We start from the raw sequence: 57,530 nt of genomic DNA, 5'->3' as shown, positions 1-57,530 counted from the left end.
AAGCCCGCGAGCGGTCCGGTGGCGCGGATCTCGGTCTGTGGTGCGGTCTTGTCGAGCACGTTTGTCTTGTCCCTGCGGTGCTTCGGCGCGTGATGAGGTCGATCGGACAAAGATGGTCGCCGTGACCTTCACCCTCCGCCTCCAGGGGAGGGTGGGTGTGCTTGGCTGCTGTCCGCATCAATCAAACATCATCACGCGCGATGCGTTTCCTGATCCTTTGATTGTCCCGCGTGCATCAGGCCAACGCAAGCGCGCCGTATGCCGCAAAGCAAAACGGCGCGCATCGCTGCGCGCCGTGTGGAATTTGATCTGCCGTTGCGCGGAATGATCCGCGCCGCGGACTTAGCCCGCGGCTTGCACCGCGCGCTGCGCCATCACCTTCACCAGATTGGCGCGGTAATCGGCGGAGCCGTGGATGTCGCTCAAGAGGCCTGACGCCGACACCGTGACCCCGTCGATCGCCGAGGCCGACCAGTTCGACTTCAGCGCCGCCTCGATCGCCGGCACCCGCATCACGCCGCTCTGCGAAGCGCCGGTGGCCGCAACGCGGACGTCGCCGCCCTTCGTCTTTGTGACGAACACGCCAGTGAGCGCGAAACGCGACGCCGGGTGGCGCATCTTGGCGTAGCCGGCCTTTTCCGGCACCGGGAACGACACCTCGGTGATGATCTCGCCGTCCTCCAGCGCCGTCGTGAACAGGCCCTTGAAGAAATCATCCGCCGAGATCGACCGCTTGTTCGTCTTCACGGTGGCGCCGAGCGAGATCAGCGCCGCCGGGAAATCCGCCGCCGGATCGTTGTTCGCGATCGAGCCGCCAATCGTGCCGCGGGCGCGCACCGCGGGATCGCCGAGTACCGAGGTGAGATGGGCGATCGCGGGGATCGCCCTCTTCACATCGGCATTGGTCATGATGTCGTAGTAGGTCGTCGCGGCCTTGATGACGAGCGTGTCGCCCGACAACTGCACCCCGATCAGGTCCTTGATCTTGCCGATGTCGATGACATCGGACGGAGCAGCAAGGCGCTGCTTCATCACCGGGATCAAGGTGTGACCGCCGGCAAGGAACTTGGCTTCGCTGCCCTTGGCGAACAGCGCCGCCGCCTCGTCGACCGAGGAGGCACGATGATAAGTCGTCTGATACATGGTTGCTCCTCCGTTCGATCAGGCGTTGCCGTGGATCGCGTGCCAGACGCGGTCCGGCGTCGCCGGCATTTCCAGCTTGTTGTTGCCGATCGCATCCGTGATCGCGTTGATCACGGCGGCGGATGCGCCGATCGCGCCGGCCTCGCCGCAGCCCTTCACGCCGAGCGGATTACCCGGGCACAGGGTCGTGGTGTGGCTCAGCTTGAAGGACGGCACGTCGTCGGCGCGCGGCATCGCGTAGTCCATGAACGATGCCGTCACCGGCTGGCCGTTGCTGTCATAGATTGCGTGCTCGAGCAGCGCCTGGCCAATGCCCTGGACCAGACCGCCATGGACCTGGCCCTCGACGATCATCGGGTTGATCAGCCGGCCGAAATCGTCCGCCGCGACGAAGTTGACGAACGACGTCTTGCCGGTGGCCTCGTCGACCTCGAGCTCGCAGATATAGGTGCCGGCCGGGAAGGTGAAGTTGGTCGGATCGTAGAACGCAGTCTCCTTCAATCCGGGCTCCATGCCGTCCGGCAGGTTGTGCGCGGTGTAGGCAGCGAGCGCGACCATCGGCAGCGCGATCGACTTGTCGGTGCCGGTCACCTTGAACTCGCCGTTCTCGATGACGATGTCGCCTTCCGAGGCCTCCAGCGCATGCGCTGCGATCTTCTTGGCCTTGGCCTCGACCTTCTCCATCGCCTTGAGGATCGCGGTGAGGCCGACTGCGGCCGAGCGCGAGCCGTAGGTGCCCATGCCGAACTGCACCTTGTCGGTGTCGCCATGAACGATCGAGACTTGGCTGATCGGCACGCCCAGGCGCTCGGCGATCAGCTGGCAGAAGGTGGTCTCGTGGCCCTGGCCGTGGCTGTGTGATCCGGTGAGCACCTCGATGGTGCCGACCGGGTTGACGCGGATCTCGGCCGATTCCCACAGACCGACGCCGGCGCCAAGGCTGCCGACTGCCTTTGACGGCGCGATGCCGCAGGCCTCGATGTAGCAGGAGAAGCCGAGGCCGCGCAGCTTGCCCTGCGCCTTGGCGGCCGCCTTGCGCGCCGGGAAGCCGGCGTAGTCGATCGCCTTCATCGCCGCGTCGAGCGAGGCGTTGAAGTCGCCGGTGTCGTAGGCCATGATCACGGGGGTCTGGTGCGGGAACTGGGTGATGAAGTTCTTGCGCCGCAGCTCGGCCGGATCGACCTTAAGCTGACGCGCTGCGGTCTCCATCAGCCGCTCCAGCAGGTAGCTCGCCTCAGGGCGTCCGGCGCCACGATAGGCGTCGACCGGCGTGGTGTTGGTATAGACGCCCATCACCTCGGCATAGATCGCCGGGATGTTGTACTGGCCCGACAGCAGGGTCGCGTACAGATAGGTCGGCACCGAGGACGAGAACAGCGACATGTAGGCGCCGAAATTGGCGTGGGTCTTGACCCGCAGCCCCAGGATCTTGTTGTCGGCATCGAGCGCCATCTCGGCCTTGGAGATGTGGTCGCGGCCGTGCGCGTCGGTCAGGAACGCCTCGGTGCGATCGCCGGTCCACTTCACCGGACGGCCGACCTTCTTGGAGGCCCACAGCGCCACCATCTCCTCGGGATAGATGAAGATCTTGGAGCCGAAGCCGCCGCCGACGTCGGGCGCGATGACGCGCAGCTTGTGTTCTGGTGCGATGTTGTAGAACGCCGACAGCACCAGGCGAGCGACGTGCGGGTTCTGCGACGTCGTATAGAGCGTGAAATGCTCCTCGGCCGCATCGTACTCGGCGATCGCCGCGCGCGGCTCCATCGCGTTCGGCGCCAGCCGGTTGTTGGTCAATTCCAGGGTGACGACGTTGGCGGCCTTGGCGAAGGCGGCGTTGACCGCCCCCTCGTCGCCAATATGCCAGTCATAGACGACGTTGCCGGGGGCCTCCGGGTGAAGCTGCGGCGCGCCGGGCTTCAGCGCGGAGGGCATGTCGGCGACCGCCGGCAGCTCCTCATATTCGACCACGACGGCCTCGGCGGCGTCGCGGGCGAGGTTCTTGCTCTCGGCGATCACGACCGCCACGGCCTGGCCGACGAATCGCACGGTCTCCGGCGCCATCGCCGGCCATGCGCCCATCCTCATCGGCGAGCCGTCCTTCGAGGTGATGGCCCAGCCGCAGATCAGGTTGCCGACCTTGTCGTCGACGATCTGCCTGCCCGTGAGCACCGCGACCACGCCGGGCATTGCCTCGGCGGCCGAGGAGTCGATGCTCTTGACCTTGGCGTGCGCGTGCGGGCTGCGGATGAAATGGGCAAAGGTCATGCCCAACAGCTTGACGTCGTCGACGTAACGGCCCTTGCCGGTGATGAAACGCTTGTCCTCCTTGCGGACGACGCTGGCGCCAATGCCTTCCATACCCATGCGAATCTCTCCCCTACTGGAGTTCTATTGTCCCGCCGCGGCCATCGCGCGCAGCGGTCGTGGTCTCGGTATTGCGGTAAACGGCGGCTCTCGCCGGCCTCATTCGGCAGCTTGCGCGACCTTCATCCGTCCGGCAGCGTCGAGCACGGCCTTGACGATGTTGTGATAGCCGGTGCAGCGGCAGATGTTGCCTTCCAGCTCCTCGCGCACCGTGCTCTCGTCGAGCTCGCCTCCGTGGCGGTGCACAATGTCGATGGCCGACATGATCATCCCCGGCGTGCAATAACCGCATTGCAGGCCGTGATTGTCGCGGAAGGCCGCCTGCATCGGGTGCAGCTCGTCACCCTTGGCGATGCCTTCGATGGTGGTGACGTTGGCGCCCGCGGCCTGGCCGGCCAGCACGGTGCAGGATTTCACGGCACGGCCGTCGATATGGACGACGCAGGCGCCGCATTGGCTGGTGTCACAGCCGACATGGGTGCCGGTGAGGTTCAGATGATCCCGCAGGAGGTGAACGAGCAGGGTGCGATCCTCGGCCTCGACCGAGACCGCCTTGCCGTTCACCGTCAGTTTGACTGTCGACACGAGTAACCTCCCGATGAATTTTTCTTATTCTGATTAGAAACAGCGCCCTCAGGACTTTGCAACTCGAATTTTCGTCTCTGATGTCATTGCGACGTCTTGCGCGCGGCCCCGGCGATTCGGTCGCATGTGGCACGCCATGCGAGGCGGCACCGGCGCGGGTGAGCGCAGGCCGCAGGCCGATGCCGCCCATTTACCGCCCCTTAGCCATTGTGACGTAGTTTTGATCACGCTCTGGTGCGTTGCTGCCGGGCAGTTGGTTTCTGGCCAATATAAAGAATGGCGTGTCGGGGGTGGGAATGTCTGCGCAGCTTGCGCCGCAGTCGCGGCGTGCCAATTTTCTGACCCTGCGATTTCGCGGCAAGATCTTCCTGGGCTTTGCCGTGGTGCTGGCCATCTCCGCCGTCAGCATCGGCTTCTCCTATCTGGGGTTCGAGCGGGTCGCCGCAGCGGTGGCGGCCTATCGCAGCAGCGTTGCGGAAGCCGACACCACCCGCACCATCGATCGCGAGCTGGTCTCGTACCAGGCTCTCGCCCGATACTATGCCCTGACCGGCAAAGCCGACGACGAGGCGGCGGCCACCGCTGCCCAGCAGGCGCTCCAGGCCGCGATCGACAAATCGATGGCTGCGACCGGTGCCGAGCGGCGGGCCCAGGTCGGCAAGCTGCAGGCGCAGTTTCAGGCCTTCGCCAAGACATTCTCGAGCATCGTTGCCCTGACCCGCGAGAACGCGAAGCTGGCGACCGACCAGATCGGCATCATCGGCAACAAGATCCGCTTCAAGTTCGATGATCTGGCGGACACCGCCGCGCTCGCCGGCCTGCCGTCCGTGCAGACGACGGCCAAGGACCTCACCGGCCAGTACCTGACCGTGTCCGCGCTGGTCGGGACCTACATCGCCAAGCCCGATGCCAAGACGGCCGACGGCGCCATCGCGCGCACGCGCTTCCTGGAAACCTCGCTGGTGACGATCTATGCCAATGACGAGAAGATCACCCAGCGCGTCGCCGAGCTCGGCGACCTGATCAAGCAGTACCGCGCCGCCTTCATCAAGCTGTCGGAGAACATGAAAGCGCTCGACAAGCTCGAACAGGAGATGGGCGTCGTCGGGACCGAGATCATCGCGCTGTCGAACGGGCTGAAATCCGAGGTCGCGTCCGACCAGCAGCGCATCGAGGCCGCCGCCAACACCAGCATCGCGGACATCGAGCGGCTGATCGCGATGCTGGCGATCGGCGGGCTGACGCTCGGCGCCGTGCTGGCGCTGATGCTCGGCAACGGCATTTCCAGGCCGATGATCACGATGTGCAAGGCGATGCGCGAGCTCGCCTCGGGCAATTTCGACGTCCGGCTGCCCGGCCTCGGGCGCGCCGATGAGATCGGCGAGATGGCGGCCGCCGTCGAGGAGTTCAAGGTCCAGGCGGTGGCCAAGGCCGAGCGCGACGCCGCGACGCAGGACGCCCAGAACAAGGCTGCGGGCGCCGCGCGCCGGGCCGAGCTCATCCGCTTCGCCGACGAGTTCGAGACCGCCGTCGGCTCGATCGTGTCCAACGTCTCGAGCTCGGCCGAGCACCTCGAGCAGGCGGCTTCGACCCTGACGCGCACCGCCGAGACCACGCAGTCGCTGGCGAGCCGCGTGAGCGGCACCTCCGACCAGGCCACCGGCCGCATCCACTCGGTCGCGAGCGCGACCGACGAGCTGTCGGCCTCGGTCGACGAGATCGGCCGCCAGGTCCGCGAGTCCAGCCGCATCGCGGAATCCGCCGTCGCCCAGGCCGAGGAGACCGACGGGCGCATCGGCAAGCTGTCGCGCGCGGCGCAGGAGATCGGCGACGTCGTCAAGCTGATCACCGCGATCGCCGAGCAGACCAACCTGCTCGCGCTGAACGCCACCATCGAGGCGGCACGCGCCGGCGATGCCGGCCGCGGCTTCGCGGTGGTGGCTTCCGAGGTCAAGTCGCTGGCGGAGCAGACCGCCAAGGCGACCGACGACATCTCCAACCACATCTCCGGCATGCAGGCAGCGACCCAGGAGTCGGTGACCGCGATCAAGCAGATCGGCGGCACGATCCGTCAGATCTCGACCATTGCCTCGTCGATCGCGACCGCGGTCGAGCAGCAGGGCGGCGCGACCCAGGAGATCGCCAGGAACGTGCAGAGCGTCGCGGCAGGCACGCAGGCCGCCGCAGCCGATATCACCCAGGTCAATCGCGGCGCGACCCAGACCGGCGAGGCCTCGGAGGAGGTGCTGCGCTCGGCCCAGTCGCTGTCCTCGGAAAGCGCCCGCCTGCGCGCGGAGCTCAACCGCTTCATGGCGAACATCCGCGCGGCGTGAGTTTTGCGGCGACAGGCTGGTCTTCACGCCGCTCGCAAATGCGTTGGCGAGCCCGCGGCCAAACCCTCCGCTGTCATCCCGGCGAACGCCGGGATCCATACGCCGCGGCAGATGTGTGGCGGGCGGTATCGATCGCGTGCCCCAATCTTGCATCACGCGGTATGGATCCCGGATCGCGCTCGCTCCGCCCGCTTGCCCGGGACGACAGCTGAAATGAGGCGCGCCTGGGCCTCACCCAGGAAACGCTGCGCCCCCCCGGGGCGGGTCGAGCGCCGAACCCCGCCCCACTTCCGGGAACCCAGCGCGCGGCGAGACGTTGGGTCGCAGCGGCAGGGTTTCATTGCCGCATTTGCTTCATCCTCTCGGTCGAGCATGCGGTGCGACCCGCGCCGTCGCATTGGGATTCCATGGCACCCCGACAGGCATCCTTTCCGCACCTCCGCGTCATCACGTCAGCGCCGCAATCCAGCGCGCCGCCGGGCGACACGGCTGGCCAGGATCGAATCATCGAAACCAACATCCCCGCCCGGCTCGACGACCTCCGCTGGAGCGCCTTTCACACCCGCGTCGTGCTGGCGCTCGGCATCACCTGGGTGCTCGATGGGCTCGAGGTGACGCTCGCCGGCGCCTTGTCGGGCGCACTCAAGCAGAGCCCGGCGCTGCATTTCTCCAATCTCGAGATCGGGCTTGCCAACAGCGCCTATCTCGCCGGCGCCGTGCTCGGCGCGCTCGGCTTCGGCTGGCTGACCGACCGCATCGGCCGCCGGAAGCTGTTCTTCATCACGCTCGCGCTCTATCTGTCCGCGACGGCCGCCACCGCCTTGTCGCGGAATGTCGCGACCTACGCGCTGTTTCGCTTCCTGACCGGCGCCGGCATCGGCGGTGAGTATACCGCGATCAATTCGACGATCCAGGAGCTGGTGCCGGCGCGCTATCGCGGCTGGACCGATCTCATGATCAACGGCAGCTTCTGGCTGGGGGCCGCGCTCGGCGCCGTCGGCGCCATCGTGCTGCTTGATCCTGATGTCGCCGGCCCGGATGTCGGCTGGCGGCTGGCCTACGGCATCGGCGCCTGTCTCGGCCTGGTCGTGCTGGTCATGCGGATGTGGATTCCGGAAAGTCCGCGCTGGCTGATGATTCACGGCCATCCCGAAGAGGCGCATCGGATCGTGGCGGAGATCGAACGCGACGTCACCGGCCACGACCGCGAGGCGCGCGCTAAGGAATTGCCGAGGATGCGGCTGCGGATGCGTAGCCACACGCCGTTACGAGAGGTCGCGCATACGCTGTTCTCGGTCTATCGTCAGCGCTCGCTGGTCGGGTTGACGCTGATGATCGCCCAGGCGTTCTTCTACAACGCGATCTTCTTCACCTTCGCGCTGGTGCTGACCGACTTCTACGGCATCAAGTCCGATCATGTCGGCTGGTACATCCTGCCCTTCGCGGCCGGCAACGTGCTCGGGCCGCTGCTGCTCGGCCGTCTGTTCGACACGCTCGGGCGCCGCGCCATGATCACCTTCACCTATGGCGTCTCCGGCGTGCTGCTCGCGCTCACCGGCTATCTGTTCTCGATCGGAGTGCTGAGCGCCGCGACGCAGACCGCGGCCTGGATGGTGATCTTCTTCTTCGCGTCACCGGCGGCGAGCGCCGCCTATCTCACCGTGTCGGAGAATTTTCCGCTGGAAGTGCGCGCGCTCGCGATCGCGCTGTTCTACGCCATCGGCACCGGGATCGGCGGCGTGGCGGGACCCGCGCTGTTCGGCGCGCTGCTCAACAGCGGGGCGCGCGGCGCGGTGTTCGGCGGCTATCTGTTCGGTGCCGCGCTGATGCTGGTGGCGGCGCTCGTCGCTTGGCGCTATGCCATCGCGGCCGAGCGCAAATCGCTCGAGCAGGTGGCGCGCCCGCTCGCTGTCATGGAGTAGATGATGATGTCCGACAACTCCGATCTGATCGGTTCTCCTGCGGCGGAGCCCGCCGAGATCGTTCCGACGCCGGTGAGTCTCGTGCCGCATCTTCGCGAGGTGGCGATCCTGCTCGATATCGACGGCACCCTGCTCGATCTCGCGCCGACACCGCGCGAGGTGTGGGTCCCGCCGGGCCTTGCCGAGGCACTGAACGCGTTGCTGCAACGAACCTCCGGCGCGCTGGCGCTGGTCTCGGGCCGCTCGCTCAACGACATCGATCTCATCTTCGCGCCGGAGGTCTACCCCGCCGTCGGCGGTCATGGCGCGGAGATGCGGCTCGGCGGCGGCGGTGAGGCGGATGCGATCAAGGCGCCGCCGCTGGACAAGGAGCTGAAGCGCAGGCTCGCTGCGATCGCCAAGCTCAGCCCCGGCATTCTGCTCGAGGACAAGGGGTACTCGCTGGCGCTGCACTATCGCCTCGCGCCGCAGGCGGAGAAGGCGATCTACGAGGAGGTGTCGCGCATCCGCGCCGAGTTGCCGGAGGCGCCGATCGAGGTGCTGCCCGGAAAATGTGTGTGCGAGATCAAGCATGCCGGCTTCACCAAGGCGAGCGGCGTGCGCGAGCTGATGCGGCACGCGCCCTTCAAGGGACGCAAGCCGTTCTTCATCGGCGACGACGTCACCGACGAGACGGTGTTCGCGATCATGCCCGATTTCGCCGGCCTGTCGTTCTCGGTCGGCCGTCGGGCGCTCGGTGTCGACGGACATTTCGACGCTCCGGACGACGTGCGCGCGTTCCTGGCGCGCCTCGCCGACGGCGGAACTAATTCATCGACCTAGCGGTCCGCGCAGTGGCTCGGTATCGCCGCGTTATTAGTTCCATCCGCCATGCATTCGCATGTTGCATGCGTCGCTCTTGATTAGAAACGTTCTGACTTGATTGACGCTGTGATTACACCGCGCGAATGCCCGAATTTGGTTTCATTTGGTTGAAAGGGTGGCCTGGAACCATATTGATGAACAGCTGTTAACCGACATGACCAACAGGAGGGAGCTGTGAACCTCGTCGTGGTTTCGAATCGGGTGGCACGTGGCAAAGCCAACGAGCCAATGACCGGCGGACTTGCGGCAGCATTGCTGCCCATCGTGGAGAAATCGGGGGCAGTTTGGGTGGGATCTTCGGGACGTGTGCGCGACGGCGCGCAGACGGAACCGATCGCGGAGATCGAGCAGATCGGTGAAGGCGCGCTCGCGCTGCTGGATCTGCCGGCTGCGCACTATGCCGGCTACTACGAAGGCTTCGCCAATTCGGCGCTGTGGCCGGCGCTGCATTCACGCAGCGATCTGATCAGCGTCTCGCATGATGATTATCGGTCCTATCGCGAGGTCAACGCCTTCGTGGCGCGCGCGCTGCTCCGGTTCCAGAAGCAGGACACCTTGTTCTGGATCCAGGACTATCACTTCCTGTCGCTCGGCGCGGAGTTGCGCACGCTCGGTGTCAAGAGCCCGATCGGTTTCTTCCTGCACACGCCGTGGCCCGCCCGCAGCGTCATCGACAGCGTGCCGAATCACCGCGATCTCGTCACCGCGATGCTCGCCTATGATCTAATCGGCTTCCAGACCGAGGACGATCGCGAGAACTTCACCGCCTGCATCCGCGCCGATCTCGGCTTGCAGGTGCGTGACGGCGTGGTCAGGTCGCTGCACGGCCGCACACGTCTGGCGGTGTTCCCGATCGGCATCGATGCCGACAAGTTTGCGCAGCAGGCGGCGAAGGCGGTGGCGCATCCGGACGTGTCGCGGCTGCGCCGCAGCCTGAATGGCGAGAAGCTCGCCATCGGCGTCGACCGGCTCGACTACTCCAAGGGCCTCGTCAACCGCATCAACGCGTTCGACCGGATGTGGACGATGCACCCGAGCCTGCTGCGCGCCGCGTCGCTGCTGCAGATCGCAACGCTCTCGCGCGAATCGATCGAGGCCTATGGCAATCTGCAGAGCGAGGTCGCGCGCCTCGTCAGCGAGGTCAATGGCCGCCATGGCGAGGTCGACTGGACGCCGATCCGCTACCTCAACAAGGGCTATGGTCAGGGCGTGCTGGCCGGCCTCTATCGCAGCGCCCAGGTCGGCGTCGTCACGCCGCTGCACGACGGCATGAACCTGGTGGCGAAGGAGTATGTCGCCGCGCAGAGCCCGGTCGATCCCGGCGTGCTGGTGTTGTCGAAATTCGCCGGCGCCGCCAACGAGCTCGACGCGGCGCTGATCGTCAATCCGCATGACATCGACGGCATGGCGCGGACGATCGCGATGGCGCTGTCGATGCCGCTCAACGAGCGCCGCATGCGCTATGAGATCATGATGACGAAGCTGCGCCGCCATTCGATCCAGCAATGGTTTGCCGACTTCGTCGAGACCCTGCAGGACGGTGACTCGGCCGAGGTCGAGATCGAGCCTCTGCCTGCAGCGCCGGCGGGTTTTCTGGCCGGCCGCATGCTGTCGCCCGGCGCGCGCTATCACTGAACCGGGCGTTACACCTCGCCGCCGCGCGGCGGTGAGGCTCAATGGCAGTAGGAGACGCCGTCGAGCACGGCGCAGCGCAGCTTGTTTGGCGAACTCGGATTGTCCATCGGCACCATCCCGTTGCCCTGTCCGACGAACACGCCGGGTCCCACCACCACCGATGCCTTGTTGCCGACGATGACGGACGGGTGCGGCTTCAGGCTGGACTTGGTCCCGTCCGGCCACAGGATCGCATCGCCCTGCCAGATCCCCTTGCGGCCGTCGTCGCAGGTCACGTCGACGCCCTGCTTGGTGCATTGATCGGCGCGCGCCGGGCCGGCGGCAGTCAGGCTGAATGCTGCCGCCAGCAGCACGGCGAGACGGGCAAGGGTGGATGACGGCATCGCGAGGTCCCTCATGTGCAGCCGGACCGACGGGCTGCAAATCAGTGGTCGTGCCGCCCGGCCGGCCGGTTCATCGATCGGCCGGTGAGCGGCGGCGGCCCCCGGCCGAGCCCGCAACCAGGGCGGATTGATGATTTTTATCAGCGATTTGGGGGAAATTTGCCGCCGGAGCCCCCGCCCGGCTTGCAAAACGCCGCCGACCCCGCCAAGAGAGGGCCGCCGGAGAGATGGCCGAGTGGCTTAAGGCGCACGCTTGGAAAGCGTGTGTGCGGGAAACCGTACCGTGGGTTCGAATCCCACTCTCTCCGCCAGTCAATCGCCCTAACCCTTTGAAAATATAGCCAATCTATCGATATGGGCGCTGCCTGTCCCCAATTCAGTCCCCAAAGTATGCATTAGGATGGGCTGGTGCATATCGCGCCGCTTCGTCGTGGCTATTGTGACCGCCGACCATATTAAAGGCGTACAGGAGGCCGGACCTGGAGGCCAACGCGGGCGCGAGCCTGATCGTAAAGTTGAACGACGCCGGGCATCGCAATCGACACCGCGAGGCCGAAGGGTACGTTTTCATCAGCTTTCGCTCCCCGGTCGGGTTCGCGTTGAATGGAAATTTGGAGAGCGTCATTAGGCCCGACAGTCGGGGCGCGTTGGCCCTCCCAGCGCCGCGAAAAAACGGTCCCGCGGCTGCTCTGATTTGCATCGGGTTGAGTTCTCGATACGTCGGCCCGGAAACTGCTTAGATCGTCCGGGACCATCAGGGTGAGCTTGACGGAGCGGTACGACTGCCTTCCCGGCAGGACTGGCGTAAACCACGCAAGCGTTGCGTGCAGAGAATGCAATAGTGCTTGCCCGCTTAGGCACGTCGGAAGGGGGACTTCTACGGTGCACCTTTTCTCCTGCCCCAGCATTCCAACAGCCCAAAATGTTGCTCGATCCTCGGCGCAATAAACCGCAGCATCCGCATCGACCAACCCGTAACCAAGAAAGCGCCGAATGTTGTCCTTCTGTCTCACACTCTGTCGATTTTCGGGTGGACCAAGAACTTGTTTTATTAGACTTGCGCTATCGGCGGGCCAAGCGGCGGTGTGAACGAGCAGCGCCTTTATGAGCACTGCTCGCTGATGATGTGGCAGACTTAAGAACGTTTCGCTGTAGACATCCTCTAACGCGTCATGGATGCGGTGAGCCAGTCGAGACGTCAATGCTGCCGCCGCACTTGTTCCTCCCGTGAAGTGCTCCCAGTTCGTACCACCTTCCCGCGGGGGAGCGGCGACCTTAAGTCCATGAGGCCTTCCAGCGCCGCTCGGCTTCACTGTCAGCGTCGTACCACTGCTAACCATCGAAAGGTGCTCGCGCGATCCTGGCATCAGGATGTCGGGTTTAACGCTGTTCGCAAATCCGGGGCCTAGCGCGCTGGAGGGGTTTGCCATTTGAAGCGGGAAAAATGGATCGACCCTACCCCTGGCACCACGTCGCTCAGCATGTTGGACTGCGTCGATGTTCGCCGCGCCGACCGTTATGCCGTTTACCGTCTCAGAGGGGGAGAGCAATCGGCGTGAAGTAATTAAACGCGATAGGGCGCCGAGGGTTTGTTCAGCGCGATCGGCTGGTGACGCGTTCTCGAAATCTCGCAAGGTCGCCATCGACGCAATTTCGAATGGCGAAATGTAGTTGCCTGCGCTCACTACGAACAAAATACCATAGCGGTGCGACAATCGATCGAGAAGTCGAGCCCAAGGCGATAGCTTGCCGTGAAAGGGCTTTCTGGCGTTTCCTAAGGATAAGTTGACTATTATGACGTTTGGTGCAGTCGCGTCCTCGCCCTCGCGCATGGCGAAGACCGCTTGATAGATGAGGTCAACGATCAGTCGGTCCGGGGGAAACTGATCGCTTGATCCTAACACAGGAAGACAGTGTATGCGTCGCCCAATCACTGGCTCCATGAGATTGCGATCGCCGTGCAATATCAACGACGCCATGGCCGTTCCGTGTGTTCGTTCCGCTACCAACGCGTTGGGCTCAAGGCCAAACAGATCATCTACAGTTAATCGGCCACGGAGAAGTGGATGCTCAGATACGGGAACGCCGTCGAGAAGCGCCACAATGGGAGACTTTTCTGTCGAAGTGCTGGGCGCGCTTTCCACTACGAGCGACGCGTCGTTGACGTCGATGCCTGTGGCAATGCTTTGCGGGCGGATATGCATCACCGGATCAAGGCCGCTAATACCTTCCGGCAAACGATCTATTATGCTCCGGACAGCGGCTACCGGCAGCTTGGCTAGAAGCGCGTGGTAAGCGATATCTGCGATCCTGCATCGAGAGACGATGCTGCCGCCTGCCGAATTTATACTAGCCGCGACGCCTTGTTCTGCGGTTACGGCGATCGCCTCCGCGGCTCTAAATACTAGCTCAATCTCTAATGTAACTTCATCGTCGTCCGCTAAGTCATCTATCTCGTCGGCCAATATTTCCCGGTCTCCTTCTTGAACCCGATCCTGCGGGCCCCAGACGCGAAGATCGCGGAGGGTCGCGAAGACATCGCGCCAAGGTGTAAATCCCGTACCCAATTCCTGACCGGCGATCCAGCGGCGCCATAAGGACAAAATGTTGCTTAATGCCTCAGTATCAGGAACTAGAAGATAAGCCTCGGGGGCCTTGTCTTGGTCATCGCTTTCTAGTTCTTCTTCGTCGATTAGCTCAAGTCCAGGAACGTTCCGGATTGCGTTTGCAAACGTGGCAATGGCGCCGCGAAGCTCGAAGACAAGTAACCGCTCGGGTGCGAGGGCCGACGGATCGGCTCTTAAAGTCAATCCCGTCGGATCACGATTAAGTGCCGTTTCCAATCGGCGAAATTGAGGGCCGAACGATGCGCTCTGCGACGCGACGGAAAATGGCTTCGGTCTACCCGGATTACGCGGGCTTCCGGGGCTTCGATCGACGGGCGCGCTTGGTTGGAGGCGCAGTAGTGGCTTCGATGGATCGATCGCCATAGATGTTCTCAGGCTTTACGCGCGCAACCCACAGCTCCAGCTCATGTGCAACCGCAGTGTCAATTGTGACATCACCCAAGCCTAGGATTTGACGCCGCCTAATGTTCTGGCAAAAATCCCGCGCCTCCGCGTAGGAACTAGCATTCAATTCGGTTGCAATGTCGAGGGCTGTCTTGGTGGGGCGTTGAGGCCATTGCTCCATGATTGTATTCATAAACGAGGCGACTTCCTGCGTCTTGGGCGCTGGAAATGCGATCTTGAGTTGAAATCTACGCCATACCGCTCTGTCAAGCAACTCGGCGTGATTAGTGGCAGCGATGGTTAGAACGTAGCTTGGGAGTTGATCTATCTGCATGAGTAGAAACGACACAACCCGCTTAATTTCTCCCGTTTCGTGATCGTCGCCCCGCTCCTTTCCGATGGCATCAAACTCATCAAAGAAGAGAACGCATGATTGTGTGCGAGCATAGTCAAAGAGTGCTCGAAGCCTCGCGTTTGTCTCGCCTAGGTAGCTGCCCACCAAGGCATCATAGCGCACCACGAAAAACGGAAGAGCTAACGCTTCCGCGATTGCCTCAGCGAAGGACGTTTTGCCGTTTCCCGGCGGCCCGGAGAGTAACACCCGATGGCGCGGCTCATAGCCATGAGCGCGAAGTACGTCGGCGCGCGCGTGCTCTTCCACCAATTGGAGGCCCTCGGCACGGGCAGGTAGCGGAAGCACAAGCTCATCTAAGCGAACGCGCGGGGTAAGTTCCAATATTGTACCGCGGCCGGGGGTCTGTTGCGCGCGGTTTGAAGTCACCAAGCTAGGCGGAGTGACAGCCACCGCTTGCAAGGCTTTTTCTAGCCGATCAGCAAGCAAATGATGACTCTTGGCGCGCTCATCGGCCATCAGTGCCTCAACCGTTGAGCGCAGCATGCTTTTGTCGCCAGCCGCGCCAGCGCGAACGAGAGAGACTAGGATGTCGCTTTTGGCCATGTCACGACTTTACACATCAATCGTTGATAAAGCACGTAAGGTGAACGCCCGCTAGGACGTTAGGTTCTCATGCCTGTGGAAATCGCGGCCTGCTGAAAGTCTCCGCGCAGGGCCGAGCGTCAACCGCGGTAATTGGTTGAACAGACGTCTATTTTTCGTGCCGGCCATCTTAGGTGGTATTTTGCGTATAACGCAGCCTCCTCGAAGAGGTACCAGGGAAGGCTATATTTGCCTTTTCGGCTACCCGCGAGATTGCGCCCGACCAAATTGAGAAAGAATACGCGAAGTGGCTTCCTACCGCACGACTTGCTACAGCGACGGCCCCTCATCACGATCCAGGCGGCATCGAAAGAGCTCAAACTCTCGCTTCCAACCGTCGGTAAGGCTCTCGACCGCCTAGCCGAAGTGGGGATTGTGCGTGACTGGCCGACAGCGTCGCCGCGTCTTTGCATATCGCAAATATCTCGACGTTCTGGATCGTGGCACCGAGCCGTTGGCTCGGTGACCAGTGCCCTCCAAAGCGGCTTCTGGCCATGTCGCGATGGTTTCGCCCGAGCACCCTCATCCGCGGTGGGGCGCAATTCCGAAACAGCGGGGCTGGCGCGGTGCCAATGCTTTAGAATCATCATTGCAACGCGCGTCGCGCGTCACCTCCGTGCAGTGCCCCCGCCCGAAATGCCCTCCGTCATCGCCGACCCATCCCTCCTGCGCGTCCTGATCGTGCTCGCCATCACCCAGCTGATCGCCTGGGGCACGCTCAGCCTGCCGGCGGTGATCGGCCGGGCCATGGCGGCGGATCTGGAGATGGAGCTGACGGCGATCTTCGCCAGCACGACGGTGCTGTACATGTCGATGGGGCTGTGCTCGCCGCTGCTGGCGCGACCGTTCGTCAAGCATGGCGGGCGGCGGGTGATGATCGCGGGCACTCTGCTGGCGGCGCCGGGCTACGCGCTGCTGTCTGCGGCGCAGGGGCCGCTCTCTTATTATGCCGCCTGGCTGCTGCTCGGCGTGGCCGGCAGCGCCACCCTCTCGACCGCCTCCTACATCGTGCTCAACGAGATCGCGGGCCTGCGCGCGCGCAGCGCCATCGGCGCGCTGATGCTGGTCACGGGCCTGTCGAGCAGCATCTTCTGGCCGGTCACCTCGGCCCTCTCCGCGCATATCGGCTGGCGCAGCACCTGTCTCGTCTATGCCGGCCTGCTGCTGCTGGTCTCGCTGCCGCTGTTCGTGTTCCTGCTGCCGCGGCGCGTCCATGATCATCTGCCGCCGTCGTCGGATCCGCCGGCGTCGGCTCCCGCATCGACGCCGTCGCGCGGCACGTTCTATCTGCTGGTCGGCGCCTCCGGCCTCAACGCCTTCGTCGCGTTCGGGATGGGGGCCGTGCTGATCGAGCTCCTGAAGGCCAAAGGCCTGTCGGCGGCCGAGGCGGTCGGTTTCGGCTCGATGCTGGGGGTGATCCAGATCAGCGCCCGCGCCATCGATTTTCTCGGCGGCGGCCGCTGGGACGGCATCACCACCGCGATCGTCGCCGGACTGGCGCTGCCGGTGGCGATGCTGCTGCTGATGCTGAGCGACGGCTCGCACGCCGCGATCGGCGGCTTCATCCTGATCTACGGCCTTGGCAGTGGCGCGCTCGCCGTGGCGCGAGCCACGATGCCGCTGGTGTTCTACGACAAGGCGGCGTTCGCCAAGGCGTCCGCCCAGATCGGACTGCCGCTCAACCTGCTGTCGGCGGTGTCGGCGCCCATCCTCGTCGAGCTCTTGACCCGCTACGGCAGCAAAGCGCCGCTGGCGCTGAGCCTGGCCTGCTCGTGCGCGGCGGTGGTCATCCTGTTGCTGCTGCGGCAGCGCCGGCCGGCGCGCGCGGCGGTCTCTCCCTGAGGCGTTCGACCGAGTCGCCCGTCGGGCCGGACATGGGCTCGCCGGGAGCGCCGCGACATGCCGCATTCCCCCTGCGCCGAAACACGAAGTTCATTCGCCGTCTCAACGACATCGGCGCAATCGCGCCCGCTTGCGCAAATTTTGTTCTTTCGTTTTATCGGAATTCGTGCTTCTCTCTGATTGTCCCGCCTCATCGACGAGGGGCGCTGCGCATCGTCAGGAGCGTTGGGGTGGGATGTGATGGACGGGCAGGCGCCGACTGACGAGCGGCGCCGGCACGGACGGTCAAGTCGCATGGTCCTGGCATCCCGACGCTGATGCCTGCGCGGCGTGCCATTGGCGCGTTGCCGCAAACGGGGGCAAGAACGCCGGTCCCCGGGGAGAGTGCGAAGCAGCCGTAACACCATTGCGCAGGGAAGGCCGGGCAAACCCGGCTGAACCTGTGGTTCCTGCCCCGTGCATTCCTTTCCGCACGGGGGCCGCAGGAATCAGCCGATGCCTGGTCTTCCCTGCGCCCTCGATGAGGTGAGGGCTGAGCTGCACAAAGCTCGGGCGCCTGACGCGTCGCGACGACGAAACTCCGTGGGAACTCGACACCTGACCCACTGGAACTGGCAAGGGAACCGGCCGTCCCCCTTGGACGATACTTCTGATTATCGCATGTTATTCGAACGATCGCCAACCCAGCTCGGGTTGGTTGTTCTCTGGCTCGAGTTCGCGTGAGTGGACATGATCCGTCCAAAAACTAATTAGTTCGACAGTGTTCGGGCGGCACGGATAGCAAACCATTAATGTACGGTTGGTATCGTGCATACAGTCCACGCAACGAGAACCAGAAAATGCGACACCTGACTGTCTATCAGCGTCTCGCGGCGATCATCGCCGTGATGTCGATCGCACTGTTCGCCGTCTCCGCCATGCAGATCCTGATGCTGCGCGGAACCGTTCTCGAGGAGCGGCAGACCATGGTCCGCAACCTCGTCGAGTCCGCCGTCAAGGTGCTGAGCTATTATGACGCCGCGGCGACCGCCGGCAAGATGGCGCCGGAGCAGGCGCGGCAGCAGGCCTACGCCGCGATCGGCGCAATGCGCTGGGGCCCGTACAACGACTATCTCGGCGTCTACGGAACCGGATCGTCGGATGCCGGCGTGACCTATGTCCACGCCAACCCGAAATACATCAACGTCAACCGCTGGGACTTCAAGGATTCCACCGGCAAGCTCCTGATCCAGGACATCGTGCGCATGGCGCGCGCCGGCGGCGGCTTCGTCGAGTACAAGGTGCCGCGCGCGGGGGGGACGACCGAGCTGCCGAAGATGTCCTATGTCGGCGCCTATGGCAGCGGCGACAAGATGCTGGCGATCCAGGCCGGCGTGTATGTCGACGACGTCGATGCGGTCGTCTATCAGCGCGCGCTGTGGGCCGGCTTCGGCGCGCTCGCAGGTCTGCTGGTGGCCGCGGTCGTCGCCTTCTGGCTCGGACGCAGCGTCGTCGTTCCGCTCGACCGTACCTGCGCCGTGATGGACGAGCTGACCAAGGGCAATCTGGGCCTCGAGGTGCCGTTCACGGATCGCAGGAACGAGATCGGCCGCATGGCGCGCAGCCTGCAGATCTTCAAGGACCATCTCGCCGAGAGCGAGCGTCTCCGGGCCGAGCAGGAGCAGTCCAAGCAGCAGGCCGCCGAGGAGCGCCGCACGGTGCTGGTGCGGATCGCCGACGAGTTCGAGCGCTCGATCGGCGGCGTGATCCAGACCACCGCGACCGCCGCCGGCGAGCTGCAGACCTCGGCGCAATCGATGTCGAGCATCGTCGCCGGCACGACCGACCAGAGCGCGAAGGTGGCCGCGGCCGCCGAGCAGACCGCCAAGAACGTGCAGACGGTGTCGGCCTCCGCCGAGCAGCTGTCGTCATCGATCCAGGAGATCGCCAAGCAGGTCACGCAGTCGTCCTCGATCGCTCAGAACGCGGTCGGGCAGGCGACGCGGACGGAGGCGATGGTCGACCGGCTGGTCCACGCGTCGCAGAAGATCGGCGAGGTCATGGCGCTGATCCAGACCATCGCCGGCCAGACCAACCTGCTGGCGCTGAACGCCACCATCGAATCGGCGCGTGCCGGCGAGGCCGGCAAGGGCTTCGCGGTGGTCGCCAACGAGGTCAAGGCGCTGTCGGCGCAGACCGCCAAGGCAACCGAGGAGATCACCAGCCAGATCGAAGCCATCCGCGACGCCACCGGCTCCACCGTCAACGCCATCCGCGAGATCGGCGCGACCATCGGCCAGATGAACGAGATCACCGACGCGATCGCAGCCGCGGTCGAGGAGCAGGGTGCCGCGACCAAGGAAATTGCCCGCAGCGTCCAGCAGGCGGCGCAGGGCACCCAGGGGGTCATGCAGCACATCGTCGGCGTACGCGAGGCGTCCGGCCAGGTCGGCGCCGCGGCGGCGCAGGTGCTGAGCGCGGCCTCCCAGCTTGGCAGCCAGTCGGATCAGCTCAAGACCCAGACCGGGCGATTCCTCGGCAACGTCCGCGCGGCGTGACGTCGGCGGCGGATGGTGACAGTTCACCCTCCGCCGATCGCCACGACACGGTCGAGCAGCGCGGCCTGGGCTGGATTGATCCGGACCCTCGCCTCGGCGAGATCGAACCAGGCGGCGCGGTCCACCTCGGGAAAGCGCCTGACGTGGCCGCTACGCGGCGGCCATTCGAGCTCGAACGCGTTGCTGGTGATGCTGTCGGCATCGAGATCGATTTCGGCGGCGAATGCCTCGACCACCTTGCCGCCGCGCTGCTTGATCTCGCCGAGCGGCACGAGCGGCGCCGTCAGCGTCGTGCCGAGCTCCTCGGCGAATTCGCGCCGCGCCACCGCCTCGGCCGCCTCGCCGGCACCGAACTCGCCCTTCGGGATCGACCAGGCGCCGAGATCCTTGTTGCGCCAGAACGGGCCGCCGGGATGCACCAGCAGCACCTCGAGTCCATCGGCGGTGCGGCGAAAGGCGAGCACGCCCGCGCTGCGCGCCGGCATGCCGCTACGCCTCGCCGGTGCGCTGGATGAGGTCACGCTCCCAGCCGAACACCGAACGGCCGTCGAGCTCTGGCGAGGCGGCGCGCTCGGTCGCGATGTAGGCATCGAGCGAGGGGCCGGTCGCGCTGCGCTCCAGCCGGCGGGCCTGGTCGTCGAGCCGCTTCAGCGCCGACAGCGCCTCGTCGCGGCCGAGCTTGGCGTTGCCGACGGCCGATTTGAGCACGCGGATGGTCTCGTCATAGACCTTGATCGGCACCGGATAGGGATGCCGGTCCTTGCCGCCATGCGCCAGCGAGAACCGCGCCGGGTCGCCGAAGCGATACGGCGCGCCGTGCACGACCTCGGCGACCATGGCGAGCGAGCGCACGGTACGGGCGCCGACGCCCGGCGTCAGCAGCAGGTCGGGGAAGTCGACCGGGCCGCGCTCGGCCGCGGCCGCCAGCGTGCCGTGGAGGCGGCGGGCGAATACGTCCTTCGGTCTGACGTCGTGATGCGCCGGCATGACGAGATGCGGCAGCAGGCCCTGCGCCGGCTCCGGCGTGCTCAGCCGTTCGAACTCGGAGACGACGCGGTCGGGGCCGAGCTCGGCGAGCAGCTCGAGCTGCGCGTCGCGCGACGGCGCGGCGCGCTTGTCGGTGAGGTTGACGATCTCGCCCTGGACCGGACCGTCGATGGCGCTGTGCGGAGCGTCGACGAAGCTCGCGAGCTGTTGCGAGTGCCAGTGATAGCGCCGGGCCTGGCGGGCGTCGCCATTCATGCCCTGCTGCACGACGGTCCATTTGCCGTCGGCGGTGACGAAGAAGCCGTGCAGATAGAGGTCGAAGCCGTCCTGCACCGCGGCGCTGTCGACCTTGGCGACGAGCTTGCTGGTCCGCACCAGCTCCTCGCCGTCGAGGCCGAGCCGGTCGCCGAGCAGGCGCAGCTCGTCGGGCGTCTTGCGCGAATGCTCGCCGCGGCCGCCGCAGACGTAGATGCCGAGCTCGCCGGACAGCGGCTTCAGCCCGCGCTTCAGCGCGCCGATCACGCTCGTGGTGATGCCGGAGGAATGCCAGTCCATGCCCATGACGGCGCCGAACGACTGGAACCAGAACGGATGCGACATCCGCGCCAGGAATTCGTCGCGGCCGTAATGATGCACGATCGCCTGGGTGATGATGGCGCCGAGCGAGGCCATGCGCGTGCCGAGCCAGGCCGGGACGCGTCCGGAATGGAGCGGAAGATCGGCGCTGCCGGTGCGTCGGGCCATCGGAACCTTGCAAGCGAAGTGTGCCGTGCCAATCTAACAGATAGCGCGCCATTGCGCGATCGCCCCGATGAAAGGCGGGCCTTGGCGCTATCCGGTTTGCCCGAGATGACCGATCCAGTTGCTGAACAGCGTCTGGGCGGCGCTTTCTGCGGCGAGATCGGGCCGCAGCGTCAATCCCGGGAGCTCGGCCGCCAGCGTCGGGTCGCGCCTTTCCTTGGCCCGCCACTCGAACGCGTTGAGCACCGCCTCGCTCTCGGCGCTGAAATAGGATTTCGGCAGCCGCGGGTAGTCGTCGCGCTGCCCGGCGAGAAAGCGCGCGATGTCACGCATGTATTCGCGCTGCAGGGAGAGCGCGTCATACTCGGGATGGCCCTGGAAGAACACGAACCGGCTCGGCATCGAGCGCGCGAAAATGTCGACGCCGACTTCGTCCGAGCGGGTCAGGATGTCGTAGCCGCGCTCCGCCAGCAGCGGCTCGTTGACGGCGTTGAGGCGGGAGTGCGGCACCTGAAGCGGCAAATGGATGCCGTGCGTGAGCCAGTCGTCCTGGACCTTCACGCAGTCGAAGATGCCGGAGCATTTGCTCGCCAGCCGCTGCCGCTCGATGTCGTCGAGATGCAGCACGGCCGCGTGGGCCGCGAGACACGACCAGATGGTCGAGCGCGTGTTGGTTCTGGCCCAGTCGATCACGGAGGCGAGGTCCGACCAATAGGGCTCGTCGCGCAAGGCCGCGGCGACAGGCTCGGCGCCGGTCACGATCAGGCCGTCGATGCCGAGCCGATCGAGCGACCCGATGTCGGCGTAGGACTGGGCGACGTGGCTCCTGGCCGCCTGCGAGCGAGAGATGGAGGGCAGCGAGAAGCAGTGCAGGCGGATGCGGACGTGCCGCGGCGCGCACTGCCGCAGCAGGCGGCCGATCTGGAGATCAGTCGCCTTCAGGGCGCTGTCCGGCATGTTGTTGACGAGGCCGATCGAAAGCTCGATCGGGCGTCGGCCGCGGTCGTCGAATTCAGCGGGCGCGAGGGCAGGGCTCGCGATCCTGCGATGTCGGTCGAACAGCAGGGTCATCGGCTGATCGCTCTACTCCGCCGCATCCAGCTGACGCGTGCGAGGGCAGGCCTGGGCGAGCGCCTGGTCGAGATCCTCGATGATGTCGCTGACGTGCTCGATGCCGATCGACAGCCGGATCGTCTCCGGGAGGACGCCCGCCTTGCGCTGGTCGTCCGGCGGCATCTGCCGATGCGTGGTCGATGCGGGATGGCAGGCCAGCGACTTCGCATCGCCGATATTGACCAGCCGTGTGACCAGCTTCAGGGCGTCGTAGAACGCCTTGCCCGCCTCCATGCCGCCCTTGATCCCGAATGTGAACAGCGACGACGCCCGGCCGTCGAGATATTTCTGGACCAGGGGATAATGGCGGCTGTCGGCGAAACCGGCGTAGTTGACCCACGCTACGCGCGGATCGTTGCGCAGGAATTCGGCGACCTTGCGCGCATTCTCGACGTGGCGCTCCATGCGCAGGGCGACCGTTTCGATGCCCTGCAGCAGCAGGAAGGCATTGAACGGCGACAGCACCGCGCCCATGGTCCGCTGATAGACGCTGCGCGCGCGCTGGATATAGGCGCTGCGGCCGAAATGATCGGTGTAGACCATCCCGTGATAGGACGCGTCGGGCTGCGTGAAGGCGGGAAAGCGGTCGGCGTGATCCTTCCAGGGGAAGTTGCCGCTGTCGACCAGCATGCCGCCCAGCGTCGTGCCGTGACCGCCGAGAAACTTGGTCAGCGAATGCACCGCGATGTCGGCGCCGTAATCGAACGGCCGCAGCAGGATCGGTGTTGCGACGGTGTTGTCGACGATCAGCGGCACGCCGTTGCGATGCGCGACCTTCGCCAGCGCCTCGATGTCGCAGACATTGCCGGCGGGATTGCCGATCGTCTCGGCGAACACGGCCTTGGTGTTTTCGTCGATGAGACGCTCGATGGCGTCGGACGCATCGCTTTCGGCAAAGCGTCCGGTGATGCCCTGGCGCGGCAGGATGTGACCGAGCAGCGTGTGCGTGGTGCCGTAGAGCTGTGGCACCGAGACGATGTTGCCGCCGCCATCGGCAAGATTGACGAATGCGAAGTGAAGTGCCGCCTGCCCGGTGCCGACGGCGAGCGCGCCGACGCCACCTTCGAGCTCGGCGACGCGCTTCTCGAGCACCGCCGTGGTCGGATTGGAGATACGGCTGTAGCGATAGCCCTCGGCTTCGAGATTGAACAGCGCTGCGCCGTGATCGGCGCTGTCGAAGGCGTAGGCGGCGGTCTGATAGATCGGAACCGCGACGGCCTTGGTGGTCGCTTCGGGCTCATAGCCGGCGTGGATTGCAATCGTCTCGTTGCGCATCGGCGATCTCCACGCTCGCTCGATCAATGCGGCGAGCTGCTCGTATTCCGCGAGTGGTGCCGTTGTAGGAGCGCAGGCGTAAAGCGGGCAATAATTCGCGACAAGAACGACGAAATAACCCTAACGATATGTGGCCGAAGAGCTTCGAATTAGCGCGCAACAGGGACACGCAGGAGCGACCGGATCTGCTGCCCGACCAGATCCAGTGCGACCTTCGCCTGCGGCAGGATCGCACCGAGGGCGTGGAAATTGTGAACCATGCCGTCGTGACAGACATGCGCGACGGTGACGCCGGCCTCCGTGAGCCGTGCCGCATAGGCATTGCCCTCGTCGCGCATCGGATCGAACTCCGCGGTGTGGATCACGGCGGGGGGAAGCCCAGCCAGCGTCTCGCGGCACAAGGGCGATATCAGGGGATTGGCGACATCGGACTCGCCGGCCAGATAGTCGGCGAGGTCGGCCTGCCAGGTCGCCCTGTCGATCAGATAGCCGGTCCCGAACAACTCGCGCGACGGCCAGGGGTTGGAAAAATCAAGCACCGGGCAGATCAGGCATTGCAGCGCGATCCTGAGACCGGTGCTGCCGGCAGCCTGCTGACAAACCGCGGCGGCGAGCGTGGCGCCTGCGGAATCGCCGCCGATCACAATGCGATTGCCGTCGATGCCGAGCGCGGCCGCGTGATCGATGGCGAAGTGAACCGCAGCGATCGCATCCTCGATTGCTGCGGGGAACGTGTGCTCGGGAGCGAGACGGTAGTCGATCGAGAGCAGCCGGCAGCCGGCGGCGGCGGCAAGCGCGGCGGCGACCTTGTCGTGCGTGTCGATGCTGCCTGCCACGAGACCGCCGCCGTGAAAGTATACGAAGCCGGGCGGCATCCCGGTATCGTCCAGGCCTGCTGCAGGCGTATACAGGCGATAACGAAGCAGCCCGGAGGGACCGGAGAAATCGCCGTCCCGCGTGATGACGGCGCCGCAGTCGTTGCGCGCGAACTGCATCAGCTTCGCCAGCGACTGCCGGCGTTGCCGGGGACTCGGAGGCTCCCGGCTTTCCGTCACAACGGCCGCCACCATCGAAAGCAGGCGCTGGGCGCGAGGGTCGAGCGGCATGACAGCTCCAGTTAACCAAGGCATCGGGCATTGTGCCCATCAGCAGTGAATCGATCATGAGCGGCAGGTCGCGACCGGGAAATCCTTAAAATATTCACGCCAGAAGTGCAGATACGATCGATGCCGAACGGGAGCGCCGCCATGACCCACATTGTCAAGCCTGTCAGTTACTCGCAGACCTGGACCTTCTTCGACGGCGAATGGCGCGAGGGCAATGCGCCGATCATGGGCGTCCGGACCCACGCGACGTGGCTCGCATCGACCGTGTTCGATGGTGCGCGCGCATTCGAAGGCGTGACGCCCGATCTCGATCGGCACTGCGCGCGGGTGAATCAGTCCGCGATCAATTTCCGGCTCAAACCCGTGGTGGACGTCGAGACCTGGATGGGGCTGGCGCGGGAGGGCGTCGCGCGCTTCGCAGCAAGAGCCGAGCTCTACATCCGCCCGATGTACTGGGCGCAGCACGGCGCCGGCGGTGGTGTCCTGTTCGATCCCGAGACCACCAATTGGTGCCTGTGCATCTATGAGGCGCCGATGCCGCAGCCGACGGGCAACGCCATCACGCTGTCGCCGTTCCGGCGGCCGACGGCCGAATGCGCGCCGGTCGACGCCAAGGCGGCGTGCCTCTATCCGAACAATTCGCGCGCGCTGATCGAGGCGGCCTCGCGCGGCTTCAACAATTGCCTGATGCTGGATCTGCTTGGCAACGTCGCCGAGTTCGGCAATGCCAACGTGTTCATGGTCAAGGATGGCGTTGTCTTCACGCCGGTGCCGAACGGAACCTTCCTCAACGGGATCACGCGACAGCGCGTGATCGAATTGCTGCGAGGCGACGGCGTCAGTGTGGTCGAGACGACGCTTCGATATGACGATTTTCTGAACGCCGACGAGATATTCTCATCGGGCAACTTCGCCAAGGTCGCGCCGGTGATCCGCATCGACGAGCGGACGATGCCGATCGGTCCGGTGTTCAGCCGTGCGCGCAGGCTGTACTGGGACTATGCGCACCAGGCCAGGGCGGCGGCATAGGTCAGGACCCGTAGATCGGAAGCTCGGTGTCGCTGAGATCGCCGAGCCGCGCCGGCTGCGGCCCCTTGATGTACTTGCGGCCGCGGCGTTCGGTGTAGACGCCGTACAGCCCGGCGACCGGTCCGTTGGCGTCGACGATGACGGACACGCGGCCCCGCAGCAGCAGGAAACGGCCGACGGCGCCGGCGCAGGCGACATAGTCTGAGATGTCGCGGCAATAGATCAGCTGCATGGCGGGCAGTGCGAACCGTCCTTGCCGGATGCGCGCCTGCTGCAGCACCAGGGGAATGCTGCTCTGCTTCGACCTGACCACGATGCTGAGACAGCCATGGCCGGCGTGGCGGATCAGCAGATCCGCTTCGTCGGATGGAATGCCGTCTACAGCGTGCGCATCTGCCGCGACCTGTTGGACTCGAGCGCCCTGGCCCGCAGCCGAGAGTACCGGAATGGAAAACAACAGGCCGCGACAATAGGCACGAAACCCCTGAGCCTCGATGATCGGCCAGGTCCGGCGCGCGGCGCTGATGTTGACGTAGGTGACCTCGGGCCGCCGCTGGGCGATCGCGGTGAGCATCGTCGCGTAGTTGCGGAACGCCGGCTCGACATACCAGCTCGAGAGATTGCACCAGATCCGGGGCTGCGCTGGTGTGCCTCGATTGCTGTAGATCAGCAGCAGGACGCCGACCGCATTGCCGCCCTGCTCGAGCAGGTAGCCGTAGCGTGGATAGCCCTCGGGCGTCGGGCGCGCGGCCTGTCGCTGCAGGCCGCTCGACCAATAGCGGCAGGGGCGCCGGGGAAAGCCGCGCGCCAAGAGATCGGCGACCGCGTCCAGATCGGAGGCTCCGATCTCGCGGCACCGGATCGGTGGCTGGAGCGCGCTCATGAGATGGTCTGCCGATCCCTCGCCGGCGGCTTGGTGGCGTCAGCCGACGGTGCTTGCCTGGCGCTCGAATTGCAGCGCTTCCCGCACGCGCGACGGCCAGCGCGTCGGATCGATGCCGTGGGTGTGGAACAGCGCGACTGCCAGGCGGTCCATGCCGAAGGCCACGCAACCGGTGTGCGCCGGCGCACCGTCGGCATCGTCGATGCCCCAGGTGGTGCCGAAATGCTCGCGATGATAGTTGAAGCTCATGCAGGCGGTGGGCTGCTCCTCCGAGCGCAACGGCACCAGCAGCTCGAATTTCAGCGCCTGCTGCTTCTGGCTGACCGCCTTCATCTGGCCGACGCGGCCGAAGAACGGGTCGCTGGCATGATCGACGCGGAACGACAGGCCGAGATCGCGCGCAATCGCCTGTGCTTTTACCATCCAGCGGTCGCGGAATGCCGAGACGTCGTCGGGCGTGCCGATACAGACATATTCGCGCATCCGGAACGACTGCAGGCGGTCGAGATGACGCGACGGCTCGCGGCGGAAGCAATCGGCCGCGACGTCGAAGCGCAGGCCGCCGACCGGCAGCGCGCCGCGGCTCGCCGCGATCGGATAGACCGGATAGCAGGCCGCGGGCGACAGCACGAGGTCGGCTGGTGACAATGAGGTGGTCCAGTCGCCGCCCTTGTCGAACCGTGCCACGGCTTCATGGATGTCCCGCTCGGTCCCGTGCAGGCCGCAGACGCAGCCGAGCAGGTTGGGGAAACTCTTGAGATAGCCCGACTTTTCGAGCTGGGCGCGGCTCATGACGGGCGGAAAGCGCATGACCTCCGTGCCGGGCTCGCGATGCCGCGTGATGAGCGTCGCGAGCCGCTCCACCACGCCTTCATACAGCGCGGTCCGCGCATAGACGCCATCCGCGCCCATGCGATGGAACAGCGCGCCGGTCAGATGATCGAGCGCGTCGGCCGGCTGGGGTGCAATCTCGGGCGACTGCGGGAGAACGGGAATCGTCATTGTGCAAATCCTGGGTGGAGGCAATGGCTGCAATCGGCGCGATCATTCATGGAGCGAAGTCGGTACCGTGCTCATCAAGTTGGCCGTGGCAATGTTTGCGAGAATACGGTCGTTGTTGATCATGATCGGCGCCGACAGAACGTCGCGCAGGTGGCGGCCGATCGAGAACTCGCCGTCGTTGCGATAGCCCGAGAGACCGCAGGCGCGCATGGCATGCATCACGGTCTCGACGGCAAGTTCAGAGGCCTGCACCTTCAATAGCGTGATGGAGGATTGGAAGTCGAGCGAACCCAGCGCCCGCTCGTCATACTCATGGGCGACGAAGGCATCCATGTTGGTGACGATCATTGCGCGCAGCCGGGCCAGCGCCATCTTCGCCGCGGTGTAATGCGCAGCTGCCGGCGGCATCTGTCCGCCGGCGCCGCGTGCGGCCTTGCGCAGGAAGCGCTGAGCGCGCTCCACGGCAGCCGCAGCGATGCCGGCCCAGGCCGACGACCAGCACAGATGTGCGAATGGCGTCATCGTCTGGCCGTGGATGCGCTCATAGGGCTCGGTGAACATGCGGTCGGAGGGACAACTCACCTCGAGCGCGAATCCTGTTGAGCAGGTGCCGCGCATGCCCAGCGTTTCCCAGCCAAGGGTGCGCGAGATCGTGTAGTCGTCCCTGGTCAGCGCCAGCAGCACCTGATCGGAGGCGGCGGCGCCGTCGGCGCGCCGTGCAATCGTGACGAGGCCATCGGCTTCCGCGCCATAGGAGATGACCGTGGCGTCGCGCTTCAGCGAGATGCGGCCATTCTCGTGGCCGACGGCCGCAGCGCTTGCGCGGATGTTGCCGCCGTTCTGTCCCTCGGTGGTGGACGAGGCCATCAGCAGCTGCTCGGATGCGATACGGCGCATCAGGGATTCCATGTAGGCGCTGCCGCGGCCGTGACGCACCAGGCAGGCGACCTTGGTCTGGTGCATGGCGAAGATCATGGCGCTGGAGGCGCAGGCGCGGCCGAGCGCATAGCAGGCATCGGCAATGTCGTGAATCGAGGCACCGAAGCCACCGAACTCGACCGGAATCTGCATCCCGAGCAGCTTGTGCTCGCGTGACGCTTCGATTGCTGCCTTCGGGAAGCGGCCGTCACGGTCGACCTCGTCGGCTTCCGCGGCGGCCCGCGCGGCAACAGCGGCGGTCCGCTGCAGGAACATGTCGCTGCGATCGAGCAGGAGGCTCTCGCCATCGTCGGGGATCGGGTTTCGAAGCGCGGTTCCCTGGAGAGTCATGACCGATCGATACTCCGGATTTTGTCTCGTTGAGAGATCGGCACGTGCGTCCTCGCAAGATCAGGACAGATGCACTGCGCCTTCTTTGGGCTGCACGCAGGGTATGGATTTGATTCAAATACGTCGACGAAATTCAGGGTAAACGCCGCGCCATCGACGGGTGGGGGTTAATTCCTGGTTGTTTTGGTCCGAGAATTCTAGACCAAGCCGTTAGCGTTAAGACGAGTTCAGACTTGGAACGGGCTGCGGCGTAACTCTTTCGACGCCGAATTGCATTATCTCCCTGCGCGAGCGTCGATCAGATCCGACGTGCCCGAACAAGCCGCGAGTGAAGAGGTCCCCATGCCGAGTTTCGATGTCGATGTCAGTCACAGGATCGTGGCGCTCGTGCGCGATATCCTCGCGCAGAACGCCACGGCCGCCGACGTGACGGCGGATGCAAAGCTCGTCGACATCGGGCTGACGTCCATGGACATGGTCAACCTGATGCTGGCGCTTGAGGCGGAGTTCGATTTCACCATTCCGCAGGAGCTGATCACGCCGGAGAACTTCCAGTCTGTCGCCACGCTGGAGCGTCTGGTGAGCGGTCAGCTGGCGGCAGCCAAGGCTGCCTGATCCAGTTGCCACGCCCCACGGATCACCGCGTCGCTGTTTTCAATTCGTCGCAAAGCTGGCATTCTCGTCTCCGTTGGAGATGGGGACGTCATGACGAAGGCTGTGCTTGGCATTATCGGCGGCTCGGGCATCTATGATCTGCCGGGACTGGAAGATGCCCGCGAAGAGGTGATCGCGAGCCCCTGGGGTGAGCCGTCGGCGCCGGTACGCCGGGGGACGATCGCGGGCCTGCCGATCGTGTTCCTGCCGCGCCATGACAAGGGACACCGGCTGTCCCCCTCCGACATCAATTATCGCGCCAACATCGACGTGCTGAAGCGCGCTGGCGTCACCGACCTGGTGTCGCTGTCGGCCTGCGGCTCGTTCAAGGAAGAGCTCCCGCCGGGCACCTTCGTGCTGGTCGATCAGTTCGTCGATCGCACCTACAAGCGCGAGAGCTCGTTTTTCGGCAAGGGGTGCGTCGCCCACGTGTCGATGGCGCATCCGGTTTCGCCGCGGTTGCGCATTCATCTGGCGGCGGCGGCCGAGGCGGAAGGCATCGCGATCGTGCGCGGCGGCACCTATGTCTGCATGGAGGGGCCGCAATTCTCGACCTATGCCGAGAGCATGACCTACAAGGCGTCAGGCTATTCGGTCATCGGCATGACCAACATGCCGGAGGCGAAGCTCGCCCGCGAGGCCGAGATCTGTTACGCGACGGTCGCGATGGTGACCGACTTCGACTGCTGGCATCCGGATCACGACGCCGTCACCGTGCAGGATATCATTCGCGTGCTCACCACCAACGCCGACAAGGCGAAATCACTGGTGGCGCGGCTCGCCCGCGAGTTTCCGCGCGAGCACGAACCGTGCCCGATCGGCTCCGACCGTGCGCTCGACACAGCCTTGATCACTGCGCCGGAGGCGCGCGATCCCGAGCTTCTGAAGAAGCTCGATGCGGTCGCAGGCCGTATCTTGCGCGGCTGAGGGGGGCGAACATGAAGGTGGACGGACGGCACTATCGCAGCATCTGGCTCGACTCCGACGGCTGGTCGGTCTGCGCGATCGATCAGCGCCGATTGCCGCACGAGTTCGTGGTGGCGAAGATCACGACATGCGAGGAGGCCGCTGACGCGATCCGCGGCATGCTGGTCCGCGGTGCGCCGCTCATCGGCGCTACCGCCGCGTTCGGCATGGCGCTGGCGATGCGCGACGACCGCTCCGATCCCGGCATCGACCGCGCCTACGAGATGCTGATCGCGACGCGGCCGACGGCGATCAACCTGAAATGGGCGCTCGATACGATGAGCACCATGCTGCGCCGGCTGGCGCCGTCGGAGCGTCGCGATGCGGCCTATTCCCGCGCCGTCGACATTGCCGGCGAGGACGTCACGATCAACCAGGGCATCGCCGCGCACGGCTTCGCGCTGATCGAGGCGGCCGCGGCGCGCAAGAAGCCGGGCGAAGTCGTGAACGTGCTGACCCACTGCAATGCCGGCTGGCTTGCGACCGTTGATTGGGGCACGGCGACCGCGCCGATCTATCTCGCGCACGATCGCGACATTCCGATCCATGTCTGGGTCGACGAGACCCGGCCGCGCAATCAGGGCGCCTCGCTGACTGCCTGGGAACTCGGGCATCACGGCGTGGCGCATACCGTCATCCCGGACAACACCGGCGGCCATCTCATGCAGCATGGGATGGTCGATCTCGCCATCGTCGGCACCGACCGCGTCGCCGCCAATGGCGACGTCTGCAACAAGATCGGCACCTATCTGAAGGCGCTGGCCGCGCATGACAATGGTGTGCCGTTCTATGTCGCGCTGCCGTCGCCCACGATCGACTTTGCCGTTGCCGAGGGACGGCAGATCCCGATCGAACAGCGCAGTGCGCAGGAAGTGACCGAGATGACCGGCCGCACCGCCGACGGCCGCATCGAGACCGTGCGCATCGTGCCGCCGGGATCGCCAGTTGCGAACTACGGCTTCGACGTCACCCCGGCCCGGCTGGTGAGCGGGTTGATCACCGAGCGTGGCGTGCTGCGGGCCGACGGCGCAGCACTGGCGGCGGCCTTTCCGGAGCGGGCCAAACAGACGAACTATTGAGATCAGCGTCGTTGCGAGCGCAGCGACGCAATCAAGAATCCCACGAAGCCTCCGGATTGCTTCGGCGCAAGTTCGCCGCGCAATGACGATCAGCGCAGGCTCAATCCCGTCGCCGCTTCCAGCTCCGCGATCGCCTGCGATGCGCTGACGACCTTGATCGTGGTCATGCCCATCTCGCGCGCCGGCTTCAGGTTGATGCCGAGATCGTCGAGGTAGACGCAGTCCGCGGGGCTGACTCCGAGCGTCTCGGTCATCATCTGGTAGATCCGGGGATCGGGCTTGCGCAGCCCGATCTTGGCCGATTCGATCACGTGATCGAACAGCACCATCACTTCCGCGACGTACAACGAGCGGCCGCCCTGGCTGCCGGTTGCGTTCGCCGGGAGATTGTTGGTGATGCAGCCGGTCTTGCATTCCGTCTTGATGCGTCGGAGCGCCTCGACCATGTCGGGCCGGAGATCGCCGGCGAGCAGCGGCAGCACCTCGCGCCCGCTGACCGCTGCGCCACCGAGTGCCAGCGACTCCTCGGCGAACAACCTGTCAAACGTCTCGAGGTCGATTTCGGCGCGCTCGAATTTCGCCCAGGCGTTCTCGAGATGGTTGGCAGCATTGGTGTTGCGGATGATGTCGACGGGATAGCCGCGCTCCTTCTCGAACCGCGCGAATGCCTCGAACGGCGATGTCGTCATCACGCCACCGAAATCAAAGATCACCGCCTCGACCATGTCAGTCCCCGTCCTCCCTCGATCCCTTGATGATCGCTAGCACGGGACGCCGCACTTGGCGACCTCGGCGGCAGCCGCTATTGCTGCCGCGATGAAGCCGTCTCACGCAATCATTGCAGCCGCCGTCCTGCTGGCGCCATCGCCAATCCTCGCCATCGTCGGCAACGCGCCGGCGCTGAATGACGGCATCGGCCGCTCCGTGGTCACGATCGTCGGCTCGCGCGGCAATTTTTGCAGCGGCGCGCTGATTGCTCCGAAGCTGGTGCTGACCGCCGGGCATTGCGTGCCGCCGGGGCTCGATTACCGCATCGTGGAATACGATCGTGACCGCAAGCCGGTTCTCAAGACGGTCCGGCGGGTGGCGGTGCATCCGAGCTTCAGCGTGCAGGCCATCCTGGCGCATCGCGCCACCGCTGATGTCGCGCTGCTGGAATTGGAGGCGCCCGCGGAGGCGCGCGTGCCGGTGGCGCTCGGCGTGCCGCAGCCGCCGCTTGCCGCCGGCAACGCGTTCACGGTCGCAGGGATCGGCGTCGCGATTCCCGGCGACGGCAAGAGCGGCGGCGTGGTGCGTGGGGCTGCGTTGGTTGCGACGGGCAAGCCAGGCACGTTGCAGATCCGGCTGGTCGATCCGGCGACGCAAGGCGCGCGGTCCGGACTGGGCGGATGCACCGGCGACTCCGGCGGCCCTGCGTTCGAGACGCAGCCGCAGGGTCAGGTGCTGATCGGCGTCATCTCATGGTCGACCGGACCGAATCTCGGCGCCGGCTGCGGCGGCATGACCGGCGTCACGCCGCTGACGCTATATCGCGATTGGGTCGCACAGACCGCGCGGCAATGGGGCATACCGCTCAGCGGAAATTGAGATCGTTCAGGGCTGGGTTGCGGCTCGCCGTCGCGGGTTGACCATCGTCGTGATCGGGTTCAGCCTGTCACGCGAGGAAACACCATCAAGACCAAAGCCCAGGGACTCACATGAACGTCATCGCGCCCATCCGGGAGGCCGCGTCCTCGCACGCGACCGAACATTTCGACGTGCTGATCGTCGGCGCCGGCATCTCCGGCATCGGCAGCGCCTATCAGCTGAGCAGGCAGATGCCCGACAAGCGTTTCCTGATCCTGGAGAGCCAGGACAGCTTCGGCGGCACCTGGCGGACGCACCGCTATCCCGGCATCCGCTCCGACAGCGACCTGCATACGTTCGGATACAGCTTCAAGCCATGGGTCGGCCCGCCGATCGCGACCGCGGAAGAGATCCTCAAATACATGGGCGACGTGATCGAGGAGAACGGTCTCGGCCGGCACATTCGCTACGGCCACCGCATCGTGTCGGCGAGCTGGTCGAGCGCGACCGGTCTCTGGACGGTGCAGGCGGTGAAGGGCAGGGATCAGCAGCCCGCCACCTTTACAACGAATTTCCTCTGGATGTGCCAGGGCTACTACCGCCACTCCAAGGGCTACACGCCGGAGTGGCCGGACATGGCGGAGTTCAAGGGCCGCATCGTGCATCCGCAGGTGTGGCCCGAGGATCTCGATCTCACGGGCAAGCAGGTCGTGGTCATCGGCTCCGGTGCGACCGCCGCGACCATCCTGCCATCGATCGCGGGCCAATGCGCACACGTGACCATGCTGCAGCGCTCGCCGACCTACTTCCGCATCGGCCGCAATGCGATCGAGCTGGCCGAGGAGCTGCGGAGACTGCAGGTGAAGGAGGAATGGATCCATGAGATCGTCAGGCGCAAGATCCTGTTCGAACAGGATTGGTTCACCAAGCGCTGCCTGACCGAGCCCGACCAGGTGAAGAAGGAGCTGATCGGCCAGATCAGCGCCATCCTCGGACCCGACTACACCGCCAAGCACTTCACGCCGAGCTACCGTCCGTGGCGGCAGCGCATCGCCTTCGTACCGGACGCAGACCTGTTCGAAGGCATCAAGAGCGGAAAGGCTTCGGTCGTGACCGACGAGATCGAGCGGTTCACGCAAGACGGCATCAAGCTGAAGTCCGGCGACGAGCTCAAGGCCGACATCATCGTCACCGCGACCGGCTTCGATCTTTGCGTGCTCGGCGATATCGCATTCTCGATCGACGGTAAGCCGCTCGACTTCGCCGACACCGTGACCTATCGCGGCATGATGTTCACCGGCGTGCCGAACCTAGCCTGGGTGTTCGGCTATTTCCGCGCCAGTTGGACGTTGCGCACGGACCTCGTCGCGGATTTCGTGTGCCGCCTGCTCGCGCACATGAAGGAAAAAGGCGTGAGCAAGGTCGTGCCGGCGCTGCGCCCGGAGGATCACAACATGCCGCTGCTGCCATGGATCGACCCGGAGAACTTCAACCCCGGCTACATGATGCGCAACATGCACCTGCTGCCCAAGCGCGGCGATAAGCCGGAGTGGCAGCACAGCCAGGACTATTGGAGCGAGAAGGACCAGATCCCGGCAATCGATCTGGATGATCCGGCGTTCGTGTATGGGTGAGCTTTTGACGGCCGGTGTGCCGCTCCAAAGACGGCGTCGTCCCCGCGAAAGCGGGGATCCATAGCCACCGGCAGGTGTGTTGGGCACAACGTCAACTTTCGTCCCGCCTCAAGCAGCATCACGCGGTATCGGTCCCGGGTCGGCGCCCGCCGGCGCTTCGCGCCGCAGGGCTTGCGCGGGACGGCAGTGATGGTTGGGGCACGCTGGTCGGCCCGCCTCATCCCTCCCGCCGCGTCACCCCCGTCGCGACCGCCGCGGCGGCGGTGCGGTTCTCGACGCCGAGCTTGGCGTAGATCTGCTCAAGGTGCTTGTCGACGGTGCGCGGACTCAGTCCCAGAATCTGCGCGATGTCGCGGTTGGTCTTGCCCTTGGAGAGCCATGACAGCACCTCGCCCTCGCGCGTGGTGAGACCGAACTCGCTGGAGAACTCCTTGGGCAGCTCACCGGAGGACTCCTTGGCGAGCCGCAGCAGGAACTCGTTGGGCCCGGCTCCGCCCATGTAGTAGAGGCGCAGTTCGGGATGATCCGGGATCGAAGCGGCGGCCTTCGCACCGCCCTTGCCGTTCTGCGCCTGATCCAGCCACAGCCGCAGCGCCTCCGGCAGCACGAGATCGTCGGCGGTGCCAAGACTGTCCGACAGCAGCTTCTGCGCCTGCGGCGTTGCCCACATCAGCCGTCCCTCACGGTTGACGGCAAGCAGGAAGCGGCCGGAGACATCGAGTGCGGCGCGCGCGCTCTGCGTCATCCGGGCGTTCGCGAGATGCACGCGGATGCGCGCCAGCATTTCCGAGACCGCGATGGGCTTGGTGACGTAATCGACGCCGCCGGCCTCCAGTCCTTTCACGATATGCTCGGTATCGGCGAGCCCGGTCATGAAGATCACGGGGACGTTGGAGAGGCCGGCCTCGCGCTTCAGCTTGCGGCACGTTTCGAAGCCGTCCATGCCCGGCATGACCGCGTCGAGCAGGATGATGTCCGGCGTGATCTGGTCGACGATGCGCATCGCGGCCGCGCCGTCGAGCGCCACCATCACGGTCATGCCGGCGCTATCCAGCGCGTCGGTGAGCAGCCGAAGCGTTTCTGGCGAGTCGTCGACCACCAGCGCGACGTCACGCTTCCTGCTGTCAGTGCTCATAGGCATGCAAGGTCTTCAGAGTTGCCATGTACTGATCGAGATCGAAGCGGTCAACGAGCGTGCGCATATGTGCGACGAAGTCGGCATGCTCCGGATGCGCGTTGCGGATCTCGTCGAGCTTGAGCTGAATGGCCCTGATGTAGCCGATCTGGCCGAGGCTCATCAACTCCTCGACATAGTTGAGCGGGGGCCTGGATCCGGTGTCCGGCCGCCAGCGTGGCGAAACCACGGGGATATCGGTCTGGTAGCTCCATTCGAGCTTCAGCAATTGACGTATCGCCTCCAGCAGCCTTGGGATGTCGATCGGCTTCATCAGGTAGCTGTCGTGAAATGGTTGCGCCAACGGCCGGCCGTGCGCTTCGAGCGCGCTCGCAGATGTCATCAGGATCCGGGCCTGATGATGACCGCTGTTGCGCAAGGTCTCGGCCACTGTCCAGCCGTCCATGCCGGGCATCGAGATGTCCAGAACGAACAGATCCGGCTGGCAATGTTGTGCAAGCGCGAGGCAGGCGGGACCGTCGGGCGCGCTCAGCAGGATGAAGCCGAGCGGCGTCAGCACCTCGCGCAGGAGGTCGCGATGCACAGGATCATCGTCGGTGATCAGAATCGTCCTGCGCGGCCCGAGATAGCCGGCCACCGGCGCCTTCACCGGTGGATGCCGTGTCGGGTTGGTAACCTCCGACAGCAGGATCTTGACCTTGAACGTGCTGCCCGCGCCGACTTTGCTCACGACCTTGATGTCGCCGCCCATGACGCCGGCGAGCAGACGGCTGATCGTCAGGCCGAGTCCCGTACCTGTCTGCGGTTGCGCAACCCCGAGTGCGCCGCGCTCGAAGGGCGCGAAGATGCGCTCCAGATCGTCAGGCTGGATGCCCGGACCGGTGTCGATCACCTCGAATTCGGCCACCGGGCTCCGATAATGCACGACGAACTGGACGCTGCCTTCCCCAGTGAATTTGATGGCATTCGACAGCAGGTTGATCAGGATCTGGCGCAGCCGCTTCTCGTCGGCATAGACGACCAGCGGCAGTACGGCAGGCCGCTTGAACACGAAGTCGACGCCCTTCGCCGCAGCTTGCAATCGGAACATGCCCACGAGCTGATCGAGGAATTCGCTCAGGCGGACCTCGTCGCGCGACAGATAAAGTCGCCCGGCCTCGATCTTGGAAATATCGAGAATGCCGTCGATCAGGCCGGACAGATGATCGGCGCTGCGGCGGACGACGCGGACCTGGTCCCGCGGCTTCGGTGCGAGGCTCGTGTCCTGCTCGAGCAGTTGCGCATAGCCGGAGATCGCGTTCAGCGGCGAGCGCAGCTCATGGCTGAGGCCGACGACATAGCGGCTCTTGGCGAGATTGGCCGACTCCGCCACCTCCTTGGCGCGTTGCAGCTCGGCGTCAGTGCGCTTGTGCGCCTCGATCTCCTGAATCAACAGCTGCGTCTGCCGGCGCGTCTCGGCCTCGGCGGCGCGACGGCTCTGCTGCGCCAGCACGAACAGCCAGGTCACCACGCCGATGATGATGGACAGGGCGAAGAACACCTTCCACAGCACGTCGGAGATGATGCCCTTGAAGCCCGGGAGCGCCGCCGAGGTCTCCAGATAGATCATGCCGAGCGTCAGTGCGACGAGCCCGGCCGATGTCAGAAATACACCGACATAGTGACCGAGCTGCGAGTTGATCTTGGCCAGCAACGGCTCTGGCAGCATGCCGCTGAGCGCCGCTGCGACCTGCGCCTGTGCCCGCGCGTGCGGCTTGCACAGGTCGTGGCAGCGGGCGTCGAGCGAGCAGCACAGCGAGCAGATCGGACCCGCATAGGCCGGGCAAGAGGCGGTGTCCTCCGGCTCGAACTGATGCTCACAGATGCAGCATTGGATCCGCTCGATGTTCTGCCAGCTCCGCTTTGGCTTGCGTGCCAGATAGTATTTGCCGTCGGTCAGATAGGCGATCGCAGGCGCGGTGACGAGCGCGACGCCGAGCGCGACGAAGGTCGACAGTGCCTTTCCGGTCGGCCCGAACAGGCCATAGAAGGCGCTGATCGAGACGATCGTCGCGATCGTCATCGCGCCGACACCGACCGGGTTGATGTCGTAGAGATGGGCTCGCTTGAACTCCATCTGCGGCGGGCGCAGGCCCAGCGGCTTGTTGATCACGAGGTCGGCCACTAGTGCGCCGACCCAGGAGATCGCGATGTTGGAGTACAGCGCCAGCGTCTGCTCCAGCGCCTTGTAGACGCCGATCTCCATCAGCAGCAGCGCGACGACGACGTTGAACACCAGCCACACGACGCGCCCCGGATGGCTGTGCGTCAGACGCGAGAAGAAGTTCGACCAGGCGATCGAGCCGGCATAGGCGTTGGTGACGTTGATCTTGATCTGAGAGACGATCACGAAGGTGCCGGTCAACGCAAGCGCCAGGTCCGGCCGGGCCAAGACATAGCGGAACGCCTCCAGATACATGTGCGCGGGTTCGGCTGCGTGGTCGGCGGAGACTCCGTGGCTCAGCGCGAAAAAGGCGAGGAACGAGCCTGCCAGCAGCTTCAGTGCTCCGAGCACGATCCAGCCGGGGCCAGCCGACAGCAGCGCGATCCACCACGAGCGCTTCGATGTGCGGCTGTCGCGCGGCAGGAAGCGCAGGAAGTCGACCTGCTCGCCGATCTGGGCGACCAGCGAGAACACGACCGCCGCCGCGGTCCCGAACAGCGCCAGATCGAGATGGCCCATGGGATCGCCGTGCTCGCCGGGAAACTGCTGCCATTCGACAAAGGAGTGCGGGCTGGCATAGGCGATTGCGGCAAAGGGCAGGATGTGCAGCACGACCCATAGCGGTTGCGTCCATAGCTGGAAGCGACTGATCAGGGTGATGCCGTAGGTGACGAGCGGGATGATGACGACGGCGCTGATGAGATAGCCGATCGGCCGGGGAATGCCGAAGCACATCTCCAGCGCCGAAGCCAGGATGACCGCCTCGATGGCGAAGAAGATGAAGGTGAACGACGCGTAGATCAGCGAGGTGACGGTCGAGCCGATATAGCCGAAGCCGGCGCCGCGGGTCAGCAGGTCGATGTCGATGCCGCATTTGGCCGCATGATAGGCGATCGGCAGGCCGCAACAGAAGATGATGACGCTGGCGACCAGGATCGCGGCGGTCGCGTTGGTGACGCCATAGTTCAGCGTAATGGTGCCGCCGATGGCCTCGAGTGCGAGGAACGAGATCGCGCCCAGCGCGGTGTTGGCGACGCGGGCGGCCGACCAGCGCCGTGCGCTCTTGGCCGTGAAACGGAGCGCATAGTCCTCCAACGTCTGGTTGGCGACCCACTGGTTGTATTGGCGCCTGACGCGGTCGATCCGCTGCCGCCCTGCCACTCTCGAACTCCTCACCCGCGAGCGCTTGTCCGCACGCTCGTCCTGCCCCTCGCAAGACCTACGCAGAGCCTACGTCGCGCTTTTGCGGTGCAGTATACGCAATCTTGCGTATCCGTGCGTTGCACAAAGCGCGCCATCCTTCGTCTGACCCAACGCGTGTCCTCGAACCAATGAATGGGGTGCTCATGTCAGACGAAACGAAAAAGGGCCTGAAGTCGCCGCTTCGGCGCCAATTGCTGATGGGAATGGCCGCGATCCCGGCGCTGGCCATGATGCCGCGGCCGTCCTTCGGCGCCGGCCCCGCAACCTCCGCTGTCAACACCACCGGCCTTGCAGTCACGGATAGCGAAGTCACCGTCGGTATTCTGCATTCGGTCACAGGCACCATGGCGATCTCCGAGACCGGGTCAGTGCAGGCCGAGAAGCTCGCGATCGAGCAGATCAATGCCGCGGGCGGTGTGCTCGGCCGCAAGATCAAGTACATCCAGGAAGACGGCGCGTCCGACTGGCCGACCTTCGCCGAGAAGGCGAAGAAGCTGCTGGTCAACGACAAATGCGCCGCCGTGATGGGCTGCTGGACCTCCGCCTCCCGCAAGGCGGTGCTGCCGGTGTTCGAGCAGTACAACGGCATGCTGTACTACCCGACCTTCTACGAAGGCCTCGAGCAGTCCAAGAACGTCATCTACACCGGCCAGGAAGCCACCCAGCAGATCATCGCCGGCCTCGACTGGGTCAACAAGACCAAGGGCGCGAAGACCTTCTATCTGCTCGGCTCCGACTACATCTGGCCGCGCACCTCGAACAAGATCGCGCGCAAGCACATCGAGGGCCATCTGCAGGGCTGCAAGGTCGTCGGCGAGGAATACTTCCCGCTCGGCCACACCCAGTTCAATTCGGTCATCAACAAGATCAAGCTGACCAAGCCGGACGTGATCTACGCGATCATCGTCGGCGGCTCCAACGTCGCGTTCTACAAGCAGCTCAAGGCGGCCGGCATCGACATGTCGAAGCAGACGCTGCTCACCATCTCCGTGACCGAGGACGAAATCGACGGCATCGGCGGCGAGAACATCGCGGGCGCCTACGCCTGCATGAAGTACTTCCAGTCGCTCGACAATCCGAACAACAAGGCCTTCGTCGCCGAATTCAAGAAGATGTGGGGCGAGAAGACCGTCATCGGCGACGTGACGCAAGCCGCTTACCTCGGTCCGTGGCTGTGGAAGCTGACGGTGGAAAAGGCCGGCAGCTTCGACATCGACAAGGTCGCCGCCGCCTCGCCTGGCATCGAGTTCAAGGGCGCGCCGGAAGGCTACGTTCGGATCCACGAGAACCACCATCTCTGGTCCAAGACCCGCGTCGGCCGCGCCAAGGCGGATGGTCAGTATGAGCTGATCTACGAGACCGCCGACTTGGTCGAGCCCGATCCGTTTCCGAAGGGCTACCAGTGAGCTGATCTGTCGCGTCTCATAGCAACAGGCGAATGAGATCGCTGATGCTGCTGCGCGGGAAGTGCGCTCCCTCCCCCCTTGTGGGGGAGGGCTGGGGAGGGGGGTACCCCACCCGCAGCTCGGCGCGGAGGCCCCCCTCCCTGGCCCTCCCCCACAAGGGGGGAGGGAGCGATCTTGGCTGCGGACACACTGTGCCGGCGCCGATCCATTTTGCAGCAGGGCATCACGAGAGGACGGATCATGTTCGGTGACTATTCCATCGGCGACCTCGGGGCCATTTTCGCGATGCAGGGCTTCGCGGGCCTCATCCTGTTTTCGGTCTATGTGCTGATGGCGCTGGGGCTTGCCATCATCTTCGGCCAGATGGGCGTCATCAACATGGCGCATGGCGAGTTCATGATCCTCGGCGCCTACGTCACCTGGATGACGTCGAACGCCTTCCAGCATTTCTTGCCCTCGTTGTTTCCTGGCTACTTCTTCGTCGCGATGATCTTCGCCTTCATCGCCTCCGGATCCCTCGGCATGCTGGTCGAGTGGGCGATGATCCGCCGTCTCTACAGGCGGCCACTCGACACGCTGCTCGCCACCTGGGGTCTCAGCCTGATCCTGCAGCAGGCCTATCGTTCCGTGTTCGGCGCGCGCGAGGTCGGCGTCGAGCTGCCGGATTGGATGATGGGCTCTTGGCAGGCGACCGACGCCATCCAGATCCCAATCAACGGCATGTTCGTGATGTGCCTGACCATCCTGATCACGATCGTCGTGGCCTACGTGCTGTTCCTGTCGCGCTGGGGCAAGCAGGTGCGCGCTGTGGTGCAGAACCGCGTCATGGCGGGCGCCGTCGGCATCAACACCGAGAAAGTCGACCGCTACACCTTCGGCCTCGGCTGCGGCATCGCCGGGGTCGCCGGCTCCGCCTTCACCATGATCGGCTCGACCGGTCCGACCGCCGGACAGCTCTACATCGTCGACACCTTCCTGGTCGTCGTGTTCGGCGGCGCCGCCAGCCTGCTCGGCACCATCGCATCGGCCTTCACCATCTCCCAGGCGCAGTCGACCATGGAGTTCTTCATGTCCGGCTCGATGGCCAAGGTGCTCACGCTGTTGGCGATCGTCGCAATCCTGATGCTGCGCCCCCAGGGGCTGTTTGCCCTGAAGGTCCGCAAATAGCCGAAACGCGCAGGGAATAGGGAATCAGAAGGCACGGTCATGATCATCAACACGCGCTTCTTCAACCGCTCCGAGCTCATCGGCTTCGCTTCGCTGCTGCTGCTGCTCGTCGTCATCCTGCCGCTGGCACTCGACATCTTCCGCCTCAACCTCGTCGCGAAGTATCTGACGTATTCCTTCGTCGCGATCGGCCTGGTGCTGTGCTGGGGCTATGGCGGGATTCTCAGCCTCGGGCAGGGCGTGTTCTTCGGCCTTGGCGGCTACTGCATGGCGATGTTCCTCAAGCTGGAAGCCTCCAGCGTCGCCAACACCAAGATCCAGTCGACGCCGGGCATTCCGGACTTCATGGATTGGAATCAGCTGACGCAGCTGCCGTTCTTCTGGAAGCCGTTCCAGAGCTTCCCGTTCGCGCTCGCCGCGATCATCCTGGTGCCGGCGATCTTCGCCTTCATCATCGGCGCTGCGATGTTCAAGCGGCGGGTCGGCGGCGTGTACTTCGCAATCATCACCCAGGCGATCGCGGCGATCATGACGATCCTGATCGTGGGACAGCAGGGCTACACCGGCGGCATCAACGGCATCACCGACCTGCGCACGCTGCACGGCTGGGACATCCGCACCGACCACGCCAAGTACATCCTCTACTTCGTCGAGGTGTTCTTCCTGTTCGCAGCGATCCTCGTCGCCCAGTTCATCCGGCTGACCAAGCTCGGCCGCATCCTGGTGGCGATGCGTGAGCAGGAGGACCGGGTCCGCTTCTCCGGCTACAGCGTCGCCAATTTCAAGATCTTTGCTTTCTGCGCGGCCGCCGTGTTCGCCGCAGTCGGCGGCGCGCTGTTCACCTTGGAAGTCGGCTTCATGTCGCCGTCCTTCGTCGGCATCGTGCCGTCGATCGAGATGGTGATCTACACCGCGGTCGGCGGCCGGCTTTCGATCTTCGGCGCGGTCTACGGCACGATCCTGGTCAACTTCGCCAAGACCAGCCTGTCGGAAACTTTCCCGCAACTCTGGCTGTTCGGTCTCGGTGCCCTCTTCATCGCCGTCGTGCTCGCCTTCCCGAACGGCCTGGCCGGCATCTGGGGCGACTATGTCCAGCCGCGCATCGACCGCCTGCTGGCGTCCCGCACCAAGAAATCCGGCAATGGCGGCCTGGTCGCCAACGGCGCCCCCGCAGAGTGAGGAGACAGCGATGCTCATCGGTCATCAGCCCAAGGAATTCCTGCTCGCGGTCGAGGCGCTCACGGTCTCCTTCGACGGCTTCAAGGCGGTCAACGATCTCTCCTTCTACGTCGAGGAGAACGAGATTCGCGTCATCATCGGCCCGAACGGGGCCGGCAAGACCACGGTGCTCGACCTGATCTGCGGCAAGACCAAAGCGACCTCCGGCTCGATCCAGTTCCGCGGCAAGGAGCTGACGAAGCTGCGCGAGAACGAGATCGTCAAGGCCGGTGTCGGCCGCAAGTTCCAGACACCGTCGGTGTTCGAGGATCTCAGCGTGTTCGAGAATCTCGAGATCTCGTTCCCGCGCGGCCGCACCGTGTTCGGCTCGCTCGCTTTCAAGCGCGACGCTGTCGTCAAGGATCGCGTCGAGGAGGTCGCCGAGATGATCTTCCTCAAGGATCGCCTCAAGACCTCGGCGGCGGAGCTCAGCCATGGCCAGAAGCAGTGGCTCGAGATCGGCATGCTGCTGATCCAGAATCCGGACCTGCTGATGCTCGACGAGCCCGTGGCCGGCATGAGCGTCAGCGAGCGCGCCAAGACCGCCGAGCTGCTGAATCGCATCATCAAGGACCGCTCGGTGCTGGTGATCGAGCACGACATGAAGTTCGTCGAGGACATCGCTCACAAGGTCACCGTGCTGCACCAGGGGCAGATCCTGTCCGAAGGCACGATGGAGCGGGTCAAGAACGATCCCAAGGTCGTCGAAGTCTATCTGGGGCACTGAGCCGATGCTCGGGAAATCGCTCGATCCACACCCTCGCTGCGCCCCCCTCCCCCTTGCGGGGAGGGGTCGGGGGTGGGGGTCCACACGGGCAGTCTCGCCGGGAGCCACCCCCTCCCCAACCCTCCCCCACAAGGGGGGAGGGAGCTTAGTGCCAATGCCGCTCGATCGGCCGTCTCACTCCCTCTTGCATAGGAAGATATCCGATGCTCGCAATCTCCGATCTCCATGTCGCCTATGGCCAGAGCGAGGTGCTGCATGGCCTGAACGTCAAGGTCGCGCCCAACGAGATCGTTGCGATCATGGGCCGCAACGGCATGGGCAAGACCACCTTGATGAAGTCGCTGATGGGCATTCTGCCATCCAAGAGCGGCTCCATCGACATGAACGGCACTGAGCTGTCGGGCATGAAGAGCTACGAACGTGTCGCCAAGGGTCTCGCCTACGTGCCGCAGGGCCGCATGATCTTCTCCACCATGACGGTGAAGGAGAACATCGAGACCGGCCTCGTCGTCTCCGGCGAATCCGAGGTGCCCGGCGACATCTACGAGCTGTTTCCGGTGCTGCTGGAGATGAAGGCCCGCCGCGGCGGCAATCTCTCCGGCGGCCAGCAGCAGCAGCTCGCGATTGCGCGCGCGCTCGCCACCAAGCCGAAGGTGCTGCTGCTCGATGAGCCGACCGAGGGCATCCAGCCGTCGATCATCAAGGAGATGGCGCGCACCCTGAAGCGCATCCGCGACGAGAAGGGGCTGTCGATCGTCGTCTCCGAGCAGGTGCTGAGCTTTGCGCTCGACATCGCCGACCGCGTGCTGGTGATCGAGAACGGCGAGATCGTCCGCGACGATCCGCGCGACCAGGTCGATGCTGCGCAGGTCTCGAAATATCTGTCCGTCTAACCACTCCGTGCAAGCAAGTAACAAGGGGAGCTTCTGATGCCTGACACACTGATCAAGGTCGATCTGACCAAATCGGCCTACGAGAACGACAAGGTGCACAATCGCTGGCACCCTGACATTCCGATGGTGGAGTGGGTCAATCCGGGTGACGACTTCATCATCGAGACCTATGACTGGACCGGCGGCTTCATCAAGAACAACGACTCCGCCGACGACGTGCGCGACATCGACCTGTCGATCGTGCACTTCCTGTCCGGCCCGATCGGTGTCAAGGGCGCCGAGCCTGGCGACCTCCTGGTCGTCGACCTGCTCGACGTCGGTCCGCTGAAGGAGAGCCTGTGGGGCTTCAACGGCTTCTTCTCCAAGCAAAACGGCGGCGGCTTCCTGACCGACCATTTCCCGCTGGCGCAGAAGTCGATCTGGGACATCAAGGGCCTCTATACCTCGTCGCGCCACGTGCCCGGCGTGAACTTCGCTGGCCTCATCCATCCCGGCCTGATCGGCTGTCTGCCCGATCCGAAGCTGCTCGCGACCTGGAACGAGCGCGAGACCGCGCTGATCGCGACCAACCCGACCCGCGTGCCCGGCCTTGCCAACCCGCCGTTCGCGCCGACCGCGCATGCCGGTCAGGCCAAGGGCGACGTCAAGGCCAAGATCGGCGCCGAGGGCGCCCGCACCGTGCCGCCGCGCGAGCATGGCGGCAATTGCGACATCAAGGACCTGTCGCGCGGCTCGAAGATCTACTTCCCGGTCTATGTGCCCGGCGGCGGCCTCTCGATGGGCGACCTGCATTTCAGCCAGGGTGACGGTGAGATCACCTTCTGCGGCGCCATCGAGATGGCGGGCTGGCTGCACATCAAGGTCGACGTCATCAAGGATGGTGTGGCGAAGTACGGCATCAAGAACCCGATCTTCAAGCCGTCGCCGATCACGCCCAATTATCGCGACTACCTGATCTTCGAGGGCATCTCGGTCGACGAGGCCGGCAAGCAGCACTATCTGGACGTCCACATCGCCTATCGCCAGGCGTGTCTCAACGCCATCGAGTACCTGAAGAAGTTCGGCTACTCCGGCGCCCAGGCCTATTCGATCCTCGGCACCGCGCCGGTGCAGGGTCATATCTCCGGCGTGGTCGACGTGCCCAACGCCTGCGCCACCCTGTGGCTGCCGACCGAGATCTTCGACTTCGACGTGATGCCGTCGTCGGCGGGGCCGATCAAGCACATCAAGGGCGACATCCAGATGCCGATCTCGCCGGACAAGTAATTCTTCTCGCTGCGCGATGGGTGCGGGACGGCAGCGTATCGGCCGCCCCGCATCCGCCGCGTGAGATGGAGATGATTGTTGCGCAGGAGACGAGACGATGCCGGTCTATGAATATCTCTGTGATGCATGCGGTCCGTTCACGGACATGCGTCCGATGGCGGAATGTGATGAGCCGCAGGTCTGTCCGCAATGCCAGGACATGGCGCCGCGCGTGATCCTCACCGCGCCAGCCTTCGCCTGCATGCCGGCGGAGCGGCGCACGGCGCATGCCACCAACGAGCGCAGCCGCCACGCGCCGCAGACGGTGGCCGAATACAAGGCCAAGCACGGTGCGGGCTGCGGCTGCTGCGGGCCGAAGAAGCCGGCGCGGCTGATGACCAAGACCAGGAGCGGCGCCAAGGGCTTTCCGACGGCGCGGCCCTGGATGATCAGCCACTGAACGAACGCGAGGGGTGGCGCGTCCGCCCCTCAGCGTGACGCCGGCACGCGGCGCGGACCCGGACCCGCCGGCTGGCCGCCGAACTTGACGGTCATCGCATTGGCGCCGTCGCTGATGTCGACCAGCGTCTTGCGGCTGTCGTCGATCACCTTGGCAGATTTGCGCTTGAAGCCGTCGACGAGCTCGCGCATCGACTTGATCTGATCGAACAACTGCCCGGGATTGCCGTCCGCGAAGCCGGGAATGGCGGCGTCGATCTTGGTCACGAGCGTGTCGAAGCCCTTGAAGATGTCCTCGGCCTTGTCGATCGCGGAATCGAACGCCGCGGTCTTGGCCTGCAGCGAGGCGGTCTCGCTCTCGAAGCTCTGCAGCGCCTCCTTGATCGCCGGTGCATTGCTGACGACGTATTTGTCGATGTTGTGCACCGTCTCGACCATCGTCTCCTGGTCCTTGAGATCGGCCGTCAGCACCGGCACGCCGTCGCGATCGAGCGGCACCGGCGGCGCCGTCGGCGCGCCGCCGACCAGCGAGATCGCGGCGATGCCGGTCAGGCCCTGGAACTCGATGCCGGCGGTGGTGTCCTTGCGGATCGGCGCGGACTTGTCGAGCGTGATCATGGCAACGATCTTGCGCGGGCTTTCCAGATTGATCGACAGGATCTGCCCGGCCTGCACGCCGTCGAAATTCACCGGCCCGCCCTTGCGCAGGCCCGCCGCCGAGCCGCCGTCGAACACGACGCGCATCATGCTGCGCTGCTCGGCGATGCGATGCTTCTGCTTGATCAGGACGCCGCTGATCCCGGCCGCGACGGTCGCGATCGTCAGGGTTCCCACGATGAGATTGATCGCGCGCATTCCGTGCCCACTGCTGCCTCTGCTCGATTTTAGCCGCTATGTCTCCCGGTTGAAAGCTCAGCGCGCGAGGCCCGGCCGGGAGGGCGCGGCGAGGCCGGCCAGCAGCACCGCCAGGATACCGGTGAGAAAAATGCCATCGAACGTCCCGGCACCGCCGATCGAGGCCACGGGCGCGCCGAGGCTGCCGATCTTGTCGAGGTTCATCAGGTCGGCGCCGACCAGCGTGCCCATCGAGCCGCCGATATAGGCCAGCGGCGCGGCATATTCGCGCGACAGCAGGAACGCCAGGATCGCGGTCACGACGACCGGCGCGAAGACCGGCACGGCGATGCCGACGCCCTGCACCGGCGTCGCCATCGCGTGGATGATCACGGCGATCACCAGCACCGCGATCGCGGCGCGCAGCCAGAGCTGGTAGCGCAGCATGAGATAGGTCGACATGATCGTCGGGATCACGGCGCCGCCGACATTCACAGCGAGCAGCGTGCCGGGCCATTGATGCACCAGCGGCACGACATATTGCATGCCGAAAAAGTCGATGATCTCGCCGGAGCGCGCGACCTGCCCGGGCAGCATGGTGATCGGAATGTTGAAATAGCTGCCGACCAGCGAGCCGAACAGCAGCAGCATCGCCGTGCCCGAGCTGACGCCGAGCTTCATGTAGGCGTAGCGCAGGATGCCGAGCTGGATCAGGACGATCAGGACGCCGAACGCCAGCACGAGGATGGCGAAGAAGGCCGGCGTGATTGGCAGATACTGGACCTGGGAATGCATGTCGGAAGCGCTTGGATGTGAGCCTTGCTGAACCCATGGGATCATCCCACGGGAGCGGCAGGGTGACAAATGGGCATTCGTCGCCTGGTTCCCAAGAACGGCCATGCTCGTGTTCATTTGCCCGCAGCGATCATTGTGGCGTGCAGCACATAACGCTCCGGCCCCGGTGTCAGGGCGTCGAATGGCCAGCAGGTCGATAGCACCAGTTCGGCGCTGTCGGTCCCTGGATCGATCCCCGAGGCATCGAAGCGCACCACACGGGCGGCGTCGGCGCGATAGCGGAACGTCTTGCCGTCACGCCTGACGATGTCGATCTCGTCGCCGATTTTGATGTCGCGCAGGAAGCGGAAATGCGTGTCGCGGTGCGCGGAGTACACCGCGACGCCCGGCTCGCCCGGCTCGGCGCTGCCTTCGACATGGCCGGCACCGAAGGCGAGCGCCTGGCCGCTGGAGCCGGCCAGCGCGATGGTGGAGACGCCGAGGCGCTTCACTTCGATGCGCGCCACCGGGACCGTGTCGGCCCAGGACCAGGGCTTGGCGGCATGGCCGGTCGCAACGGTCTGGCTGAACGCGCGGTCGAGCAGCACTTGCGCGAGAACGGCCTTGGCGTGGATGAAGGCGCCGTGGCCGAACAGGATGACGCCGAGCAGTGCTATCGCGAGAGGGATGACGAAGCGGGGCATTCTCTCTCCTCCCGTCATTGCGAGGAGCGAAGCGACGAAGCAATCCAGAGTCGGGTTCTGAGCCCTGGATTGCTTCGCTTCGCTCGCAATGACGTGCTCCTTAGTTGGCAACTCGTCGCCTGATCGCGACGAGCCAAATGAGTTCGAGCATCAGCACGCCTAGTCCCAGCAGCATGCTCAGCTCCGCATCGGTCGCCGTCTTCGGCAAGGTGATCGTCGCGGGCGACGCTGGCACCACCGGTCGCTTCACCGCGGCGAGCTGGACGTCGCCGTTGGCCTCAGCGCGGCGCTCGTTCTGCATTGCCGGCACCCGGCCGTGCTCGCCGAACACCTTCTCGAAGTCCCAGCCGGCCGGCAGGTTGATCGGCAACTCGGCGAGCCTCAGCGGCTCGCCGTCGGGACGGCGCGGCGTCTTGTCGACGGCGACGAGGCTGGTCAGGCGTGTCACCAACCGATGCTCCAGCGCCAGCTTGAGAATGGCGCCGTCGGCTTCCTCCGGCGTCATCTGCCGCATGGTCCTGGCCACCTCGGCGTCGCCGATCTTGCGCCGCGCCCACAGTTTGGACAGACCCTTGCCTTCGGCCGCGCCGGCCAGCGGCAACGTGATGGTCCATGGCTGGTCGCCGATGCGGCCCTTGAGCTGCAGCGATCCGGCGAGACGGTCGATCTTGGCGGCGAGCACGAGCGGCTCGTTGCGATAGACGTCCGGCAGCACGGCTGGCGTGAGATCGGCGGAGGCTTCCGAAAAGCTCGCGCTGAGCCCGGTCACGACCGGGTTCTCGAGCTTGGCGAAGAGATCGCGCATGCGCCCCTCGACCTGCTCGACCGAGCCGATATGGGTGAAGGCGCCGCGGCCAAGCTCTGAGGCGCGGGTCATCAGGTAGGTGTTCGGCGCCGAGCCGATGCCGACCATGAAGATGCGCGAGCGGCCGCGCATTGCGGTGATGGTCTCGAATAGCTGCTGCTCGTTGCCGATGGCGCCGTCGGTGAGGAATACCACCTGTCGCACGCGGTCGCTGTCGCTGCCATCATCGGTCAGCGCCGCGCGCATCGCCGGCACCATCTCGGTGCCGCCGCGCGCGTCCAGCGAACTCACGTAGCTGGTGGCGCTACCGACATGCTCGGCATCGGCCGGCACAGTGGCGGGGAAGAGCACCGTCATGGTGTCGTCGAAGCGGATCACGTTGAAGCGATCGTTCGGCTGCAGCCGTCCCAGCGCATAGAGCAGGCTGGCCTTGGCCTGGCGGATCGAGGTGCCGCCCATCGAGCCGGAATTGTCGATCACGAAGATGACGTCGCGCGGCTGCGGGCGCTGCGCCGTTGCAGCCACCGCCGGCGGCGTGACGAAGGCGAGCAGATAGTCGGCATCGCCGACCTGCTCGTGAAACAGCCCGACCGACGGCATCGTCGCAGCGGCCGGCTTCCAGGTCAGCTCGAAGTCGCGGTCGGCCGGCACCACGCCCTCGGCCAGGGTGACGACTCGCGTCTTCGCATCGGGGCTGTCGATCGTCACCTGGTGATGGTGGCTCTTGACCTCGCCGAGCGCGAAGCCGGCCTGCAGCCGCACCGCGATCCTGGTTGGATTGACCGGATCATTCTTGGCCGGATCGAGCACCTCCGGGGAGATGCGGTTGCGGTCCGGTACCGGATCGTTCGCAGCGGCGCCCCAGCCGTTGCCGCCCGGGCGCAAATCGACGCTCTGCACGATCGGCGCCGGATTGTAGCGCGGCGCGACGACCAGCGGCACCCGCAGCGAGAATTCGCCGCCACTCTGTGCCACCGGCTGCTGATATTCGATCTGCACCAGCACGGTCTCGCCGGGGCCGATATTGGCGAGCGAGTTGGTGAAGATGTTCGGCCGCTCCTGCTCGGTCAGCGCCGCGGTCTTGCCGTCGCGCTTGGCCTGCTCGTAGATCACCTTGGCCTGTTCGCGCGGCTTGATGTCGCCGACCACGACGCGGTCGCCGACAATCATCTTCAGCGTGTCCACCGCGCTGTCCGGCGGCAGCGGATAGACATAGACCGCCTCCATCCATTGCGAGCTCGTGTTCTTGAACAGTTGCGTCACGCGCGCCCGCGCCGTCGGCCCCGACACGACGATATCGACATCGATGCCGAGCCGCGGCGCCTCGGCGTAACCGGCGTCGCTCTTGAACAGCAGCGCCCCGGAGCGGGCATCGCCCGGCCTGGTCAGCGGCGCCAGCGGCCCTTCGGCGGACCAGCCAGGGGTGACGCTGAGAAACAGCGCCGTGAAGCCGACCAGCAGCACGGCGGCGGCCTGCAGCAGCAGGAATAGCAGCATGGTCACGATCCACGACCGGACCGGATGGGTGCTGCTTCTGATATCGTGGTCCATCGTCTCGCTCATCATTGGCTCCGCAACGAACAATTTCGGCATCCCGACACTGAGCGCAGCGCGTCAGCGCCGCGAGCGGAATGGTCGGTCTTGTTCGGCCGCCGCCCGCCTGCGCATGTCCGGTGGTGATCGAGAGCGCGGCTGATCTGTCCGGGTTTGTGCCGATTTGTCCGTCTGCTAGAAGAGGTACGCATCACGCGGCAGGGGACAGGATGTCGAACCCGGACAACAGCGAGCTTTCCGACGAACAGAGCCGGCAGGTCGCGGAGACCATCCGCGAGGAGATCGCGCGGCGCCGGATGTCGCGGCAGGCGCTGGCGGAGCAGGCCAAGCTGAGCCTCTCGACCCTGGAGAAGGCCCTCGGCGGCCGCCGCCCGTTCACGCTCGCTACCATCGTCCGGCTCGAGCAGGCGCTCGGCATGTCCCTGCGCAAGCCGCCGAGTGCACCTCTCGCCGCACCTGCCGCAAGCGGCGGCATTGCGCCCGACAGCCTCGGCTCCTATTCGCGGCGGGCTGTGGAGTGGATCGAGGGCACCTACGTCACCTTGCGGCCGTCATTCGGCGACAAGGACGCCGTCTATGCGTACCGCACCGACATCGTCTGGGACGATGCGGCGTCGTCGCTGGTGTTTCGCGAGGGCGCGCGGCTCGATGCGGCGTTCACGCAGTTCGGCGAGGTCGCCGTGCCCAACCAGTCCGGCTTCGTCTACCTCGTCACCAACCGCCACGGCCAGCACCGGCTGATCACGGTGTCGCGTCCCACCATTACCGGCGAGATGTACGGCATCATCACGACCCTGCTCGCCGGCCGCGGCTCGCTGCTGACACCGATCGCCGCGCCGATCGCGCTGCTGCCGCTGCGCAATGTCGATGAGCCGAGCTTCGGCCGGCTCGGCGCGGATGACCGGCACTACCCGCTGTATCGCGAGCACCTGCGCAAGACGGTCGAGGAGCCGTTCGCGCTGTTCGTGCAGGGCGTGCCGTGACGTGTTGGGCGCAAAACTCACCACCGTCATTGCGAGGAGCGAAGCGACGAAGCAATCCAGAGTCTCGCACTCAGCCTGGATTGCTTCGCTTCACTCGCAATGACGGAGCATGTTGGGGGGGCGGCATCGCCTCAACGCACCCCCGTCATCCCGGCGAACGCCGTGATCCATAACCATAGGGCGTGGGTTGAGGCAGGATAGTCATGAGCATCTCGCCCCTCATGTCTGCTGCGGCGTATAGGTCCCGGATCGGCGCCGCGGCGTGCTGGCGCACGTCACGGCTTGTCCGGGACGACGGGAGGGGAGATCGGATTCACATCTCAAACAGCGCGAACGTTGCGAGCAATTCGGGTCTCAGCAACGCTCGGAAATTGTGAAAGAGGGGCACAAAGATACCGTCTCGCGGCGGGTGACGCCCGAGCTATGCGACCGGTTCGTCCCTCCTGAAAGTGCAGAGGGCGCAGGGAATGCCGGGTGAAGGCCTCACCCATGGCCCGCCTGCGAAAAGAATGCAGGCGGCAGGTACCACAGGCAAAGCCGAGCACGCCGGCATTCCCTGCGCGATGGGTTGAACGCTTATACGCAGTCTCCCTGGTGCGCCGGCTTGTTGGCCACCATGGCGACAATGCGCTTGCGCGCATTGCGCTGGACACCAGCTTCGGGGTGTCAGGACGCTGCGACTTCACGTCCGCGAGCGATCGTTCGTCCGCGCCCTCGTGAGAAGACGCTGCGATCTCTCGCGGCCACCGCATCCCCGCCTCGCGTGTCGTGACGATCGCGCGCAACGCCCCTCTGCGGTGAGGCGGGATGTCGAGAGATGATCATGGATTCGGAAAAATAGCAATAAGTTTTTGGATGGCAGAATGTTGCGTCACGGGCAGTCTGCTCCCCTCCCCCTTGCGGGGAGGGGTCGGGGGTGGGGGTCCACGAAGACCGCTCGAAGTATTGGGGTGATGAGAAGGAATTGTTCTGGGGGGTGGTTGCGGCGCCGAAATGCGCTGTGCCCTTCACGGCCTTTGGAGTGCGGAGACCCCCACCCCCAACCCCTCCCCGCAAGGGGGAGGGGAGCCGATCGTCGGCGTAGAGAGAGGGGGGCTCAAGCGATGCGGCGCGTCGTTGGACGATTCCGAGTGAGGCGCCGCAGCGACGCTGCTATCCCCCGACGTCCGCGCTGATGATGTCGCCGAACAGGTCCCATTTGCCGCCCTTGAACTGCATCATCTTGAGCTGCTCGATCGGGGCGAAGTCGTTGGGGCCGGTGTTGACCTTGATGCCCGGGATCAGGGTATCCGGCGCGAAGTCCTTGAGGCTGGCGGCCTGCTTCATGACGTTGTCGCGGGTGAGAGTGTCGCCGCACTGTTTCAGGGTCTGCACCATGGTCTGGGCCGCGGCATAGCCATAGGCGAGGTTGGCGTCGGAGATGTTGGCGCCCGGCATGTACTTGTCGATGAAGGCCATGAACTTCTTCATGCCCTCGTCGTCCTTCCACTGGGGGTCCGACGGATCCTTGAGATAGCCGGCGGACAGCACGCCCTCGGACGCCTCGAGGCCGGCCGGCTTCATCACCGCGCCGATCGAGATCGAGACGTCGGTCATCAGATGCATCGGCTTCCATTCCAATTCGGCGATCTTCTTGATCGCCTGCGCCGCGAATTTCGGCGTCGAGATGTTGACGAACACGTCGGCGCCGGTGCCCTTGAGCTTGACGATGTGGGAGTCGATCGACGGCTCGGTGGTCTCGTAGCTCTCCTCGGCGACGATCATGGTCTTGGCCTTGTCGCCGAGCACCTCCTTGATGCCGAGGACGTAGTCCTTGCCGAAATCGTCATTGGCATAGAAGATCGCGATCTTCGCGTTCGGCTTCTCCTTGAGGATGTACTTGGCGAAGATCCGCGCCTCGACGCGGTAGCTCGGCTGGAAGCCCATGGTCCAGGGGAATTCCTTCGGGTCGTTCCATTTGCTGGCGCCGGTGGCGAGGAACAGCTGCGGCACCTTCTTGGCGTTGTGATATTTCTGCACGGCGGTCTGGGTCGGCGTGCCCAGCGCGTTGAACACCAGGAACACCTCGTCGCTCTCGATCAGCTTGCGCACCTGCTCGACCGTCTTCGGCGGGCTGTAGCCGTCGTCATAGGAAATGAAGTTGATCCGGCGGCCGTTGATGCCGCCCTGATCGTTGATCATCTTGAAATAGGCCTCCTCGGTCTTGCCGATGATGCCGTAGGCCGAGGCCGGGCCGCTATAGGCCTCGACGTTGCCGATCCTGATCTCGGTGTCGGTGGCGCCGGTGTCGTATTTCTTTTGCGCAAGCGCGCTCTGGCTCGCCAGTACGGAAAAGGCGGCCGCGGCCGCGAATGAGAGCAGTGTCCTGGTCGTCATCGGCAACATTCCCTGGGCTTCCTCTGGTTGAATTTTCGTGATTCTTGTTCTTGTTCTTGGCTTGCGGCGATGGCGACCATGGAAGGCCGCTCACGGCAACGAGTGGGCAGATGTGTGCAATGCACTGTCTTGCGTCCAGGCGCTGGCCCCGGGAGGCCGGCCGGGCCGACCGGGCGCGCCGCAGGTGATTTTGCCGGTCAGCCACTCCACGCAAGTTGATGCGGGCGTTTCCGGCGCATCTTCGGAAGCGCACGAAGCAGGATGCTCCCGGCACCGCCATGACGAAAAGCCCGTTCTACACGGCCGAGCACGAGGCCTTCCGCGACGTCATCAAGCGCTTCGTCGACAAGGAGATCGCGCCGTTCGCGAGCGCGTGGGACGAGGCCGGAGAATTTCCGCGCGCGCTATATCTGAAGGCGGCGGAGATCGGCCTGCTTGGGCTCGGCTTCCCGGAGGAATTCGGCGGCGTGCCGGCCGACCAGTTCATGAAGATCGTGTCGTCGCAGGAACTGGCGCGTGCGGGTGCCGGAGGCATCAGCGCCAGCCTGATGAGCCATACGATCGGCGCGCCGCCGATCGCGCGCGCCGCGCAGCCGCAGGTGAGGGCGCGCGTGCTGCCGGAGATTCTGGCTGGGCGCAAGATCTCGGCGCTGGCGATCACCGAGCCGAGCGGTGGCTCAGACGTTGCCAATCTCAGGACCCGGGCCGTCCGCGACGGCGATCACTATGTCGTCAGCGGCGAGAAGACATTCATCACCTCCGGGATGCGGGCCGACTACATCACGGTCGCGGTGCGCACCGGCGGACCGGGGCCGGCTGGCGTCAGTCTGCTGCTCGTGCCGGGCGACACGCCGGGGCTGACGCGCACCAAGCTCGACAAGATGGGCTGGTGGGCGTCGGACACCGCGACCCTGCATTTCGACGGCTGCCGCGTGCCCGTCGAGAACCTGATCGGAGAGGAGGGGCAGGGCTTCAAGCTGATCATGCACAATTTCAACAGCGAGCGGATGGGCATGGCGGCGAGCTGCACGGCCTACGCCCGTGTCTGCCTCGACGATGCGATTGCCTACGCCAAGGAGCGCCAAACCTTCGGCAAGCCGCTCGCGCAGCACCAGGTCATCCGCCACAAGCTGGTCGACATGGCGCAGCGCGTGGCGGCATCGCAGGCGATGCTGGAAATGCTGGCGTGGCGGCTCGAACAGGGTGACAATCCGGTCGCCGAGATCTGCATGATGAAGAACCAGGCGACGCAGACGATGGCCTACTGCGCCTCCGAAGCCGTGCAGATCTTCGGCGGCGCCGGTTTCATGCGGGGTGTCCGCGTGGAACGGATCTATCGCGAGGTCAAGGTCAACGCCATCGGCGGCGGCACCGAGGAGATCATGAAGGACCTGGCGAGCCGGCAGATGGGATTGTGACGCGTGCCTCCCGCGCGCGTCATTCCGGGGCAGCCCGCAGGGCTGAACCCGGAATCTCGAGGTTGTTGCAACGAACGCAAAGCAATCTCTGGATTCCGGGTTCAAGGCCTGCGGCCTTGCCCCGGAATGACGAGCGTGACTCAGTCAAATGAGACCATATCGAGATTCCCGGTTCGGTCGCTCGCGATCGCTCCGGAATGACAGGGAATGAAACATGCTCTTCTCCGCCGACCACGACGAACCGCGCCGCATCCTGCAGAAGTTCATCGCCGCCGAGATCAATCCTCACGTCGACGAATGGGAGGAAGCCGGCATCTTCCCTGCGCATGAGCTGTTCAAGAAGCTCGGTGACCTCGGCTTTCTCGGCCTCAACAAGCCGGTCGAGTTCGGCGGCCAGGGGCTGGACTATTCCTACGCGCTGATGATGGCGGAAGAGCTCGGCGCCATCAATTGCGGCGCGATCCCGATGGCGATCGGCGTGCAGACCGACATGGCGACGCCGGCGCTGGCGCGGTTCGGCTCCGACGAGGTGCGCAAGGAGTTCCTGGCGCCCGCGATCTCCGGCGACTACGTCGCCTGCATCGGCGTCTCCGAGCCCGGCGCGGGCTCCGATGTCGCCTCGATCAAGACCCAGGCGCGCGGCGATGGCGACGACTACGTCATCAATGGCGGCAAGATGTGGATCACCAACGGCACCCAGGCCGATTTCATCTGCCTGCTCGCCAACACCAGCGACGGACCTGTCCATCGCAACAAGTCGCTGATCTGCGTGCCGATGAAGAGCAAGGGCGTGCAGGTCGCGCGCAAGCTCGACAAGATGGGCATGCGCTCGTCGGATACCGCGCAGATCTTCTTCGACAACGTCCGGGTGCCCAAGCGCAACCGCATCGGCGAGGAGGGGCAGGGTTTTACCTATCAGATGATGCAGTTCCAGGAGGAGCGACTGTGGGCGGGCGCCGCCTGCCTGAAGGCGCATGAGTCCATCATCAACGCGACCATCGAGTACACGCGCAACCGCAAGGCCTTCGGTCGCTCGATCCTCGACAACCAGGTCGTCCATTTCAAGCTCGCGGAAATGCAGACCGAGGTCGAGCTGCTGCGCGCGCTGACCTACCAGGCTGCGGAGGCGCTGATCGCCGGCGAGGACGTGACGCGGCTCGCGACCATGGTGAAGCTCAAGACCGGCCGGCTCGGCCGCGAGCTCACCGACGCCTGCCTGCAATATTGGGGCGGCATGGGCTTCATGAACGAGACCCCGGTCAGCCGCGCCTATCGCGATTCGCGCCTGAGCTCGATCGGCGGCGGCGCCGACGAGGTCATGTTGACCATCCTGTGCAAGATGATGGGGACTTTGCCCGGCACCGGCAAAGCTGGGAGCGCCTGATGATCACGCTGTATCATTGCGACGGCGCCCGCTCGTTTCGCCCGTTGTGGATGCTGGAAGAGCTTCGACTTAACTACGAGTTGAAGATGCTGCCGTTCCCGCCGCGGGTGCTGGCGAAGGAG

The 57,530-nt window shown here is 65.0% G+C and carries 47 protein-coding genes and 1 tRNA gene (2 of these 48 cut by a window edge); 25 read left to right on the top strand and 23 right to left on the bottom strand.

Features of this window, described 5'->3' with window-relative positions; translation table 11 throughout:
* From QX073_RS32860 to QX073_RS32845, 4 genes are all read right to left on the bottom strand, one after another.
* Positions 1–59, bottom strand: the beginning of a protein-coding gene (locus tag QX073_RS32860; RefSeq protein WP_315717014.1) for a CaiB/BaiF CoA-transferase family protein. Its footprint begins 1,054 nt before the window's first position; only the first 59 of its 1,113 coding nucleotides appear in the window; the start codon lies at positions 57–59; its stop codon lies beyond the left edge, outside the window.
* 283 nt (positions 60–342) lie between these two features.
* Positions 343–1,143, bottom strand: a complete 801-nt coding sequence (locus QX073_RS32855; RefSeq protein WP_315717016.1) for a xanthine dehydrogenase family protein subunit M — start codon at positions 1,141–1,143, stop codon at positions 343–345.
* Positions 1,144–1,161: 18 nt separating this feature from the next.
* Positions 1,162–3,507, bottom strand: a complete 2,346-nt coding sequence (locus QX073_RS32850) for a xanthine dehydrogenase family protein molybdopterin-binding subunit (RefSeq protein ID WP_315717017.1) — start codon at positions 3,505–3,507, stop codon at positions 1,162–1,164.
* 99 nt (positions 3,508–3,606) lie between these two features.
* Complete coding sequence (locus tag QX073_RS32845; protein ID WP_315717018.1) at positions 3,607–4,092, bottom strand: (2Fe-2S)-binding protein; 486 nt, start codon at positions 4,090–4,092, stop codon at positions 3,607–3,609.
* Between the two features lie 296 nt (positions 4,093–4,388).
* On the opposite strand from QX073_RS32845, the gene QX073_RS32840 reads away from it, so the two are divergent.
* From QX073_RS32840 to QX073_RS32825, 4 genes are all read left to right on the top strand, one after another.
* Positions 4,389–6,425, top strand: coding sequence for a HAMP domain-containing methyl-accepting chemotaxis protein (locus QX073_RS32840; protein WP_315828358.1), 2,037 nt, complete (start codon positions 4,389–4,391; stop codon positions 6,423–6,425).
* A 407-nt stretch (positions 6,426–6,832) separates the two neighbouring features.
* Positions 6,833–8,347: an MFS transporter gene (locus tag QX073_RS32835; protein WP_316227004.1), complete on the top strand. Its 1,515-nt coding sequence runs from the start codon at positions 6,833–6,835 to the stop codon at positions 8,345–8,347.
* On the top strand, positions 8,348–9,169 hold the full coding sequence (gene otsB, locus QX073_RS32830; protein ID WP_315750788.1) for a trehalose-phosphatase: 822 nt from the start codon (positions 8,348–8,350) through the stop codon (positions 9,167–9,169).
* A gap of 216 nt (positions 9,170–9,385) precedes the next feature.
* Positions 9,386–10,846, top strand: coding sequence for a trehalose-6-phosphate synthase (locus QX073_RS32825; RefSeq protein WP_316227003.1), 1,461 nt, complete (start codon positions 9,386–9,388; stop codon positions 10,844–10,846).
* A gap of 38 nt (positions 10,847–10,884) precedes the next feature.
* Here QX073_RS32825 and QX073_RS32820 read toward each other — a convergent pair whose 3' ends face one another.
* Complete coding sequence (locus QX073_RS32820) at positions 10,885–11,229, bottom strand: hypothetical protein (protein ID WP_316227002.1); 345 nt, start codon at positions 11,227–11,229, stop codon at positions 10,885–10,887.
* 221 nt (positions 11,230–11,450) lie between these two features.
* Here QX073_RS32820 and QX073_RS32815 point away from each other — a divergent pair.
* Positions 11,451–11,540: transfer RNA gene (locus tag QX073_RS32815), tRNA-Ser, on the top strand.
* 144 nt (positions 11,541–11,684) lie between these two features.
* Here the strand turns inward: QX073_RS32815 and QX073_RS32810 are convergent.
* Positions 11,685–14,219 (bottom strand): S8 family peptidase, encoded by a 2,535-nt coding sequence (locus tag QX073_RS32810; protein ID WP_316227001.1) that lies wholly within the window; start codon positions 14,217–14,219, stop codon positions 11,685–11,687.
* Positions 14,140–15,198 (bottom strand): ATP-binding protein, encoded by a 1,059-nt coding sequence (locus QX073_RS32805; RefSeq protein ID WP_316227000.1) that lies wholly within the window; start codon positions 15,196–15,198, stop codon positions 14,140–14,142. Before QX073_RS32805 ends, QX073_RS32810 begins: the two co-directional genes overlap by 80 nt.
* Positions 15,199–15,873: 675 nt before the next feature.
* Between QX073_RS32805 and QX073_RS32800 the strand changes: the two genes are divergently transcribed.
* Both QX073_RS32800 and QX073_RS32795 read left to right on the top strand, forming a co-directional pair.
* Entirely contained in the window at positions 15,874–17,079 is a 1,206-nt protein-coding gene (locus QX073_RS32800) for an MFS transporter (protein ID WP_315827898.1), read from the top strand.
* 839 nt (positions 17,080–17,918) lie between these two features.
* Positions 17,919–19,616, top strand: a complete 1,698-nt coding sequence (locus QX073_RS32795) for a methyl-accepting chemotaxis protein (protein ID WP_315750799.1) — start codon at positions 17,919–17,921, stop codon at positions 19,614–19,616.
* 23 nt (positions 19,617–19,639) lie between these two features.
* On the opposite strand, the gene QX073_RS32790 is transcribed toward QX073_RS32795, so the two are convergent.
* From QX073_RS32790 to QX073_RS32770, 5 genes are all read right to left on the bottom strand, one after another.
* On the bottom strand, positions 19,640–20,101 hold the full coding sequence (locus QX073_RS32790; RefSeq protein WP_316169887.1) for an NUDIX domain-containing protein: 462 nt from the start codon (positions 20,099–20,101) through the stop codon (positions 19,640–19,642).
* Between the two features lie 4 nt (positions 20,102–20,105).
* Positions 20,106–21,347, bottom strand: a complete 1,242-nt coding sequence (locus tag QX073_RS32785) for a DUF763 domain-containing protein (protein ID WP_316173277.1) — start codon at positions 21,345–21,347, stop codon at positions 20,106–20,108.
* An 87-nt stretch (positions 21,348–21,434) separates the two neighbouring features.
* Complete coding sequence (locus tag QX073_RS32780) at positions 21,435–22,415, bottom strand: homoserine O-succinyltransferase (RefSeq protein ID WP_316191837.1); 981 nt, start codon at positions 22,413–22,415, stop codon at positions 21,435–21,437.
* Between the two features lie 12 nt (positions 22,416–22,427).
* Positions 22,428–23,732, bottom strand: coding sequence for an O-acetylhomoserine aminocarboxypropyltransferase/cysteine synthase family protein (locus QX073_RS32775; protein WP_316226999.1), 1,305 nt, complete (start codon positions 23,730–23,732; stop codon positions 22,428–22,430).
* 149 nt (positions 23,733–23,881) lie between these two features.
* Positions 23,882–24,838: an alpha/beta hydrolase gene (locus tag QX073_RS32770; protein ID WP_316226998.1), complete on the bottom strand. Its 957-nt coding sequence runs from the start codon at positions 24,836–24,838 to the stop codon at positions 23,882–23,884.
* Between the two features lie 141 nt (positions 24,839–24,979).
* Here QX073_RS32770 and QX073_RS32765 point away from each other — a divergent pair, with 141 nt between their 5' ends.
* Entirely contained in the window at positions 24,980–25,867 is an 888-nt protein-coding gene (locus tag QX073_RS32765; protein WP_315750810.1) for a branched-chain amino acid aminotransferase, read from the top strand.
* 1 nt (position 25,868) lies between these two features.
* Here the strand turns inward: QX073_RS32765 and QX073_RS32760 are convergent, their stop codons facing one another.
* Genes QX073_RS32760 through QX073_RS32750 form a run of 3 tightly spaced genes read right to left on the bottom strand, consistent with a single transcriptional unit; the run spans position 25,869 to position 28,946 of the window.
* Entirely contained in the window at positions 25,869–26,750 is an 882-nt protein-coding gene (locus QX073_RS32760) for an acyl-CoA acyltransferase (protein ID WP_315750812.1), read from the bottom strand.
* A gap of 39 nt (positions 26,751–26,789) precedes the next feature.
* Positions 26,790–27,752 (bottom strand): amino acid--[acyl-carrier-protein] ligase, encoded by a 963-nt coding sequence (locus QX073_RS32755; protein WP_315717036.1) that lies wholly within the window; start codon positions 27,750–27,752, stop codon positions 26,790–26,792.
* Positions 27,753–27,794: 42 nt separating this feature from the next.
* A complete protein-coding gene (locus QX073_RS32750) occupies positions 27,795–28,946 on the bottom strand; it encodes an acyl-CoA dehydrogenase family protein (RefSeq protein ID WP_409998634.1) in 1,152 nt (383 codons plus the stop codon).
* 417 nt (positions 28,947–29,363) lie between these two features.
* On the opposite strand from QX073_RS32750, the gene QX073_RS32745 reads away from it, so the two are divergent.
* The 3 genes from QX073_RS32745 to mtnA all read left to right on the top strand — a co-directional run bounded on the left by QX073_RS32745 (position 29,364) and on the right by mtnA (position 31,720).
* A complete protein-coding gene (locus QX073_RS32745; RefSeq protein ID WP_315717167.1) occupies positions 29,364–29,636 on the top strand; it encodes a phosphopantetheine-binding protein in 273 nt (90 codons plus the stop codon).
* Between the two features lie 90 nt (positions 29,637–29,726).
* Positions 29,727–30,602, top strand: coding sequence for an S-methyl-5'-thioadenosine phosphorylase (locus QX073_RS32740; protein WP_316165677.1), 876 nt, complete (start codon positions 29,727–29,729; stop codon positions 30,600–30,602).
* Positions 30,603–30,613: 11 nt separating this feature from the next.
* Positions 30,614–31,720: an S-methyl-5-thioribose-1-phosphate isomerase gene (mtnA, locus tag QX073_RS32735; protein ID WP_315717039.1), complete on the top strand. Its 1,107-nt coding sequence runs from the start codon at positions 30,614–30,616 to the stop codon at positions 31,718–31,720.
* 89 nt (positions 31,721–31,809) lie between these two features.
* On the opposite strand, the gene QX073_RS32730 is transcribed toward mtnA, so the two are convergent.
* Entirely contained in the window at positions 31,810–32,445 is a 636-nt protein-coding gene (locus QX073_RS32730; protein WP_316173274.1) for an HAD-IA family hydrolase, read from the bottom strand.
* Positions 32,446–32,536: 91 nt separating this feature from the next.
* Here QX073_RS32730 and QX073_RS32725 point away from each other — a divergent pair, with 91 nt between their 5' ends.
* Both QX073_RS32725 and QX073_RS32720 read left to right on the top strand, forming a co-directional pair.
* Complete coding sequence (locus QX073_RS32725) at positions 32,537–33,307, top strand: S1 family peptidase (protein WP_410051871.1); 771 nt, start codon at positions 32,537–32,539, stop codon at positions 33,305–33,307.
* 110 nt (positions 33,308–33,417) lie between these two features.
* On the top strand, positions 33,418–34,920 hold the full coding sequence (locus tag QX073_RS32720) for an NAD(P)/FAD-dependent oxidoreductase (RefSeq protein ID WP_316226997.1): 1,503 nt from the start codon (positions 33,418–33,420) through the stop codon (positions 34,918–34,920).
* A 217-nt stretch (positions 34,921–35,137) separates the two neighbouring features.
* Here the strand turns inward: QX073_RS32720 and QX073_RS32715 are convergent, their stop codons facing one another.
* Both QX073_RS32715 and QX073_RS32710 read right to left on the bottom strand, forming a co-directional pair.
* Positions 35,138–36,055, bottom strand: coding sequence for a response regulator transcription factor (locus QX073_RS32715; RefSeq protein WP_315750850.1), 918 nt, complete (start codon positions 36,053–36,055; stop codon positions 35,138–35,140).
* Positions 36,045–39,419 (bottom strand): ATP-binding protein, encoded by a 3,375-nt coding sequence (locus tag QX073_RS32710; RefSeq protein ID WP_316173273.1) that lies wholly within the window; start codon positions 39,417–39,419, stop codon positions 36,045–36,047. The genes QX073_RS32715 and QX073_RS32710 overlap by 11 nt, the downstream gene beginning before the upstream one ends.
* Before the next feature lie 185 nt (positions 39,420–39,604).
* Here QX073_RS32710 and urtA point away from each other — a divergent pair, with 185 nt between their 5' ends.
* From urtA to QX073_RS32675, 7 genes are all read left to right on the top strand, one after another.
* A complete protein-coding gene (urtA, locus tag QX073_RS32705; protein WP_315750826.1) occupies positions 39,605–40,867 on the top strand; it encodes an urea ABC transporter substrate-binding protein in 1,263 nt (420 codons plus the stop codon).
* Between the two features lie 240 nt (positions 40,868–41,107).
* Entirely contained in the window at positions 41,108–42,034 is a 927-nt protein-coding gene (urtB, locus tag QX073_RS32700; protein ID WP_316165667.1) for an urea ABC transporter permease subunit UrtB, read from the top strand.
* Between the two features lie 39 nt (positions 42,035–42,073).
* The gene (urtC, locus tag QX073_RS32695; protein ID WP_316226996.1) at positions 42,074–43,213 is read left to right on the top strand and encodes an urea ABC transporter permease subunit UrtC; all 1,140 of its coding nucleotides are present in this window, start codon (positions 42,074–42,076) and stop codon (positions 43,211–43,213) included.
* A gap of 10 nt (positions 43,214–43,223) precedes the next feature.
* The gene (gene urtD / locus QX073_RS32690) at positions 43,224–43,979 is read left to right on the top strand and encodes an urea ABC transporter ATP-binding protein UrtD (protein WP_006615092.1); all 756 of its coding nucleotides are present in this window, start codon (positions 43,224–43,226) and stop codon (positions 43,977–43,979) included.
* A gap of 203 nt (positions 43,980–44,182) precedes the next feature.
* Entirely contained in the window at positions 44,183–44,872 is a 690-nt protein-coding gene (gene urtE, locus QX073_RS32685) for an urea ABC transporter ATP-binding subunit UrtE (RefSeq protein ID WP_316226995.1), read from the top strand.
* 36 nt (positions 44,873–44,908) lie between these two features.
* A complete protein-coding gene (gene fmdA / locus QX073_RS32680; protein ID WP_316226994.1) occupies positions 44,909–46,138 on the top strand; it encodes a formamidase in 1,230 nt (409 codons plus the stop codon).
* Between the two features lie 97 nt (positions 46,139–46,235).
* Positions 46,236–46,577, top strand: coding sequence for a zinc ribbon domain-containing protein (locus QX073_RS32675; RefSeq protein ID WP_316226993.1), 342 nt, complete (start codon positions 46,236–46,238; stop codon positions 46,575–46,577).
* 29 nt (positions 46,578–46,606) lie between these two features.
* Here the strand turns inward: QX073_RS32675 and QX073_RS32670 are convergent, their stop codons facing one another.
* The 4 genes from QX073_RS32670 to QX073_RS32655 form a co-directional block, all read right to left on the bottom strand.
* Positions 46,607–47,431, bottom strand: coding sequence for an MlaD family protein (locus QX073_RS32670; RefSeq protein WP_316226992.1), 825 nt, complete (start codon positions 47,429–47,431; stop codon positions 46,607–46,609).
* 57 nt (positions 47,432–47,488) lie between these two features.
* The gene (locus tag QX073_RS32665; protein WP_316165663.1) at positions 47,489–48,205 is read right to left on the bottom strand and encodes a DUF1614 domain-containing protein; all 717 of its coding nucleotides are present in this window, start codon (positions 48,203–48,205) and stop codon (positions 47,489–47,491) included.
* A 113-nt stretch (positions 48,206–48,318) separates the two neighbouring features.
* On the bottom strand, positions 48,319–48,888 hold the full coding sequence (locus tag QX073_RS32660) for a class GN sortase (RefSeq protein WP_316201967.1): 570 nt from the start codon (positions 48,886–48,888) through the stop codon (positions 48,319–48,321).
* Between the two features lie 100 nt (positions 48,889–48,988).
* Positions 48,989–51,256, bottom strand: a complete 2,268-nt coding sequence (locus tag QX073_RS32655) for a marine proteobacterial sortase target protein (protein ID WP_316226991.1) — start codon at positions 51,254–51,256, stop codon at positions 48,989–48,991.
* Between QX073_RS32655 and QX073_RS32650 the strand changes: the two genes are divergently transcribed.
* Positions 51,189–51,389 carry a hypothetical protein gene (locus QX073_RS32650; protein ID WP_316227008.1) on the top strand — a complete coding sequence of 67 codons (201 nt, stop codon included), beginning with the start codon at positions 51,189–51,191 and terminating at the stop codon, positions 51,387–51,389. The genes QX073_RS32655 and QX073_RS32650 overlap by 68 nt on opposite strands.
* A gap of 67 nt (positions 51,390–51,456) precedes the next feature.
* Positions 51,457–52,230: a helix-turn-helix transcriptional regulator gene (locus QX073_RS32645; protein ID WP_316226990.1), complete on the top strand. Its 774-nt coding sequence runs from the start codon at positions 51,457–51,459 to the stop codon at positions 52,228–52,230.
* Positions 52,231–53,382: 1,152 nt separating this feature from the next.
* Here the strand turns inward: QX073_RS32645 and QX073_RS32640 are convergent.
* Positions 53,383–54,615: an ABC transporter substrate-binding protein gene (locus QX073_RS32640; protein ID WP_315717056.1), complete on the bottom strand. Its 1,233-nt coding sequence runs from the start codon at positions 54,613–54,615 to the stop codon at positions 53,383–53,385.
* A 269-nt stretch (positions 54,616–54,884) separates the two neighbouring features.
* On the opposite strand from QX073_RS32640, the gene QX073_RS32635 reads away from it, so the two are divergent.
* The 3 genes from QX073_RS32635 to QX073_RS32625 form a co-directional block, all read left to right on the top strand.
* Positions 54,885–56,024 carry an acyl-CoA dehydrogenase family protein gene (locus QX073_RS32635; RefSeq protein ID WP_315717057.1) on the top strand — a complete coding sequence of 380 codons (1,140 nt, stop codon included), beginning with the start codon at positions 54,885–54,887 and terminating at the stop codon, positions 56,022–56,024.
* Between the two features lie 214 nt (positions 56,025–56,238).
* Entirely contained in the window at positions 56,239–57,408 is a 1,170-nt protein-coding gene (locus QX073_RS32630; protein WP_315717058.1) for an acyl-CoA dehydrogenase family protein, read from the top strand.
* Positions 57,408–57,530, top strand: the 5' end (the start) of a protein-coding gene (locus QX073_RS32625; protein WP_315751149.1) for a glutathione S-transferase family protein. The gene runs 534 nt beyond the window's last position; only the first 123 of its 657 coding nucleotides appear in the window; the start codon lies at positions 57,408–57,410; its stop codon lies beyond the right edge, outside the window. Before QX073_RS32630 ends, QX073_RS32625 begins: the two co-directional genes overlap by 1 nt.

The sequence above is a fragment of the Bradyrhizobium sp. SZCCHNS3052 genome (assembly GCF_032484495.1).
Classification (GTDB): domain Bacteria; phylum Pseudomonadota; class Alphaproteobacteria; order Rhizobiales; family Xanthobacteraceae; genus Bradyrhizobium.
The sequence above is the reverse complement of the archived record's forward strand: the minus strand, read 5'-3'. Positions and strand labels throughout refer to the sequence as shown.

Bases quoted from the DNA above. Each gene is read 5' to 3' on its own strand.
- urtD (WP_006615092.1), top strand. From the start codon at position 43,224: ATGCTCATCGGTCATCAGCCCAAGGAATTCCTGCTCGCGGTCGAGGCG.
- QX073_RS32835 (WP_316227004.1), top strand. From the start codon at position 6,833: ATGGCACCCCGACAGGCATCCTTTCCGCACCTCCGCGTCATCACGTCA.
- QX073_RS32785 (WP_316173277.1), bottom strand. From the start codon at position 21,347: ATGGCCCGACGCACCGGCAGCGCCGATCTTCCGCTCCATTCCGGACGC.
- QX073_RS32755 (WP_315717036.1), bottom strand. From the start codon at position 27,752: ATGACGATTCCCGTTCTCCCGCAGTCGCCCGAGATTGCACCCCAGCCG.
- QX073_RS32805 (WP_316227000.1), bottom strand. From the start codon at position 15,198: ATGGCCAAAAGCGACATCCTAGTCTCTCTCGTTCGCGCTGGCGCGGCT.
- QX073_RS32820 (WP_316227002.1), bottom strand. From the start codon at position 11,229: ATGCCGTCATCCACCCTTGCCCGTCTCGCCGTGCTGCTGGCGGCAGCA.
- QX073_RS32635 (WP_315717057.1), top strand. From the start codon at position 54,885: ATGACGAAAAGCCCGTTCTACACGGCCGAGCACGAGGCCTTCCGCGAC.
- urtB (WP_316165667.1), top strand. From the start codon at position 41,108: ATGTTCGGTGACTATTCCATCGGCGACCTCGGGGCCATTTTCGCGATG.
- QX073_RS32640 (WP_315717056.1), bottom strand. From the start codon at position 54,615: ATGTTGCCGATGACGACCAGGACACTGCTCTCATTCGCGGCCGCGGCC.
- QX073_RS32760 (WP_315750812.1), bottom strand. From the start codon at position 26,750: ATGAGCGCGCTCCAGCCACCGATCCGGTGCCGCGAGATCGGAGCCTCC.
- QX073_RS32855 (WP_315717016.1), bottom strand. From the start codon at position 1,143: ATGTATCAGACGACTTATCATCGTGCCTCCTCGGTCGACGAGGCGGCG.
- QX073_RS32790 (WP_316169887.1), bottom strand. From the start codon at position 20,101: ATGCCGGCGCGCAGCGCGGGCGTGCTCGCCTTTCGCCGCACCGCCGAT.
- mtnA (WP_315717039.1), top strand. From the start codon at position 30,614: ATGAAGGTGGACGGACGGCACTATCGCAGCATCTGGCTCGACTCCGAC.
- QX073_RS32810 (WP_316227001.1), bottom strand. From the start codon at position 14,219: ATGGCGATCGATCCATCGAAGCCACTACTGCGCCTCCAACCAAGCGCG.
- QX073_RS32660 (WP_316201967.1), bottom strand. From the start codon at position 48,888: ATGCCCCGCTTCGTCATCCCTCTCGCGATAGCACTGCTCGGCGTCATC.
- QX073_RS32840 (WP_315828358.1), top strand. From the start codon at position 4,389: ATGTCTGCGCAGCTTGCGCCGCAGTCGCGGCGTGCCAATTTTCTGACC.
- urtA (WP_315750826.1), top strand. From the start codon at position 39,605: ATGTCAGACGAAACGAAAAAGGGCCTGAAGTCGCCGCTTCGGCGCCAA.
- QX073_RS32770 (WP_316226998.1), bottom strand. From the start codon at position 24,838: ATGCCGCTCGACCCTCGCGCCCAGCGCCTGCTTTCGATGGTGGCGGCC.
- QX073_RS32730 (WP_316173274.1), bottom strand. From the start codon at position 32,445: ATGGTCGAGGCGGTGATCTTTGATTTCGGTGGCGTGATGACGACATCG.
- QX073_RS32630 (WP_315717058.1), top strand. From the start codon at position 56,239: ATGCTCTTCTCCGCCGACCACGACGAACCGCGCCGCATCCTGCAGAAG.
- QX073_RS32800 (WP_315827898.1), top strand. From the start codon at position 15,874: ATGCCCTCCGTCATCGCCGACCCATCCCTCCTGCGCGTCCTGATCGTG.
- QX073_RS32645 (WP_316226990.1), top strand. From the start codon at position 51,457: ATGTCGAACCCGGACAACAGCGAGCTTTCCGACGAACAGAGCCGGCAG.
- QX073_RS32795 (WP_315750799.1), top strand. From the start codon at position 17,919: ATGCGACACCTGACTGTCTATCAGCGTCTCGCGGCGATCATCGCCGTG.
- urtE (WP_316226995.1), top strand. From the start codon at position 44,183: ATGCTCGCAATCTCCGATCTCCATGTCGCCTATGGCCAGAGCGAGGTG.
- QX073_RS32850 (WP_315717017.1), bottom strand. From the start codon at position 3,507: ATGGGTATGGAAGGCATTGGCGCCAGCGTCGTCCGCAAGGAGGACAAG.
- QX073_RS32765 (WP_315750810.1), top strand. From the start codon at position 24,980: ATGACCCACATTGTCAAGCCTGTCAGTTACTCGCAGACCTGGACCTTC.
- urtC (WP_316226996.1), top strand. From the start codon at position 42,074: ATGATCATCAACACGCGCTTCTTCAACCGCTCCGAGCTCATCGGCTTC.
- QX073_RS32675 (WP_316226993.1), top strand. From the start codon at position 46,236: ATGCCGGTCTATGAATATCTCTGTGATGCATGCGGTCCGTTCACGGAC.
- QX073_RS32650 (WP_316227008.1), top strand. From the start codon at position 51,189: ATGGTCACGATCCACGACCGGACCGGATGGGTGCTGCTTCTGATATCG.
- QX073_RS32720 (WP_316226997.1), top strand. From the start codon at position 33,418: ATGAACGTCATCGCGCCCATCCGGGAGGCCGCGTCCTCGCACGCGACC.
- QX073_RS32725 (WP_410051871.1), top strand. From the start codon at position 32,537: ATGAAGCCGTCTCACGCAATCATTGCAGCCGCCGTCCTGCTGGCGCCA.
- QX073_RS32670 (WP_316226992.1), bottom strand. From the start codon at position 47,431: ATGCGCGCGATCAATCTCATCGTGGGAACCCTGACGATCGCGACCGTC.
- QX073_RS32740 (WP_316165677.1), top strand. From the start codon at position 29,727: ATGACGAAGGCTGTGCTTGGCATTATCGGCGGCTCGGGCATCTATGAT.
- otsB (WP_315750788.1), top strand. From the start codon at position 8,348: ATGATGATGTCCGACAACTCCGATCTGATCGGTTCTCCTGCGGCGGAG.
- QX073_RS32750 (WP_409998634.1), bottom strand. From the start codon at position 28,946: ATGTTCCTGCAGCGGACCGCCGCTGTTGCCGCGCGGGCCGCCGCGGAA.
- fmdA (WP_316226994.1), top strand. From the start codon at position 44,909: ATGCCTGACACACTGATCAAGGTCGATCTGACCAAATCGGCCTACGAG.
- QX073_RS32780 (WP_316191837.1), bottom strand. From the start codon at position 22,415: ATGACCCTGCTGTTCGACCGACATCGCAGGATCGCGAGCCCTGCCCTC.
- QX073_RS32775 (WP_316226999.1), bottom strand. From the start codon at position 23,732: ATGCGCAACGAGACGATTGCAATCCACGCCGGCTATGAGCCCGAAGCG.
- QX073_RS32665 (WP_316165663.1), bottom strand. From the start codon at position 48,205: ATGCATTCCCAGGTCCAGTATCTGCCAATCACGCCGGCCTTCTTCGCC.
- QX073_RS32715 (WP_315750850.1), bottom strand. From the start codon at position 36,055: ATGAGCACTGACAGCAGGAAGCGTGACGTCGCGCTGGTGGTCGACGAC.
- QX073_RS32655 (WP_316226991.1), bottom strand. From the start codon at position 51,256: ATGAGCGAGACGATGGACCACGATATCAGAAGCAGCACCCATCCGGTC.
- QX073_RS32745 (WP_315717167.1), top strand. From the start codon at position 29,364: ATGCCGAGTTTCGATGTCGATGTCAGTCACAGGATCGTGGCGCTCGTG.